The sequence below is a fragment of the Aeromonas sobria genome, assembly GCF_050266975.1.
Classification (GTDB): Bacteria; Pseudomonadota; Gammaproteobacteria; order Enterobacterales; family Aeromonadaceae; genus Aeromonas; species Aeromonas sobria_B.
This window is the reverse complement of sequence record NZ_JBKISU010000002.1, coordinates 1-54,311: the sequence shown is the minus strand read 5'-3', so window position 1 is coordinate 54,311 and position 54,311 is coordinate 1. Positions and strand designations below refer to the sequence as shown.

The following is a 54,311-nucleotide window of genomic DNA, read 5'->3' as shown; positions in this document are numbered from 1 at the left end:
CCGTTCTCCCAGGTGCCCTTGACCGGGCCGGTGGCGGTGCCGGTGAAGGGGTTGCCCGCCTGATAGCCGCTCACCCCGGTCCAGCCACGGCCATACATGGCGGCGCCGACCACTATCTTGCCCGGGGTCACCCCCTGATCCAGCAGGGCCTTGACCCCCTTGTCCGTGGTGTACTTGGTGTCTGGATCCCAGCTGGCCGCAAACAGGTTGGTCTGGTGACCCAGCTCGGTATTGGTCCAGGCACCATTGAAGTCGTAACTCATCAGGAAGATGTGGTCCATGTACTGCTGGGCCGCCTGATAATCCACCTTGGCGATCTTGTCACCACCGGCGCTGATGGCCGAGGTGAGCTCGTACTGGCGACCCGTCTCGGCCTCCAGCTCGTCGAGCATGGCCCGCAGATCCTGCATCAGGGTCACATAGGTGGCCCCATCGCTCGGGGCACCGAGGTCCGGGTTGGCCCCCGATCCCCCCGGGAATTCCCAGTCGATGTCCACCCCGTCGAAGAATTTCCAGGTCTGGAGGAACTCCTTGACCGAGGCGACGAAGGTGTCGCGCTTGCTCTTGTCGCCGAGGAAATAGAAGGGATCGGAGAGGGTCCAGCCGCCGACCGAGGGCAGGATCTTGAGGTCGGGATGGGCCTGCTTCAATGCCATCAGGTTGCCGAAGTTGCCCTTGTAGGGCTCATCGAAGTCCTTGAGGTTGCCCTGGGGCATCTGGATGGCGGCCCAGGGATCGTGCATGGCCACCTTGAAGTCGGCGCGACCGGCGCAGGCGCGCTGCAGCGCCTCGAAGCTGCCCTCTATGCTCTTGAGGCCATCATTGATGCCGTCACCGCCACAGATGGGGGTGAAACCATAGAGGATGTGGGTCAGGTTCTGGGCCGGGATCTTGTCCACGGTGAACTTGCGGCCGTAAACGCCCCACTCCACGTAGTAGGCCCCCACCACCTTGCCGGACTTGTTGGCATAAGGTTTGTTGTTCTCTTGCAGCGGGGCATTGAGGGGCACCAGGTGGCTGCCATCTGTGTCGGCGACCACTATCTCCTTGGGATCGGAACGGGTGCAGCCATCGGCGTTGCACAGTTCGATCTGCATCTGGTAGCGACCGCCCTTGGTCACCTTGAAGTTGGCGGTGCCGGAGGCGCCGGACGGGCCGCTCCACACCTCGACGCCATCCAGCAGCACCTTGGCGGTCTGGCCCACGTCGCCGGACCAGAGGTTCCAGCTCACGCTGACCGGGGCGCCGTCGGCATGGACGGTCACCAGCTTGTTGTAGGCGGTGGCGGCCTGATCCACCTCAACGATGGCGAACTTGGTCTCACCCCAGCCTATGGTGGGTTTGCCCGGGGCGGCGGCCTGCGCCGAGGCGACGAAGCTGCCGGCGACCAGGAGGGCCAGCAGGGAAGGTTTTGGACTTAACATGTTGAATATCCTTATTTCGTTTCTCATTTTTGTCACGAAAAAGGCAACGCATGTCAGACAGGTAACACAGACAACATCCCCGCCCCGGCTTGGCGTCCGGTGGGAAACACAACCCTGTGGTGACCCCGCTATCTTAGGTACGGCAGACCCTTAGACCGGAAGTTTTGCGTCCCGGCCTTTCGACCGGTTTGCCCTTTGGCACAACTTGATTCGCGATAAAAAAAATCGCCTGGGCAATATAGGTCACCCCGGAGGCTCAGGCAAACCCCCCAGCCGGTCCCCCCCGCTTCACAGGGGGGACTCATGACTCGAATTGGCGGCTTATGGGGGGTAAATCATGGTTACTGCCGGGATCCTCGGCAAAAAACCAGGTTGGCGCGCACCTGATCAATTTGTTAATTCGTGATCATCATCAAGTTTCCCGGTCCCGACCATGCTGTTCATCAGCGCCCTGAGCTTGAGAGGCTTGACCGGCTTGCTGATGTAGCCATAGCCATGTTCGCGGATCTGGGCCTGCAACTCGCTCTTGCGATCCGCGCTGATGATGATGCCCCCCAGCTCCCTGCCAAGGGCGAGGCGCAGCATGTGCAGCGCCTGCAACCCGCTCTTGCCGTCGTCCAGGTGGTAATCGGACAGCACCAGGTCGGGCCTGAAGCTCGCCACCAGGGTCTGCGCCTGGGCCAGATCCTGCACGCAGCGCACCTCGCAGCCCCAGCGCCCCAGCAGGGAGGCCATGGCCACCAGGATCTCGGGCTCGTTGTCGAGGCAAAGCACCCGCACCCCCGCCAGCTGGCTGTCCTGACGAAGCTGGGGGGCGGGCGTCGCCCTGGCCACCAGGGGACGGCTGGCCAGCTTGAGGGTGATGGCAAACACCGAGCCGGCGCCGGGCCAGCTGCGCAGGGTCAGAGGATGCCCCAGCACCAGGGAGATGCCCCGGGCGATGGCGAGCCCCAGGCCAAGCCCCTGCTCGCGGGCGGTGCGGGAGTGATCCAGCCGCTGGAACTCCTCGAAGATGGCCTCCTGCTTGTCCTGGGGAATGCCGGGTCCTGTGTCCCACACCTCGATGCGCAGCTGCTGGCCCAGGCGACGGCAACCGAGCAGCACCCGGCCGCCGGGGTTGTAGCGAAACGCATTGGTGAGGAAGTTTTGCAGCACCCGGCGCAGCAGGCGGGCATCGCTGTGGACCGCCAGCCGGGTGTCCACCACGGCAAAGTCGATGCCCCCCGCCCGGGCCAGCACCCCGAACTCCGCCTTGAGGTTGTCAAACACCTCCGCCAGGGCAAAGTCGAGCTTCCTGGCCTTGAACTTGCCCGCCTCGAGCCGGGAGATGTCCAGCAGATCCGTGATGAGATCCTCGGTGGCCCCCAGGGCATCGTCGATGTGGTGGGCGAGGCGAGCCGCCTCCCCCTCCCCCGGCAGCGTCTCGATCAGGGAGGAGGTGAACAGCTTGGCGGCATTGAGGGGCTGGGTCAGATCATGGCTCACCGCCGCCAGGAAGCGGCTCTTGGACTGGTTGGCCCGCTCCACCTGCTCGTTGACCGCCCGCAGCTGGCTGTTGAGGGCCGACAGCTCCCGGGTCCGTTCGGCCACCCGCGACTCCAGATGCTCGTTGGCCTCCCTCAGCACCCGCTCGGCGTCGCGAAACGGGGTGATATCGGCGAAGGTCATCACGAAGCCGCCCCCCGGCATGGGGTTGCCCTGCAGCTCGATCACCCGGCCATCGGGCCGCTCACGGGAGGAGAGATGGGCGCTGCCACGGCGCATGAAGCCGACCCGACGTGCCACATGGGCCTCGACCTCCCCCGGGCCGCACAGCCCCTTGACGGCGTTGTAGCGGATGATCTCCTCGATGGGGCGCCCCACCTGGATCAGCCCCTCCGGGTATTGGAACAGGTCGATGTAACGCTGGTTCCAGGCCACCAGCCTAAGCTCCCTGTCCACCACAGAGATGCCGAGGCCGATATGCTCTATGGCCCCCTGCAGCAGGCCCCGGTTGAACCTCAGCACGTCCGAGGCCTCGTCCACTATGGTGGCGATCTCCTCGAGCTGCATGTCGCGCCCCTGCAGGGCCGAGGCCAGCACCAGCCGGGCCGACGAGGTGCCAAACACCCCGGCCAGCAGTCGTTCGGTGTGGGCGATGAGCCCGGCACTGGCCTGCATCTGGGGCGCCAGGGTCCCCCCCGACTCGCCGGCGAAGCGGCCGAAGGAGCGCTTGACCCGGCTCGGGCCGACGAAGCGGGCCGCCAGCATCTCCAGCTCCTTGACCGTCACCTTGGCCTGATAGAGGGCCGTGGCATCCCGGCTGGCCTGGCCGACGAAATTGGCAGCCTGCAACCGCTCGCTCACCGCGGCCCGGGTCAGCAGGGAGCCCGCCACATAACCGATCAGGTTGAGCAGCAGGCTGAGGAAGAGACACCAGGCCCCCAGGCTCAGGTCGCGAAAGGCGGGCCAGTCGGGGGGCGCCAGCATGGCCTGCAGGGGGGATCCCGCCAGCAGGCCGCTTTCGGCCAGCAGGGTGATGAACCAGAGGCTGATCCCGAGGGCGAGCCCCAGATAGACACCCTTGCGGTTACCGTGACGCCAATAGAGACCGAGCAGCAGGGCCGGGGCAAACTGGGCCACGGCGCCGAACGACAGGTAGCCGATGCGCGACAGGCTGGTGAGATCCCCGAGCCAGAGGTAGAGCCCCCAGGCGGCCAGCAGGATCAGCAAGATGGCGCCGCGGCGCACCTGCAGCAGCAGGTGCACCAGCCGCTCGTCCCGTCCCCGTTGCCAGAAGCGGCGCAGCAGCACCGGCAGCACCAGATCGTTGCTCACCATGATGGCCAGGGCGATGGTGGAGACGATCACCATGCCGGTGGCGGCCGAGGTGCCGCCGAGGAAGGCCAGCATGGCCATGCCCTGGTTGCCCAGCGCCATGGGCAGGCTGATGACATAGGTATCCGAGGCCATGTCGGCCCCGACCCACTGCTGCCCCGCCAGGGCCAGGGGCCAGATGAAGAGCCCCATCAGAAACAGGTAGGCGGGAAACAGCCAGCGCGCCCAGTGCAGATCCTGGCCCTGATTGTTCTCCACCACGGTCACGTGGAACTGGCGCGGCAGGCAGATCACGGCGCACATGGCGAGCAGGGTATAGATGGCGAGCTCCAGCAGGTTGCCCGGGCTCACATCGACCACGGCGCGGAAGAAGTCCCGGGTGACCAGATCCCGGCTCTCGTTTGACTGGCTCAGGATCAGCCAGAGGGCGAAGCCCCCCACCGCCATGAAGGCGAGCAGCTTGACCACGGACTCGAAGGCGATGGCCACCACCATGCCCCTGTGGTGCTCGGTGGCGTCCAGGTTGCGGGTGCCGAACAGTATGCTGAACAGGGCCAGCAGCAGGGTGACGCCGAGGGCCAGCTCCGCGGTATTGCCGGCAGGGCCCGCAGGCACGGCATTGGCCATCAGCAGATCCAGCCCGGTGACGATGGCCTTGAGCTGCAACACCAGGTAGGGCAGCACCCCTATGATGGCCACCAGGCTTACCAGCATGGCCAGACGCTGGGACTTGCCATAGCGGGCGGCGATGAAGTCGGCGATGGAGGTGATGTGCTCGCGCTTGGCCACCAGGATGAGCCGGGCCAGCAGGCGCCAGCCGAACAGGAACACCAGCATGGGCCCCAGATAGATGGGCACGGGGGACCAGGGGGACTCGCTGGCCTGGCCGACGGTGCCAAAGAAGGTCCAGGAGGTGCAGTAGACGGCCAGGGACAGGCTGTAGAGCAGGGGCTGCCCCTTGAGGCGGCGGCGCTTGTTCTTGTCCGCCCAGTAGGCGATGAGGAACAAGAGCCCAAGATATGCGAGTGACAACCCAATCAGCAACCATCCCTGGTGCATCTGTAACCCCTTGTCCATGCTGAATATTTAAACGAAGCAGCCGCCAGTCTAGAGAGGAGTCAGGAGAATGTCATCCCCTGATGTCGGCACGATATTTATCGTTTTTCAATAAATCGCCCTTGACGGAATATCGAAAAACGATAAACATCAACACGGCATCGTGGCCAAACAGCACCGGCAGCCAACCCCCATCGTCCACCATGAGGCTTATCATGACACCCAGCAAGCTCGCCCCCATGAGTACACTGATCGAATGGATCCTGTTGTTCGCCCTGGTGGCGACCCCGTTCATCACGGTCGCGGATACCTGGTCTCACCTGTTTGGTGGGAATGATCGACTGCAAGACGCCCTGCTCAAGGCCCTGGGACAGCAAGGAGCCAGTGGCCTGGCCGGCATGGGAGCCCCCTCCCTGAGCGACTATCCCCTCACCCTCGGCAGCCGTCTGCTGGCCACCTTGATCCTGCTGCTGCCGGATCTCGTATTCATGCTGATCCTGTGGCAACTGCGCCAGCTGTTTCGTGGCTACCGCCACGCCATGCTGTTCACCTTCGACCAGATCCGCCGCTATCGCTGGCTCGGCTTGCTGTTGTGCGCCAGCTTCGTCACCGAGATCATCACCCTGCCCCTGGTAGACATAGCGCTCACCATGCAGGGCCCTTCACTGCACGGCACCATCAGCATAGGCTCGTCGGATTTCAGGTTGCTGCTGGCAGGGCTCATCGTCTCGGCGCTGGCACTGGTGATGTGGGAGGCCAAGCAACTGGCCGATGACCAGCAACTGACGGTGTGAGGAAACCATGCCCATCATCATCCGGCTCGATACCCTGCTGGCCCAACGCAAGATGACCGCCCGAGAGCTGGCCCTGCGGGTTGGCATCACCGAAGCCAACCTCTCCATCCTCAAGAATGGTCACGCCAAGGCGATCCGCTTCTCCACCCTGGAGGCCATCTGCCGCGAGCTGCACTGCCAGCCGGGCGACCTGCTGGCCCACGGGCAAGCGGACGAGGCGTGATCCGGCCCGCCATCGATGAAAAAGGGGAGAGCCTTGGCTCTCCCCTTCTCGTTGCGTCTGTTTCAGCCTCTGCCAGAGAGACCCATATCGACATGTCGCCGCAGGAAGAACACCGGCAAGACCGCCAGCGCCATGAGGTAGAAGATGCCGCCACCCAGGGGGCCGTAGAGCTGGCCGCTTAGGGTCATCAGGGCGGCCACCATGATGCCGAGGGAGAGGGCGGCGTAGAGTGCCTGGGCGCCGATCAGCTGCTCCGGGGGCAGATCCCGGGTCATGAAACGCACGGCCCCGAGATGACTGATGCAGAAGGTGACCCCGTGCAGCAGCTGCGCCAGCAGCAGCAGGGAGAGATCCGTGCTGGCCCCGAGCAGGCTCCAGCGCACCAGACAGCCGAGCGCCCCCACCAGGAACAGGGTCTGGGCCCCGAAGCGGCTGAAATAGCGTTTGTCGGCGGCGAACATGGCGATCTCCGCCACCACCCCCAGGGCCCACAGATAGCCGATGGTGGCGCCGCTGTAACCCGCCTCCTTCCAGTGAATGGCGCTGAAACCATAGTAGGCGCCATGGCTGCCCTGCAAGAGCGCCGTCACCAGCAGGAAGCGGCGCACCGTGGCGCTCTTGAGGGTCTCCCTCAGGGAGGGGCGCGCCCGCTCGCCCACCACGTCCCGGGGGGCCGGATCCAGCGGCAGCCAGCTGAGCAGCACCATGAGCGCCAGCCCCAGCACCATGATGTGCAGCACCCAGTCGCTGCCCAGGTCGGTGATGAGGGCCCCCACCAGGGTGGAGGCGACGATGAAGGCGAAGGAGCCACACAGGCGCACCTTGCCATAGTCGAGCTGGGTCTGGATCACCATGCGGGTGGCGAGCGCCTCCCCCACCGGCATCAGGGTCGGATAGATGAAGTTCGCCACCAGGGTCAGCACCACCAGCCACCAGAGGCTGTGGCCGAGATAGAAGCCGAGGAAGGCCAGCAGACTGAGCAGGCAGAGCAAGCGGGTGACGGGCAACAGCTGGCCCGCCCCCTTGATGCGCCCCATCACCATCAGGTTGCCGGCGAAGCGGATCCCCATGCCGACCCCCAGCAGCATGCCTATCTGCTCGGCGCTCACCCCCATCCCCTCCAACCAGAGGGACCAGAACGGCAGATAGGCGCCATAGACGAAGTAGAAGGCACCAAAGAACAGGGCTAACCAGGAGAAGGCGGGCATAGGGCCTCAGGGGAGCGGAACGGGACGCAGATGATAACCGATTTTTGGCCGGGGATCCTGTGACCAGGACGCCAGCCGAAATGAAAAATATCAATGAAATTGAACTATTGCCAAAGGGCCAGTGTCTATTGAACAACACCTCCTCCTGGTTAGTGTTGCAATCCTTCCACCCGCTTATGGCGGGTTTCTTTTTGGCGCGCCCCGGCCGGTCGCAACCCACGAAAAAGGGGCCTTGCGGCCCCCGACTCATCCAATGTATGCACGACTCGCGCCACTTAGAACAGATACCTGACCCGCGCGCTCAGGTTGCGGCCCGGCTCGGTCTGGTTGCTGATGTTGGTGGCGGCGGAGAGGCCAGTGATGCTCTCGTAGCTGACGTACTCCTTGTCAAACAGGTTGAAGACACCGACGTTGAGCTGCAGATCCTGCATCGGCTTGAACTGGGCGTAGAGATCCACCACACCCCAGCCGGCGCTCTTGATGTTGTCGTTGCCGCGCGCATCCTTGCCCACCTTGTTCATGTCATCGGCAAAGCGCAGCGCCGTGTTGATGTTCCAGTTCGGCTGATCCAGCCGCAGGCCCAGGCTGCCGTTGAGGGGGCTCAGGCTGTTGATGTAGTTGCCGTCACCGTCCTTGCCCTCGATATAGGCCAGGTTGCCCCAGACATTGACCAGGTCATTGAGCCAGTAGTCGGCGCTGGCCTCGACCCCCTTGGTGGTCGCCTCGTCCAGGTTCCGGTACTGGTAGAGGGCGGTGCGCCCTTCGCTGCCGGTCTGGGTCAGCTCGATGAAGTCGTCAAACTTGTTGTAGAAGGCCGCCACCTCATAGCTGAGGCCGCCGGCGCTGCCGCGTACCCCCAGATCGAGGCCGTCGCTGCTCTCGGGGTTGAGATCCGGGTTCGGCTCGATGCGATAGCCATAGGCCTGATGGTTCAGGGTGGAGAAGGCGTTGTCATACATGGGCGCCTTGAAGCCATGGCTGTACTGGGCGAACAGGTTGGCCGCCTCGTGTGCCTTGAACACCAGCCCCAGCTTGGGGGAGAGCTCCCCTTCGGAGAAGGCCTTGAGCCTGTTCCCCGTGTAGGCGGGATCCTCGTCGGGGGTCATCTTGTAGTAGTCGTAGCGCAGCCCTGGGGTCAGCACCCAGCGCTCGCCGAATTTGAGCTCATCAAAGACCCAGAGGGCGCCGTGCTCGCTGGTGGTGGAGGGGAAGCTCAGCTCGCTGTAGGAGGCGAAGTCCCCCGCCGTGACCGACCCCTTGACGCGGGTCCGCTCGTTGTCGGTGTGCTCATACTCCAGGCCCCAGGCCAGACGCTGGCTCGCCAGCGCCTTGCTGAACTTAACCTGGGCCCCCAAACTCTCCTGCTCGAAACCGTTGTGATCGTGCGACGGCTTGGTCACATAGGGGTTGCGCGGGTTGACCGGGTACTTGGAGGAGGCGTACTGCTCCAGGGTCTGCTTGGTGCGGGCGTAATAGAGCTTGCTGTCGATGCGATCGACCCAGGGAGCATTCAAGGCGATGCCGTGATCCAGCATCAGGGAGAGGTTGTCGGTCTCCTTGTCGGTGATCGGCTGATTGAAGACGGAACCTGACTTGGTCAGGTCGACCGCGTCCGGATCCTCATCTTCGGTGAAGTAGTCGACGGTGAGCTTGAGGAACTGATCCTCGCTCATGTTCCAGCGGCTCTTGAACAGCACCGCCTGGCTGGCGATGTCGAACTCGTTCTTGTCGCCGTCATGGTTCTGGGTCACACCGCCGTCGCGCCAGGTGTAGCGCAGCAGGTGTTCGAACTCGCCGCTGCGCAGGGCGCCGGTAAAGCCCGCCATGTTCTGATGGCTGCTGGAGGCATAGCCGGTGGTGGCGTCCAGATAGCTGTCGCGCCCCTTGAGAAAATCGCTGGCATCCTTGGTGGTGATGGCGATGACCCCACCCAGGGCATCGGAGCCGTAGGCGGCGGATGCCGGTCCCTTGACCACCTCCACCTGCTTGATCATGTCGGTGTCGAAGTAGCTCTGGCCCACACCGCCGTTCTTGTAGGCATCATTCTGGCGCACGCCGTCGCGCACCGTCTTGACCCGGTTCTCCCCCATGCCGCGCACCACGAAGGTCTGGGCATCGCCGGCGCCGCCCACCACTGTCACCCCGGGCTGGTAGCGGAACAGGTCGGCGACGTTGCTGACCAGCTGCTCTTCGATTTGTTCGGCCGTGATCACCGTGATGGGGCCCGAGACATCTTCCAGCTTCTGCTCCATCCGGGAGCCGCTGACCACCATGACATCGTCATTGCCGCGGGAGTGAGTCGGCTGCGCCGCCTGAACCTGGAGGCTAAGGGCGGCCATGACCGCGATCGCAATCTGGGTGGGGGGTGTAATGTGAGCCACTGCATGTCCTTATTGAGAATAGTTATCAACGGCATGCATCTTACCCAGCGCCACGGAAAGATCAATGATAATGGTTATCATTTTTATTGTGATTTATTTGCATCCCTCTGAGCCCCCCTGTCATCATGACGCCACCTCTGCCATGCTGATGCTGGCTGACCAACCTTGTCGTGAGAGACCATGATCCGATCCCTGACCTTGCTGACGCTGCCCCTGCTGCTCTGGGCCTGCGCGAGCCCCCCATCCCCCACCCCTCCCCTGACCGGCACCCTCTACGACTACCGATTGAGCTCGGCAGACGGCGAGACACTGACCCTGCAGCAAGCACTGGGCAGGGTCAGGGACGCCGACATAGTGCTGGTGGGAGAGTTGCACAGCCATCCGGCCGCCCACCTGCTCGAGGCCCAGCTGCTGGCCGGCTTGCAGCGCCAGAGCCGCGACCATGGCCGGGCCCTGGCGCTCTCCATGGAGCAGTTCGGTCGCGACGCACAGCCGGTGCTCGATGCCTATCTCGCCGGGCGCATCGGTGAGGCGGCCCTCATCCGCGATGGCAACGCCTGGCCCAACTACCAGAGCGACTATCGCCCCCTGGTGGAATTTGCCAAGGAGCAGGGCCTGGCCGTCATCGCGGCCAACGCCCCCAAGCCCCTGGTGAGCTGCATCGGTCAGGAAGGCCCGGCATGGCTCGACCGGCTCGCCCCCGTCTATCGCGGCCAGCTGGCACGCACCCTCACCCTGGGCGATGACCCCTATCGCCAGAAATTCATGGCCTCCCTGCACCATGGGGATGCGGACGGCAATGCCCGTCGCTTCGCCGCCCAGACCAGCTGGGATGACACCATGGCCGAATCCATGGTGGACTACCTGGCCAGCCATCCGGGCAGACGCATCATGCACATCGCCGGCAACTTCCACGTGGAGGGAGGGCTTGGCCTCGCCAGCCGCATCGCCAGCCGCAATTCGGCCCTCAAGGTTAGCCTGGTGGTCCCCGTCACCACGGCTGAACCTGTGCCGGGACAGGCCCCCGAGGTACGGGTCACCATGGCCCCCTTGCCCAAACGCTGGCAAAGCGAGGGGGAAATGAAGCAAGATATGGGCACGCTGCATCTGTCCCGGCAACGGGACTGTACCCAGTGGTTGCAATCCCAGGCTGACTGAGCGGCGCGGGCAAGCCGGCACCCGCTCGCGCCATGACAGGGTAACCCCCGTCTATCCCAAGGCCCGCAAGGGCCAACGATGAACAGCACGAGGAGTGCATATGGACGTGTTACTGGTTATCGATGTGCAACAAGGGCTGTTCGAGCAACCGCGTCACCAGGACGCGCAGGTGCTGGCCAATATCAACCGCCTGACCGAGGGGGTGCGCCAGGGCGGCGGGCGCGTCATCTATGTGCAGCATGACGAGCCGGGTGGCGAACTTGAGCCCGGCAGCCCGGCCTGGCAGATCCACGCCGCCCTCTCCCCCAGGCCCGCCGACAGCCGGGTTCGCAAGCGCGCGTGCGACAGCTTCCTCGATACCGAACTCGGTTTCCTGCTGGCGGAGCAGAGCGTGGACAGGTTGATCCTGTGCGGCTGCGCCACCGACTTTTGTGTCGACACCACGGTGCGCAGCGCCGCCTCCCACGGCTTCGAGGTCACTGTGGCCCGGGACGCCCACACCACGGCCGACCGCCCCCATCTGGGTGCGGACGAGATCATCACCCATCACAACTGGATGTGGGAGAACCTGGCCCTGCCGGGGGATCGCCGCGTCCTGGTGCAACCCACGGATCAGATCATCTGAATGAGACTTCCTCTCCCCTGCACACTGCTGCTTGCCATGGTGCCGGTCCTGACCGGTTGTGGTTTCACGCCGCCATCGGATCAGCCGGCGCCGCTGTTCAGCACTCATATCAACGAGGAGGGCAGCAAGCGTTTCCTGTTTGAAGCCGCGCCGCTGGAGACCCTGCCCACCCGGCTGCAGGATGAGGATGGCGGCAAATTGCAGCGCCAGAAGAGCCTGCTGGAGCGGCGCACCGCCCTGCAGGATGCCCAGCTCCAGCACACCCTGGAGCAAAGGGGCTACTGCCATCAGGGCTTCATCGTGCTGAGCCAGACCTCCTGGCGCATCAGGGGGGAGTGCAACGAAACCGCCAGCGACGCCGATCGCCAGGCCTTCCCCAACCGGGGCGACTGGCAAGGCTAGTGGGCCCTTCAATCAAAACGGACAGCCTGGGCTGTCCGTTTTTTCATCTCGTGTTCTCTCGTCAGACCGGTGTGTCGGTCTCGCGGGTCAGCTCGGCACCGTTGTCGATGCGCCTGTGGCCCTCCGCCAGATGGACGAAGTCCACCAGCTCGTCACCCGAAACCTGGAACGCCTGGCCGAAGCCCTTGACGAACAGCCCCTGCTCTGGCTTCAAGCGAAACAGTACGAAGTCCTTGAGGTTGGAGAGCCCCTTGACGATGTCGCCAAAGCGCCCCTCCAGGGCGGCGATCGCCTGGCCCCAGCGTGGGTCGTCCCGTGCTACCACCTCGGCCAGCGCATCGAAGGTGAGTCGCTTGCGGGCGAACAGTTCGCGGGCGCCGGTCTCGTCCTCGATCAGCATCAGGGAAACCCTGGGCACCTGTTGCAGGTTGCGGGCATGGCGCGCTATCTCGGAGATGAGCACATAGTAGCCATCTTGCTGCAACACGAAGGGGGCGTAGCTGGCGTTGGGCCTGCCCTCGCTGTCCACAGTGGCGAGCTGCAGGGTGCGGCAGCCATCGCGAAACTCGCGGATCTCCGGTTGCAGGCGGTTTTGCAGGCGCTCCTGACGTTCACTCATGCTTTCACTTCCTCTTGATACTGGTGGCGCAGGGCCTTGAAACGCTCCACCTGATCAGGCAGCAGCCGACGCTGCTCGTCCCGGCCCAGATAGACTTTGAATATGCAGCGGCCGCTGTGGCCGAAGAACTGGAAGGAGTGCCCCTCCTTGCCCATGAACAGCTTGCTGACCAGGGCAATGCCGACCACCTTGTCGAGCTTGAGATGGCCATGGAGCTCGCCATCCCGCCCCATCAGGTTGTAGTAGCCACGGGCCGTCTTGCCCTTGGGGAAGGGGGCCTTCACCTCGAAGAGGGAGCCGTCGGATTCGACGATGGTGGTCACCAGGCCCCAATTGGCCAGATCCGCCAGCAGGGCCTCTGCCTCCCCGGCCGGCACTTGCGTCACCAGCTCGGATGGCAGATGGCGCACCACCTCCCACTCGCTGACCGCCAGCTCGGTGGCGATGGAGGACGGATGGGCGCCGGGATCTTGTTCCAGCAGCGCCTGGATGCGTAGTGCAATGCTCATGGGTTCTCCCTTGGGAGGGGTGTGCCACCCCTCGACTGTCATGGCGGATACTCTAATCAAGCCGCAAAACCAATGCAATTGATAATCAATTTCATTATCAGTGCATTTTCCCCGCCGGCTTGATATTCTCGGCGCAAATCCAACTTCATTCACCCTTCGGAGGTTAGCATGGGCCCTCGTCTTGCCCTCGCACTCACCCTGCTCGGCTGTTCGGTCATGGCTCTGCCAGCAGGCGCACAGGAACGTATCGTCAGCATAGGCCCGGCCACCACTGAACTCATACTGGCGCTCGGCGGCGAGCAGAGCCTGGTCGCCACCGACGTCAGCAGCACAGAACCCAAGGGGCTGCCCAGGGTCGGCTATCACCGTGCCCTGGCCGCGGAGGGGATCCTCAGCCTGGCGCCGACCCGGCTGGTGGGCAGCGACGAGATGGGGCCGGCCCCTGTGCTGGATCAGCTGCGCCGGGCCGGGGTCGAGGTGAAGGTGCTGGAGACGGCGCCGACCCTGACCAACCTGAACGCGCGGATAGAGGCCCTGGCCCAGCTGCTGGGGGATCCGGCCGCCGGCGCCCGTTTGCAGGGCGAGATCCAGGCCCAGAGCGACGCCCTGGCCGCCCAGGCGAGCCAGAACAGGCCCCTCAAGGTCGCCTTCCTGCTGCTGCACAAGGGCCAGCCCACCAGCATCGCCGGGGGCAATACCACCGCCAGCGCCCTGCTCACCCTGGCTGGCGGCGTCAATCCGATCGCCCAGCTGCGGGACTACAAGCCAGTGTCCGCCGAATCCCTGATCGAGTTGCAACCGGATCTGGTGCTGGTGAGCGGCCGCGACTGGCAGCTGTATCAGGATCCGGCCAGCGTGCTGGCCCAGGTGCCGGCCCTGGCCGCCACCCCGGCGGGCAGGCAGGGCGCCATCCACGCCATCGACGGCCAGGCCCTGCAAGGGGGGCTCAGTCTGCGCTCCTTGCAGCAGGCGGCCCAGGTAGCCCAGTGGATCAAGCAGGGGTCATGATGCGCCTGCCACTGCCCTGGCTCATCACCCTCAGCGGTGGCCTGCTGGCGCTGCTGCTGCTCGGATCCCTCGCCACCGGCCCCCTTGCCCTCTCCTTTACCGAGAGCCTGCGCGCCCTGCTGGCCGGGCAGGAGAGCGGGATTGAGGCACACAAGCTCTTGATCGTACAGGAGATCCGCTTGCCCCGTACCCTGCTCTGCGTCGCCGTGGGGGGCATGCTCGGCCTCTGCGGCGCCGTGATGCAGGGGCTGTTTCGCAACCCCCTGGCCGATCCCGGCATCATAGGGGTCTCCGGCGGGGCGGCGCTGGGGGCGGCGCTGGCCATAGTGCTGCTGGCTCCCCTGGATCAGCAGCTGCAGAGCCAGCTCGGCATCGGCCTGCTGCCCCTGTTCGCCTTCCTCGGCGGGGCGCTGACCACCACCCTCGTCTATTTGCTGGGCACCCGGGAAGGGGGCACCTCGGTCACCGTCATGTTGCTGGCCGGGGTCGCCATCACGGCCTTCTCCTTCGCGGTGATCGGCCTGCTCACCTATCTGGCGGACGATCAGATGCTGCGCAACCTCAGCCTCTGGCAGCTCGGCACCCTGGCGGCGGGCAAACCCGCCGACGTCGCCTTGTCCCTGGCGACCCTGGCCCTGCTGCTGTGGCTGTTCATGCGCGATGCCGGCCCCCTCAATGCCCTGCTGCTGGGGGAAGGAGAGGCCCGCCACCTGGGCGTCAATGTGCAGGCCCTCAAGGGCCGACTGATACTGCTCACCGCCATGGGGGTGGGGGTGGCCGTGGCGGTGTCGGGCATGATCGGCTTCGTCGGACTGGTGGTGCCCCATCTGGTGCGGCTGCTGGCCGGCCCCAACCATGCCAGGTTGCTGCCGCTCTGTGCCCTGATGGGTGCCGCCCTGCTGCTGGGGGCCGACATGCTGGCCCGCACCCTGCTGGCCCCGGCCGAGCTGCCGGTGGGCATCATCACGGCACTGCTCGGCGCCCCCTTCTTCATCTGGCTGCTGGTCAAGCGCCGCCGCACCCTTTAACCGGAGACCCCATCTTGTCAGCACTTCCCCCTCTGCTGCATTGCCGCCAGCTCAGCCTCACCCGAGGTGGCTGCCTCATCCTGGACGGGCTCGACCTCAGCCTGCATGGGGGCAGCCTCACCGCCCTGCTCGGCCCCAACGGCGCCGGCAAGAGCTCGCTGCTCAAATGCCTGACCGGCGAGCTGGACCATGAGGGAGAGACCAGCCTGTTTGGCCGCAAGCGCCAGGAGTGGACCGGCACCGAACTGGCCCACAGGGTCGGGGTGCTGCCCCAGAGCTCGTCCCTGAGTTTCCCTTTCCTGTGTGAAGAGGTGGTGGCCATGGGGCGCCTGCCCCACAGCGAACCCGGCCGCCGGCGCGACGAGATAGTGAGGGCCGCCATGGCCCATGCCGGGGTGGAACACCTGGCCAGCCGCCTCTACCCGGGCCTCTCCGGCGGCGAGCGCCAGCGGGTGCAGTTTGCCCGGGTGCTGGCCCAGATCTGGCAGGCCCCCGATGCCGATGGCCCCTCCAGGCTGTTGCTGCTCGATGAGCCCACCTCGGCCCTGGATCTCAAGTACCAGCACCAGCTGCTCGCCCTGGCCCGCGCCCTCACCTCCCGCAACACCGCCGTGCTGGTGGTGCTGCACGATCTGAACCTGGCGGCCCGCTACGCCGATCGGCTGCTGATGCTGGAGCGGGGCAGACTGATGGCCGATGGCCCCCCGGTCGAGGTGCTCACCCCCGAACTGGTGACCCGCCTCTATGACTACCCGGCCCAGGTGATCCACCACCCGGAGACCGGGCTGCCCATGGTGGTGTGATAATCGCTGGGGTGTGATAACGGGCGCATCGCCCCTCCTCGCCACGACGACCCCGTCCAGGCCATCCACCACCCCGGGACCGGGCTGCCCATGGTGGTGTGATAATCGCTGGGGGTGTGATAACGGGCGCATCGCCCTTCCTCGCCACGACTACCCTGTCCAAGTGATCCATCACCCCGAGACCGGGCTGCCCATGGTGGTGTGATAATCGCTGGGGGTGTGATAACGGGCGCATCGCCCTTCCTCGCCACGACGACCCTGTCCAAGTGATCCATCACCCCGAGACCGGGCTGCCCATGGTGGTGTCAATCCCGTCAGGATCCCGAATAGCAGAAGAGCGCCATCAGGCGCTCTGTTTGTTTGCCACGTGGAGGGGGACTCGGGGGATCGGGTCGCGACCCGGCTGGTGGGTTGGGCGTCGATAGCCACATCCCTCCGGCATCGGCCTTCGCTATGTCAGGCGATCTGGTAGCGGCCCGGCTTGTGGTTAAGTGTCAACACCAGGTTACAGATGATGGCCGCCACCACGGAGAGGGCCAGGATCCAGGGCTGCACCACGAAACAGGAGGCGATGACTATGGTGCAATCCAGCCCCATTTGCAGCTTGCCGGCGCGAATACCGAAGCGATCCTGGATGAAGAGCGCCAGTATGTTGAAGCCCCCCAGACTGGATTTGTGGCGAAACATGATGAGCAGCCCCATGCCGATCAGGGTGCCGCCGATCAGGGCCGCATAGACCGGCTCTATCTTGCCGATTTGCAGCACGGCATTGAGGTGATCCGTCATGAAGGAGACAGCCGCCACCGAGACGAAGGTATTGAAGGTGAAGCGCGGTCCCATCCTGAGCCAGGCCAGGGCGTAGAACGGCAGGTTCATGGCGAAGAACAGCAGGCCAAAGCTCAGGCCCGTCACCTGTTGCAGCAGCAGTGCCAGCCCGGCGGTGCCACCGGTGAGCAGGCCGACCTGATGAAACAGGAAGATGCCAAGGGAGACGAAACCCGCCGCGGTCAGCAGGGCGATCACATCTTCATAGAGGGGGTGCGCAGAGCGGGTGGGCTGCGCGGCGGGCGGGGTGTTGTCCATAACCTGTATCCAATGGCGAAGTGAAAAAGCGTATCTTGTGGCCGCGGTGGCGGACCCGAGCCCTGTCCTCAGGGCTTCGTGATGGGCTCCAGTCTATTTTTTGCGACCATGATCACAATGGTCATCGACCACGCCCCCTTTTGGTGCCTGTCATCCTCCATTGACAGTCGTTGCACCAAGATGAGGCTCACTCCAGCGCTATGTCCGCCGGCGCCTCGGCCCTGGGTACATGCTGCAATCCCTCTATCATGATGGCGGCAATCTCGTCATAGGCGGCGGACCAGGCCTGGGCCAGGGGCAGGGTGAAGTGTTCGCCGAGCCGCCGGGCCATGACCCGGGTCATGGCGACCTTGACCAGGGTGAAGTGTTCCGGCGCCACCCCGTAGCGCCTGTGCTGCTGGCCGAGATGACGGATGATGAAGCGCAGCGGCTCGATCTGCTCCAGGCTGGTCAGCACCGTATTGAGGGTCTGGGCCACCTTGTCGATGAGGCGCTCATCCGTCATGGTGAACATGGGGAGCAATCCCGGATCCAGATGAAATAATTCCTGATAGATATCCCTGACAAACTCGTTGCTAAACAGCGAGATACGACTCCATGCCCTTTGTACCAGTTCTATCTCATCTGAGCTCATATGCCGTCCTTAGCCATGGCCGCTTCCCTGCCCGGCAGCAATTGCACACTGTAATAACAAAATAGTTATTAGTGACAACTCTGCCAGCCCCCATCCGTTTTCCACGCCGGGAACGCCCTTGACTGACGTGGCACCCGAGGGCTCGCGATTAGTTCCAGATGATTTCGTTCTCGCCAGACGCGATGCCATAACCACAGGTTCCACCGCGCCACTGGCAGTACGCCCCGATCTCCCCTATAGGTTCTGGACATTCGCTGGAGATTTCCCATGGTGAACTGGCCCGCAACCCTGCTGTTGATAGTGCTGCCCCTGCTGCCCGCCGCCGCGGCCCAGGCGGCCGACAAGGGCCAGTTTCGTCAGGCGCCGCGCGCCATCAACGCCCTCCAGCAGGGCCAGGCGGCCCAGAACCGGGGCAACATCAGTCAGGCCATACGCCACTACTGCGTGGCGGCCAGCACGGGCAACCCGGAAGGCTATTATCGCATCGGTCGCCTGCTTGCCCCCCGCAATCCCAAGCTGGCCAACGGCTATCTCGCCATGGCCATGCGCCTTGGCAGCCAGCAGGCCGCTCGCTACTACAACAGCCGGGTCGGCAATGCCCCCATAGGGGACAACTGCGGCGCCCAGATGGGTGGCGGCGGCTTCACCATCCCCAGCACCCCCTTCAACCTCGACGCCTATCTCGCCCGCCAGTCTCCCGACAAGCGCAGACTCGCCGCCCTGCTGCGCCAGGCCGCCGATCGCCATGAGATAGACTCCCGCCTGGTGCTGGCCATCGCCATCGCCGAGTCCAATCTGGAGACCCACGCCGTCTCCCCCAAGAATGCCCAGGGGCTGATGCAGCTAATTCCCGCCACCCAGGCGCGCTTCGGAGTGACCCGGCCCTTCGACCCGGAGCAGAACATCAAGGGGGCCCTGGCCTATCTCAAGTGGCTGGATCGGGAGTTCGACGGGGACTGGGTGCTGATGTCGGCCGCCTACAACGCCGGCGAGCAGTCGGTGGCCCGCTATGGCGGCATTCCCCCCTATGCCGAGACCCAGCACTATGTGCGCAAGGTGCTCTATTTCGCCGGCCAGGATCCCCTGGCCAAGCAGGCCGGACGCCCGAACCGCTAGCCCCCGCGCCGCCCCTCGACTGGCGCCATGGGGCCATCCCCTCACGGCGCCATCGGCTTTCCCCCCGTCGGCCATTGGTTTACAATCGCCCCGTTATTCGGAACCGGCTGACCCCAGTCGTCAGCTGGCCCCACCACGGCATCAGTTCGTTGACAAAAACAAGTTAACCTGATGAAAAGGAAAGAGAATTAGCCAATGGCTCAATTTATTTACACCATGAACCGGGTCGGCAAGGTCGTGCCGCCCAAGCGTCATATTCTCAAGAACATCTCCCTCTCCTTCTTCCCGGGCGCCAAGATAGGCGTGCTGGGTCTGAATGGCGCCGGTAAATCCACCCTGCTGCGCATCATGGCGGGGCTGGATACCGAGATCGAAGGGGAAGCCCGTCCTCAGCCCGGCATCAAGATAGGCTACCTGCCCCAGGAGCCCAAGCTGGATCCGGAGCAGACGGTGCGCGAGGCGGTGGAAGAGGCGGTCGGCGAGGTCAAACGCGCCATGGCTCGCCTGGACGAGGTCTATGCGGCCTACGCCGATCCGGATGCCGATTTCGACAAGCTGGCCCGGGAACAGGGCGAGCTGGAGGCCATCATTGAATCCCAGGGTGGCCACAACCTGGAGAACCAGCTGGAGCGCGCGGCCGATGCCCTGCGCCTGCCGGCCTGGGACGCCCAGATCAAGCACCTCTCCGGGGGTGAGCGCCGCCGGGTCGCCCTGTGCCGCCTGCTGCTGGAAAAGCCGGACATGCTGCTGCTGGACGAACCGACCAACCACCTGGATGCGGAATCCGTGGCTTGGCTGGAGCGCTTCCTGCACGACTACGAGGGCACAGTGGTGGCCATCACCCACGACCGCTACTTCCTCGACAACGTGGCGGGCTGGATCCTGGAGTTGGACCGCGGCGAAGGCATCCCCTGGGAAGGTAACTACTCCTCCTGGCTGGAGCAGAAAGATGCCCGTCTTGCCCAGGAAGCGAGCTCGGAAGCGGCGCGCAAGAAGTCCATCGAGAAGGAGCTGGAGTGGGTTCGCCAGAATCCCAAGGGCCGTCAGGCCAAGTCCAAGGCCCGTATGGCCCGCTTCGAGGAGCTCAACACCAGCGACTACCAGAAGCGCAACGAGACCAACGAGCTGTTCATCCCGCCCGGACCCCGCCTCGGCGACAAGGTGCTGGAGGTGGCAAACCTCTGCAAGTCCTATGGTGACAGGCAGCTGATCGACGATCTCTCCTTCGCCATCCCCAAGGGGGCCATCGTCGGCATCATTGGTCCGAACGGCGCCGGTAAATCGACCCTGTTCCGCATGATGTCGGGCCAGGAGCAACCGGACTCCGGCACCATCACCCTGGGGGATACCGTGGTGCTGGCGTCGGTGGATCAGTTCCGCGACAGCATGGATGACAAGAAGACGGTGTTCGAAGAGGTGGCCGACGGTCAGGACATCCTGCGCATCGGCAACCACGAGTTCCCGAGCCGCGCCTATATCGGCCGCTTCAACTTCAAGGGCGCCGATCAGCAAAAACGCGTCGGCGAGCTGTCCGGTGGTGAGCGGGGCCGTCTGCACCTGGCCAAGCTGCTGCAGACCGGCGGAAACGTCTTGCTGCTCGATGAACCGACCAACGATCTGGACATCGAAACCCTGCGCGCCCTCGAGAACGCCCTGCTGGAGTTCCCGGGTTGCGCCATGGTCATCTCCCACGACCGCTGGTTCCTCGACCGTATCGCCACCCACATCCTGGACTACCAGGACGAGGGCAAGATTGCCTTCTTCGAGGGCAACTTCACCGAATACGAAGAGTGGAAGAAGAAGACCTATGGCGCCGATGCGGTTCAGCCGCACCGGGCCAAGTACAAACGCATCACCAAGTGATGCGCCGCAGGGGGAGCCTTGGCTCCCCCTGCGCTTATCCCCCATGCCCCATTGTCGGCTGCCATACTGAGCGCTGACTCAGGTTCGGATCCACACCATGACCCCACACCCTGCCCGACTCACCCTGCTGATGCGAATTGAGCCCGGTTGCCTCGGCCCGGACGGCAAGCTGCACATAACGACCTTCTGCGCCGCCGCGACCCGGCTGTTTGCCGCCAGCGCCCCCCAGGGGCTCTGCTGGCAGCTGATCCCGCGCCACGACAAACGTTTGCCCGAACTGAGCTTCCTGCTCCAGGAGCAGGCCCTGACCGACGCCCAGGCCGAACGCTACCTGCAACGGCTGGGGCTGGCCCTGGCACCACTGCGCGAGCAGGCGGACGAGCGACTGGCCGAACTGGTGGATCGCTACCTCAAGGCCCAAGGCAGCAGAGCCCCCTGATCCCGGCGCCAGGCCCAAGAACAAGCGTCCATCGACACCCTTTCCACCCCGGATCGGCAAACGTTTGAACTTTTGCTCTATTCATTGAGCAAACCCCGGATCCCAGGTTTATGAATGGCGCCGCCTGTGTGAGAATGTGCCCGCTGTCACGGTATCAGGAGGAGTCTGATGGTTTGCCATCAGCTCAGGGTCATGCCCCGCATGGATGGGACCGACCCCGTGCCTGCCACCTATTTCACGTCACCTATGGAATCCAACATGAATCAAGCACCACAAACCGCTCAGCCTGCCCCGGGGCAAGGATGGCTCGAGCGTCTGTTCGCGCTCAAGAGCCATGGCACCAATGCCCGCACCGAGCTCATCGCCGGGGTCACCACCTTCCTGACCATGGTCTATATCGTGTTCGTCAACCCGCAGATCCTCTCCAACGCGGGCATGGACACCCAGGCGGTGTTCGTCACCACCTGCCTCATCGCCGGCATCGGCAGCATTCTCATGGGGTTGCTGGCGAACCTGCCCATCGCCCTGGCCCCCGCCATGGGGCTCAATGCCTTCTTCGCCTTCGTGGTGGTGGCGGGCATGGGCTACTCCTGGCAGGTGGGCATGGGCACCATCTTCTGGGGCGCCCTGGGTCTGCTGATCCTCACCCTGCTGCGGGTGCGCTACTGGCTGATCGCCAACATCCCCCTCACCCTGAGGGTCGGCATCACCGCCGGCATCGGTCTGCTCATCGCCCTGCTCGGCCTGCACAACGCCGGCATAGTGGTGGCGAGCCCGGCCACCATGGTGACCGTGGGCAACCTCACCTCCCTGCCCTGCCTGCTGGGGCTGCTGGGCTTCTTCCTCATCTGCATCTTCTCCGCCCGTGGCGTCCACTCCGCCGTGCTGATCGCCATCGTGGTGACCACGGCCCTGGGCTGGCTGTTTGGCGATGTCACCTTCAAGGGCTTCGTCTCCCTGCCGCCCAGCATAGCGCCGGTCTTCGGCCAGTTGGATCTGATGGGGTCGCTCGACATCGGTCTGGCCGGGATCATCTTCTCCTTCATGCTGGTCAACCTGTTTGACTCGTCCGGCACCCTGATCGGGGTCACCACCCGCGCCAAGCTGGCCGATGAGCAGGGCCGCTTCCCGCGCATGAAGCAGGCCCTGGTGGTGGACAGCGTGAGCTCGGTCGGCGGCGCCTTTATGGGCACCTCGTCGGTCACGGCTTATATCGAGAGCAGCTCAGGGGTCGCCGTCGGCGGTCGCACCGGCCTGACCGCCATCGTGGTCGGCGTGCTGTTCCTGCTGGCTATCTTCTTCTCTCCGGTCGCCGCCATGGTGCCGGCCTACGCCGCCGCCGGCGCCCTCATCTACGTGGGCGTGCTGATGTGCTCCGAGCTGACCCGGGTCAAGTGGGAAGACTTGACCGAGGCGGTGCCGGCCTTCATGACCGCGGTGATGATGCCGTTCAGCTTCTCCATCACAGAGGGGATCGCCGTGGGCTTCATCTCCTACTGCGTGATGAAGGCGGGCACAGGCCGCTGGCGCGAGATCAACCCCTGCGTGCTGGTGGTGGCCCTGCTGTTCGTGCTCAAGTTCGTCTGGGTCGACGCCCACTGATCTGCAGAAACGCCGACCAACGGCCAAGCGCTGAAAACAAAAATGCCCGTCATCGACGGGCATTTTTGTTGGCTGTCACCTGACGGCATCAACGGATGCCGCGGGCCTCGCGGATCCACTCCCAGGCCTGCTGGATCTCCTGGGCCTTCTCCTTGGCCATCTCCATCATCTCGGGGGGCAGCCCCTTGGCGGCCAGCTTGTCCGGGTGATGCTTGCTCATCTCCTTGCGATAGGCCTTCTTGACCTCGGCATCGGCCGCCTCCTCGCTCACCCCCAGCAGCTGGTAGGCATCCTTGAGCCGGTCACGGCTCGGTGGCTGCTGCCCCGCCGACTGACGTCCTCCCTGGTGCTGGCCGCCGCCGTGGCGAAAGAAGTTCATCTGCGCCTCGGCCATGGCCAGGATCCGCGCCAGCTCTATCTGGCTGAAGCCCAGCTCCTCGGCGATGGTCTGCAGGATGGCCCGCTCGGCCGCCTCCACCTGACCATCGGCGAAGGCCGCCTGCAGCTGCACCTCCAGGAAGAAGCGCAGTATGTCGCGCTGCCCCTGACTGGCACTGCGAAACCCGGCCAGGGTCTGGCGCAGGGGGAAATCGGCCTCCTTGCCCTCGCGAAACGAGCGCTGGGCGCTGCTGCGCTGCTCGGGGGAGAGCCGCATCCTGTCCATCAGGTTGGAGGCGACCCGGATCTCCTGCTCGGTGACCTGGCCCCCCGCCTTGGCGATGTGGCCCATGACGGCGAAGGTAGCGTGGAAGAAGATGGCCTGCTGCTCGGCGCTCGGAGTACGGCGAAACGCCCCCTGGATGCCGATCCCGCGGTCAAATCGGTGACCGAGCCAGAGGCCGATCAGCAACCCGAAGACATTGCCGAGCAGAAAACCGAAGAAGGCGCCAAGCACCTTGCCCCAAATACGCATGACTCAAGACCTCATCTCAATTAGTGGAGCCTGCCAGCTCGTCATCCAGGGCGCGCAACCGCGCCACAGTACCGATATCACGCCACTCCCCGACCAGGCGGGTACCGCCGACCCGCCCCTGGGCCATCCAGTCCCGCAGCAGGGGCGCCAGCTTGCGGCTGCCCTGGGCGAGGGAGGCAAAGGCCTCGGGCCGATAGAGGCCGACGCCGCTGAAGGTCAGGCCGGGCCTGTCTTGCACCCTGTCTGAGGCGAGGGAGAAGTCCCCGTGGGGATGCTGGGGCGGATTGGGCACCAGCCAGAGGTGAGCGAGATCCGCCCCCAGCGGCTGGCGCACCAGAGCGCCATAATCGGTATCCAGCCAGGTATCGCCGTTGATCACCAGAAACGGGGCATCGCCGAGCAGGGGCAGGGCCTGCACTATGCCGCCTGCCGTCTCCAGGGCGCTCTCCTCCGCCGACCAGGCTATCTGCACCCCGAACTGGCGGCCATCGCCGAGGGCCGCCACCAGCTTGTCGCCGAGCCAGGCATGGTTGATGACCAGCTCGCTTACCCCGGCCGCCTTGAGCTTCTCGATATGGTGGACGATGAGGGGTTTGCCCCCCACCGCCAAGAGCGGTTTGGGCAGGGAGTCGGTGAGGGGACGCATCCGCTCGCCACGGCCGGCGGCCAGGATCATCGCCCTCATGCGCCGGCGCCCTCTTGTTGCCGTGGCGCAAAGCCGGGCAGCACCCGGCGCACCAGCCAGTCACCAAATGCCTCCAGCACGGGGTGGGCTTCGCCATGGAGGCGGCACACATCCACCACATAACCCAGGGTGCGGGGAATGTCCTTGAGGTAGCCGGATTTGCCATCCCTGTGGTAGAGGCGGGTGAAGAGCCCCGCCGCCTTGAGGTGGCGCTGCATGCCGGTCAGGTCCGCATGACGACGGAAACTGGCATAATCGAGCCCGGCCAGCAGATTGGCCCGGCTCAGGGTATCGAAGCCGTGGCGCATGCCCTGCTCCATCACCTGGTCCGGCCAACGCACATAACAATCTTTGAGCAGGGAGACCAGGTCATAGCTCAGCGGCCCGATGACCATGTCCTGAAAATCTATGATGGCCAGCTCGCTCTCGTCCGGGGTATCGCCGCCACACACCATCAGGTTGCGGCTGTGGAAATCCCGGTGCATCACCCCCTGGGGCTGGGCCAGGTTGTTCTCGGTGAGGCAGGCGAAGGTGTCATCGAGCAGTCGCCGCTCGCCCTCGTCCAGAGTCAGATTCAGGTGCTGACCCAGCAGCCACTCGGGGAAGATGGCGTTCTCCCGGGCCATGAAGGCGGCATCGAAGGGTTCCAGCGCCAGGGCCACGCCACCGAGCCGCGGCAGCAGGGCGATGGCTTTCTGATACCAGGCCAGCACGCTGGTCTCGTTCAGGCAACGGATGAGCTGGGTGTCGCCCAGATCCGTTACCGCCAGCAGCCCGAGGGCATAATCGACCGCCCGCACCTCGGGGGCCAGCAGGCCCCTGGCCTGCAGGGCGGCCGCATTGCGGACAAACTCTTGATTTTTCTCTGTTTGTGGATTGGCATCCACCCAGACGAGGCCGCCGCCCCGATAGTAGCGGCGGAAACTGGCGTCGCCGGAAATGAGAGACAGGGTCAGGGTGTGGTCGCCCGTGTGGTGGCGGGCGAACTGGAGCAGGGAGTCAAAACGATCTGGCATGGGTGAAGGACCAAGGTGGAAAGCAGCGCTTGGCTGTTAGCCCTGGCCGCAATAATGCTTTATCATTGCCGGCTAACATAAAGCAATGAGATGCAATGTCAACTCGATGAGTCCTGGCGTATTATGCATGCTCTTGAATCAGCCGTTTCGATACGGATTGCGCGAGTCTTCTACATGACAAAATGGACACTGGGGCGTGCCTGTCCCATCGCCCTGACCATTGGCCTTGCTCCGGCGCTGTTGAGCCCGGCATATCTCCAGGCTGCGCCAATGAGCGTGCCCGCCGCCACGGGTCTGCTGGACGGGCTCTGCTATGACTATGTTCCCAAGATAGAGAAAGCCCCCGCCAATCAGGATGCCAATGCCCTGCCGGTGGAAGTGGACGCCGACCGGCTCGAAGCCAAGCAGGGCGGTACCGCCGTCTATGAAGGTGACGTCAAGGTGCGTCAGGGCGTGCGCAAGTTTGACTCCGATTATGCCCAGCTCGACCAGCAGAGCCGGGATGTGATCGCCATCGGCAACATCTACTACAACGATGGTCAGATCACGGTCACCAGCGACAAGACCCTCAAGTCCAACCTGGATACCAAGGATTCAGAGCTCGAAGAGGGCAAGTATCAGGTTCATGGCTCTGCGGTGCGCGGCTCGGCCGATCGGGTCATCATGACCAACAACAACCAGAACATCACCCTGGAAGGGGCCCAGTACACCACCTGCCCGCCGGGCCAGGAGGCCTGGATCCTGAAGGCGGGCAGCATCGACATCGACCAGAACGAGGTATTCGGCGAAGCCTGGAACGCCAGCCTCTGGCTCTATGACTATCCGGTGTTCTACTTCCCCTATATCAACTTCCCCATCAAGGACGAGCGCAAGACGGGTCTGCTCTACCCCAGCTATGAGCAGAGCTCCAAGAACGGCATGGACATCAACCAGCCCTTCTACTGGAACATAGCCCCCAACTACGACGCCACCATCAGCTCCCGCTTCATGGACAGGCGCGGCCTGATGGAGCAGGTCGAGTTCCGCTACATGCCGGACCCGGCCCACAGTGGCAGCCTCTATTTCGAGAACCTGGCCGACGACAAGCAGTATGATGACACGGCGACCCTCAACGACTATCTGGCCGACGGTCACCGCTATCTGCTCAATGCCCGCCACAGCTCCCGCTTCCTCGACAACGCCATGGTGGTCTCCCTCGACTACACCAAGGTGCGGGATAACGATTACAACTACTTCAACGACTTCTCGCCGCCGGTCGGCACCCAGGTCGACAACCAGTTGCAGCAATCCCTCAAGGCGGGCTACTACCAGCAGAACTGGAACCTGACCACGGAGGCGCGCACCTACCAGATCCTGCTGGCCGGTGCCCAGCAGCCCCACTCCATGCTGCCGCGCATCAACCACAACTATTACCATCAGGGCAGCTGGTACGATCTGGCCTGGAACACAGAGCTGACCAATTTTGGCTATGACAACGACCAGTCCACCATAGGGGAAGCCTATACCGGCACCCGGCTCTACAGCGCGCCGACCCTGACGGTGCCGCTCAGCGATGCGGACGGTTACTACTTAGACAGCCAGTACAAGCTGATGTACACCCAGTACAACCAGGATGTCCCGGATACCAGCAAGCTCACCAGCTACTACCGCAGCAAGGAGCTGACCAACCTCGACGAGAGCGTCACCCGGGTGTTGCCCTCGTTCCGGCTCAAGGGTGGTCTCACCTTCGATCGCCATCAGGACTGGTTCGGCGAGCGCGCCAACCAGACCCTGGAGCCCGAGTTCCAGTACCTCTATGTTCCCTACAAGGATCAGGACAACATAGGCATCTACGACTCCACCAACATGCGCCAGGACTACTACAGCCTGTTCAGCGACCGCCGCTTCGCCGGGCTGGATAGGATCAGCGACTCCAACCGTGTCTCCGTCGGGGTCACCAGCCGGGTCTATGATGGCGTCGGTGACGAGCGTCTGCGCCTGGCCCTGGCCCAGGCATTCGACTTCGTCGCCCCCAGAGTCACCCTCTATCCCAGCGACGAGGCGAGCACCAACACCCGCTCTCCCCTGTCGTTCGAGGGGGATGCCAAGATAAGCGAGCAGTGGTTCGCCCACGTCGGCGCCCAGTATGATGTGGATAACAGCGAGTTCAGCTCCGCCAACAGCGCCCTGGAGTATCGCCACGAGAAGCTGTTGAGCCAGCTCAACTACCGTTTCGTGCGCGATGCCAACTACGATCTCTCCCGCAGTGGCGAGAGCGCCGACATCAACCAGGTCGGCATGTTGCTCGGCACTCCCCTCAACGACCGGTGGCACCTCTATGGCGGCTACTACTACGACCTGGATCAGAACGTGAATGTTGACCGCAAGGTGGGGATCAAATATGACTCCTGCTGCTGGAGCATCAACTTCAACCTGGAATGGGTCAACAGCCCGGATAACGTCACCTACCAGCCCACCTCGGAGCGTAGTTTCGGCATCCAGTTTGAGATGAAAGGATTGGGCAGTGTGGGGACCGGTGCCAAGGGCACCAGCCTGGATACCGATGCCCTGCCTTACATTCGTCCGTTTAACCTGCGGGACCAGTGAGTCATCGCAAAACGCCTTGAGAGATGGATATGAAGAAGACGTGGATTTCCCTGCTGACCGCAGGTCTGTTCGGAGTCATGAGCCAGAGCGCGTTTGCCTCCCCCGAGCTCATCGACAAGGTGCTGGCCGTGGTCAACAAGGATGTAGTACTCGCCAGCCAGCAGGATGCCCTGGTCAACAAGATCAAGTTCTCGGCCAAGGAGAGCGGCCAGGCGCTGCCCGATGACGTCACCCTGCGCAGACAGGCGCTGGATCGCCTGATCCAGGAGAGCCTGCAATTGCAGCTGGCGGACAGACAGGGCCTCAAGATCAGCGACACCCAGCTCGAGCAGGCCATCCAGAGCATCGCCGCCGACAACAAGATGAGCCTGGCGCAGCTGCGGGCCCAGCTTGAGCGCGAAGGCATGAGCTATGCCCAGTACCGGGAAGAGATACGCCGCGAGATCCTGATGAATGAGGTGCGCCGCAACCAGATCCGCCGCCGCATCAACATCTCGGATCAGGAGGTCAAGCAGGTGGTGCAGGCGTTGCAGGCCCAGGGCCAGCAGCAGCAGGAGTACCACGTCGGTCACATCCAGATCGCCCTGCCGGACAACCCGAGCGCCGAGCAGCTCAATGCCGCCAAGGCCAAGATAGAGAGCCTGCTGACCCGGCTGCGTGGCGGCGCCGACTTCCGTGAGCTGGCCATCGCCGAGAGCAACGGTCCCAAGGCCCTGGAAGGAGGTGACTGGGGCTGGATGAGCCCGCAAGGCATGCCCACCCTGATGGCCGAAGCGGTGCAGGGTGCCAAGAAGGGGGACATCGTCGGCCCGCTGCGCTCCGGCGCCGGTCTGCACATCGTCAAGGTGTTCGATACCAAGGGCATACAGCAGGTGGTGCAGACCGAGGTGAAGGCTCGTCACATCCTGATCAAGCCCTCCATCATCCTGAGTGAGGAGAAGGCCAAGGGCATGCTGGACGGCTTCCTCCACGACATCAAGAGCGGCAAGGCCGACTTCGCCGCCCTGGCGGAGAAGCACTCCGAAGATCCCGGCTCTGCGGTGCAGGGAGGGGAGCTGGGCTGGTCCGATCCCAACGTCTATGTGCCTGAGTTCCGCGACATGGTCAATCGCCTGCAGCCCGGCCAGTACAGCGAGCCCTTCCGGACCAGCCACGGCTGGCACCTGGTGCAGCTGGAGGATAGACGCAGCCAGGATGCCACCGACAAGGCCCAGGAGCAGCGCGCCTATCAGCTGATCTACAACCGTCGCTTCGTGGAAGAGTCCCAGGCCTGGCTCGACGAGCTGCGTGACGAAGCCTATATCCGCATCGAAGGTGCCGGCAGTTGATCCCTTGTCAGCGTCTTGCCATCACCCCGGGTGAGCCGGCCGGCATAGGGCCGGATCTGGTGCTCGATATCGCCCGGCGGGACTGGCCCCACCAGTTGGTGGTGATCGCCTCCCCCGAGCTGATGCAGCGCCGGGCCCAGGCCCTGGGGCTGGAGATCGCGCTCATCCCCTACGATCCCGCCCAGCCAGCCCGCCCCCAGCGGGCCGGCACCCTGACCCTGTGTCCGGTCGCCCTCGGCGCCCCCGAGCAGGCCGGCCAGCTCGACGAGGCCAATGGCGCCTATGTGCTGGCCACCTTGCAGCGGGCCTGTGACGGCAACATGAGCGGCGAATTTGCCGCCGTGGTGACCGGGCCCGTGCACAAGGGCATCATCAACCAGGCCGGGGTCTCCTTCAGCGGCCACACCGAATTCTTCGCCCAGCAGGCGGGGGTACCGGATGTGGTCATGTTGCTGGCCACCGACGGCCTGCGGGTGGCGCTGGCCACCACCCACATCCCCCTCGCCTGCGTCGCTCGCGCCATCACGGCGGAGCGTCTGGGCAAGGTGATCCGCATCCTCAATGCCGATCTCAGAGACAAGTTCGGCATCAAGGCCCCCAGGATCTATGTCTGCGGCCTCAATCCCCACGCCGGGGAAGGGGGTCATCTGGGCCGTGAAGAGATAGACGTGATCGAGCCCGCCCTGGACGCCCTGCGTCAGGAGGGGATCGATCTGGTTGGCCCCCTGCCAGCCGATACCCTGTTCCAGGAGAAGTACCTCAAGGATGCGGACGCGGTACTGACCATGTACCACGACCAGGGGCTGCCCGTGCTCAAGTACAAGGGCTTCGGGCGCTCGGTCAATATCACCCTCGGACTCCCCTTCATCCGCACCTCGGTGGATCACGGCACCGCACTGGATCTGGCAGGCAAGGGCCTGGCAGACTCGGGCAGCCTGGTCACCGCGCTTAACCACGCCATCTTGATGGTAGAGAAAAAAATATGAGCAGTAAGATGCACATGGGCCACACGGCCCGTAAGCGTTTCGGTCAGAACTTCTTGCACGACAGCTACGTGATCGATCAGATCGTGGCCGCCATCAACCCCCAGCCGGGTCAGAACCTGGTGGAGATAGGGCCGGGTCTGGCCGCGCTGACCGAGCCGGTCGCCTCCCAGATGGACAAGATGACCGTGGTCGAGCTGGACCGGGATCTGGCGGCGCGCCTGCGCGAACACCCCACCCTCAAGGACAAGCTGACCGTGATCGAGGCCGATGCCATGCGCTTCGACTTCGGCACCCTGATGGGGGAAGGCAAACCGCCGCTGCGCATCTTCGGCAACCTGCCCTACAACATCTCCACCCCCCTCATCTTCCACCTGTGCGACTTCGCCGACCGGGTGGAAGACATGCACTTCATGCTGCAAAAAGAGGTGGTGCTGCGTCTGGCCGCCGGTCCCGGCAGCAAGGCCTATGGCCGCCTGAGCGTGATGACCCAGTACTACTGCCAGGTGATCCCCGTGCTGGAAGTGGGCCCGGGCGCCTTCAAGCCGGCCCCCAAGGTGGATTCCGCCGTGGTGCGCCTGGTGCCCCACAAGAACCCGACAATCGTCGCGAAAGACATTCGCTGCCTGAGCCGGGTCTGCACCGAGGGCTTCGGCCAGCGCCGCAAGACCATCCGCAACAGCTTCGCGAACTTCATCACCGAAGCCCAGCTGGCCGAGCTTGGTATCGACGGCAACCTGCGCCCGGAGAACCTCTCCCTGGAGCAGTTCGTGACCGTGGCCAACTGGCTGGCCGATCAGCAACAGGGCTGACGCCATGGCGACACCGACCATCCAGATCCGCCCCCACCCCAGCTATATCGAGGGCAGCCAGGATCCTTACCAGTTCCTCTATCTCATCGAGATCCAGAACCTGGGGCCGGGCAAGGCGCAACTGCTCGCCCGCCGCTGGCTCATCACGGATGCCAACGGCAAGCGGGTCGAGGTCGAAGGGCCCGGAGTGGTCGGTGAACAGCCCGTCATCGCCCCCGGCGAGACGTTCCGCTACCAGAGCGGGGTGCCCCTCGACACGCCGCTCGGGGTGATGGAGGGGAGTTACCTGATGCGTGACGAGGCGGGCCACGAGTTCGAGGCCCCCATCGCCCCCTTCACCCTGGCCGTCCCCCACATCATCAACTGAGGTTCCATGGCAAACTGTTTTGTCGGCGATGTGCAGGGTTGCTATGACGACCTGCGCCGCCTGCTCGATATGGCTGGATTCGATCCGGCCCATGACACCCTCTGGCTGGCGGGGGATCTGGTGGCCAGGGGGCCGGACTCCCTCGCCGTGCTGCGCTATGCCCACTCCCTGGGCGAGCGCGCCGTCTGCATCCTCGGCAACCACGACCTGCACCTGCTGGCGGTCGCCGAAGGGGTGGCCCCGCTCAAGAAGAAAGACAGGCTGCAGGACCTGATGGAGGCGCCGGACAGGGATCTGCTGCTCGACTGGCTGCGCCATCGGCCCCTGCTCGCCGAGAGCGAGCATCCGACCCGCCCCGTGATGATGATCCATGCCGGCCTGCCCCCGAGCTGGGACGTGGCGACCGCCCGGCGCTGCGCCCGGGAGGTGGAGACGCTGCTGCGGGGGGATCAATACCGGTGGCTGCTGCACCACATGTATGGCGACCAGCCGGATGCCTGGCACGAGGGGCTGCTCGGCATAGAGCGCTACCGCTACATCATCAACAGCTTCACCCGGATGCGGTTCTGCCACCTCGATGGCCGGCTCGACTTCAAGTGCAAGCTGGGTCCGGACGAATCCACACCTGGGCTGCGCCCCTGGTTCGAGCTGCGGGCGCGTCGCGACGATGACCCCCTGCTGGTGTTCGGCCACTGGGCGGCCCTGATGGGCAACACGGGGCGCAGTCACATCAAGGCCCTCGACACCGGCTGCGTCTGGGGTAACAGCCTCACCCTGTGGCGCCAGGAGGATGACGCCCTGTTCAGCACACCCTGTCCCACCTACGCCCGCTGAGGGACACAGACAGCAAAAAGGCCCGTCGCGGGCCTTTTTTCATGGTGGGACGCCGGGAATCAACCGGCGATCCGCTCCAGGGTCTCGAAACGATAGGGATGGGGATTGCGCGCATCGGGTTGATGGGCCTCCTGCTCGATGCAGCGCCACTGCTGCGGCTCATAATCCGGGAAGCGGGTATCCCCCTCGACCGTCAGCTCGATGTGAGTCAGATAGAGGCGATCCGCCCGCGGCAACAGCTGGGCATAGAGATGACCGCCGCCAATCACCATCAACTCCGCCACCGCCTCCCCCTCGGACAAGGCGGCCAGCACCTCCTCGATGGAGGAGAACACCTCGATGTCCGGCGCCGTAAATCCTGCATTGCGACTGATCACCAGGTTTCGGCGCCCGGGCAGCGGACGACCAATGGACTCGAATGTCTTGCGCCCCATCAATACCGGCTTGCCCAGGGTGACCCGCTTGAAGTGGGCCAGATCGGCGGGCAGGTGCCAGGGCATCTGGTTGTCCAGCCCTATCACCCTGCCTCTGGCCATGGCGGCAATCATGGAAATCTTCATCTCGCAGCGTCTCTCACACAATGGGGCGGTTACGGTACACGACCAGCGAGGGTATCGCCAGCCCGAAGCTCAGGGCGCCGACGATGAAGACGGCCTTGAGCCCATTTTCCAGCGCGCTCTGGATAAGCTCCAGGGTCACGCCGTGAATGTTGAGTTCGACGATGGAGATCATCGCCTTGAACGCATAGCTGCCGGGGATCATGGGGATGATGGAGGCGACGCTGAACACCGGCCTTGGCGCCAGCAAGCGCCGCGACCAATAGACGCAGACAAAGCCGACCGTGGTCGCCGCCGCCAGGGTGGCCCATTCGATGGGCACCCCCTGATGAATGAGCAGGGTACGCAGGCTGTGAGCCAGGGCGCCCCCCATGGCGCAATACTTGAGCATGCGCGGCGGCACGTTGAACAGCATGGCAAAACCGACGGCCGGAATGGCGGACCAGAAGGCATCCTTGGCCAGCAACCAGAGCAGATCCATCATATTCTCTCCCTCAACGTCCTGTGCGCGACGGCGCGGCAAGCATGCTGCCGCTCACTGTCAATGTCTCTCATCCTCTCATCCCCCGGATCCCGGTCACCGACATGGCCAGGATGCTGCCGGTGATCACTGCGCTGATGGTCAGTAATACTCTTAATGCACGTCATGCACGTCATCCCCGCCACCCCCAGATCCCGGTGGCCGACATGGCCAGGATGATGCTGGTGACCACTGCGCTGATGGTCAGTGGCACTCTTAATGCACCTCATCCTCGCCCCCCCGGATCCCGGTCACCGACATGGCCAGAATGATGCCGGTGATCACTGCGCTGATGGTCAGTGGCACTCTTAATGCACCTCATCCCCGCCATCCCCAGATCCCGGTCACCGACATGGCCAGAATGATCCCGATGGCGGCGCTGATGGTGAGCAGGGTCGCCGCCCCCCAGCGGGCCAACCCCATGTTGAAGTAGCCCTTCACCATGTCGGAGACGGCGTTGATGAGGGGGAAGCCGGGCACCAGCAGCAGCACGCTGGCCGCCATGGCGAGATAGGGTTGCTGGCCCCAGCCAAAGAAGGTGGCGCTGGAGGCGAGCAGGGTGGCGATGAAGCCGGTCACGGCGAAGTTGATGAGGGGGCTGTGATGATGACGCGCCATCAGCTGGCGCACCCGCATGGCGCAGGCGCTGGCGAAGAAGGTCACCAGGAAGATGGGCCAGTCGCCGCCAAACAGCAGGCTGAAGGCGCCGCAGGAGAGGCCCACCATGGGCACCACCAGCCAGGGGTGGTAGTGGAACGGCTTGATGGCATCGAGCCGCTGCCTCACCTCCTTCGCCTCTATCAGGTGTTTCTCCGCCATGATGCACAGGCGCTGGATCTCGCACACCACCTGCATGTTGATGCCGTGCTCGCGGACCCGGCGGGTGGTGGTGACGCAGTGCCCCCGATAGAGGCTGGTCAATACGATGGCGCTCGAGGAGATGGCCATCTCGACGCTCTCCAGCCCCAGAGCCAGACCGAGCCGCATCGTGGTCTGCTCGATGAGGCGGCTCTCGGCACCGAACTGGGCCAGCATCTGCCCTGTCTTGACGACGATACGGGTGACGTCCGTCTGCTGTTCCCGGGACAGCTCCCTGCTTGACATCATACTTCTCAATATTCCCTTCGAGACGTAACGTGAAAGCCATTATCTTAACCAAACCCGGCAGACCATTCATCCGCAGGGAGCGGGGGAAACAGGTGAGAAGATCAAGATGTTGGCAGATAACTCAGCCAAGAAGCGCCTCTGGCCGCCCACACACCGAAGGCGCCCCTTGATATGGCGTCAAACGGATAAGATGTAAGGAGACGACGGATAACAGAGGTGACCCACGGCCACCTGCTCTTATTTGGGGAGGCGATCTTGCAGCGACACCACATTGTCTCGCCGGATCGGGGGGGGCGGCTCATCATCGGGGGCGAGGGAGCAGAGCCGGTTCATCTCGCAATGCATCAGGAAGAAGGCCTCCTGCATCATGTTGACGATGCGGATGCAGCTGTCGATGGGGTTCTTGGCCAGGCGGCGCTGGCAATCGACCTGAAACTGCAACCCTCGCAACCTGCGCTGCTGATCCGGGCCGGCGCTGGCGATGACCGCCTCTATCTGCTCATAGAGCAGGGTTTCCAGCAGTTGCGGCTCGCTGGCGGCGAGTCGTTTCAGGGTATCGAAATCGGGTAATTCCATGGTTCCCTCCGCTCTCGAGATGAGAGGGTGTGGTGCCAGTGCCCGACCGGGCCCGGCACCCTCTACTGGTTATATATGCCAGCGAGGGCGGGAGTTCAATTTGACGGCGGCGGGAGGCAGGCTCCCATTGAAAACGTATTGTCATGATGCCTCCATATTCCCCATTAGGGATCAACACCTTGAATATGGAGGGCGGCAAACAAGTCCTAGTTGTATTACTTATACATTTTTCATGACCATGGCCGCGTCATTATTCCCCTTTATCGAAAAATTCCCTGAAAATATATTTTCAGCAACACGAAAGCCCGGGAAAATTGCCGTCTCGAAATAGGGGCCTTGCATATGGCGTTTAACACATCTATCTGATTATGCTATTTTATTTTCCTATTTACCGTCACGACAAGGGGTCGTATGAACAAGGCAAGAATCGGCATCGTCACCGTCAGCGACCGCGCCAGCGCAGGCATCTACGAGGATCTCTCCGGCAAGGCCATCATGGATACCCTGGGCGCCTATCTCAGCTCCCCCTGGGAGGCCGTCTACCGCCTGATCCCCGATGAGCAGGATCAGATAGAGGCGACCCTGGCCCGGCTGGCGGACGAGGAGGGGTGCTGCCTCATCGTCACCACGGGCGGCACAGGCCCGGCCAGGCGGGATGTCACCCCCGAGGCCACCGAGGCGGTGTGTGATCGCATGATGCCGGGCTTTGGCGAGCTGATGCGGGCCGAATCCCTCAAGTTCGTGCCCACCGCCATTTTGTCGCGCCAGACCGCCGGCCTGCGGGGCAGCACCCTCATCGTCAACCTGCCGGGCAAGCCCAAGTCCATCCGAGAGTGTCTGGATGCTGTCTTCCCCGCCATCCCCTACTGCATCGATCTGATGGAGGGGCCCTATCTCGAGTGCGACGAGGCCGTCATCAAGCCGTTTCGTCCCAAGAAATAGCCGCATCCCCCCTATGAATGAACAGAGGCGCCCTTGGGCGCCTCTGTTCATTCATGGCCGGTCATTCATGACCAACGCTTGAAGATGAGCGAGGTGTTGATGCCGCCAAAGGCGAAGTTGTTGGACATCAGATAGGTGGCATCCAGCACCCGGCCACCACTGCGGATATGGTCCAGGGGGGCGCAGGCGGGATCCGGCTCGCCGAGGTTGAGGGTGGGGGCGAACCAGCCCTCGGCCATCATCTCCAGGGAGAGCCAGGCCTCGATGGCGCCGCAGGCCCCCAGGGTGTGACCGAAATAGCTCTTGAGGGAGGAGATGGGGGTCTTGTCCCCGAACAGGGCCGAGGTGGCATGGCTCTCGGCGATGTCCCCCCGCTCGGTGGCGGTGCCGTGGGCGCTGATGTAATCGATCTGCCCGGCCTCCAGGCCGGCGTCCGCCAGGGCCAGGGCCATGCAGAGCTGCATCGTCTCCTGCTGGGGCTGGGTGACATGGGCCGCATCGCAGTTGGTGGCAAAGCCCACCAGCTCGGCGATGATGGGGGCGCCCCTGGCCTGGGCATGTTCCAGCTCCTCCAGGATCAGGGTGCCCGCCCCCTCCCCGATCACCAGACCGTCCCGCTGCCGATCGAAGGGCCTGGGGCTCAGTTCGGGGTGATCGTTCATCTGACTGGTGGCAAACAGGGTGTCGAACACCACGGCCTCGGAGGGACAGAGCTCCTCCGCGCCGCCCGCCACCATGAGATCCTGATAACCGTGCTTGATCGCCTCATAGGCGTAGCCGATGCCCTGACTGCCGGAGGTACAGGCGCTGGAGGTGGGAATGACCCGGCCCCGCAGGCCGAAGAAGAGACCGGTATTGACCGCCGCCGTGTGCGGCATCATCTGCACATAGGTGGTGGCCGTGATGCTGGCCGTGGTCTTGTCGTTGAGCATGGCGCCAAAGGCGCTGATGGGCGCCGTACTGCCGGTGGAGGAGCCATAGGCGATGCCGGTACGCCCGCCGGTCAGCACCGGGTGGCCGAGAAGCCCGGCCCGGGCCAGGGCCAGCTCGGTCGCCACGGTCGCGAGCTCGGAGACCCGCCCCATGGCCCGGGTCTTCTTGCGCGGATAGTGCGCCGGCAGCGCAAAATCCAGGATGGGGGCCGCCAGCCGGGTGTTGAGACCGTCGTAGACGGCCCACTCCGGCATCTGGCGCACCCCGTTGCGCTCCGCCTTGAGACGGGGCCCCACGCTCTGCCAATCGTTGCCAAAGGCGGTCACCCCGGCCATGCCGGTTACCACGACCCGCTTCATATTCCCACTCCCTGCCATGTCTGACGCGTTTGAACCAAGAAACTGACTGCCTTCATATCAGTCCCCCGTTGATGGAGATCACCTGACGGGTGACATAGCCTGCGATGTCCGACATCAGGTAGGAGACCAGGCCCGCCACCTCGTCGGCCTGCCCCATCCGCTTGAGGGGGATCATCTTCATCGCCTCGGCCTCCACCTCGGCGCTCACCATGCCGGTGTCGATGAGACCGGGGGCGACACAGTTGACCGTGATCCTGCGCTTGGCCAGCTCCAGGGCCAAGGCCTTGCTCGCCCCTATGATCCCCGCCTTGGCGGCGCTGTAGTTGACCTGCCCCCGGTTGCCCATGATGCCGGAAACCGACGACAGGGTGACGATGCGCCCGCCCCGGCGCAGCCCTATCATGGGCATGATGCAGGGCTTGAGCAGGTTGTAGAAGCCGTCGAGGTTGGTGTGCAGCACCCCGTCCCACTCCTCGTCGGTCAGGGCCGGGAAGGCGCCATCGCGGATGACGCCGGCGTTGCTGACCACGCCATAGTAGGCGCCGTGGGCCTCGATGTCGGACTCGAGCCGGCTGCGGCACTGTTCCCGGTTCGAGATGTCGAACTGGATCAGCCGCCCCTGGCCCCCGGCCGCCACTATGGCGTCCAGGGTCGTCTGGGCACCGGCCTCATCGCCGTGGTAATGCACCACTATGTGAAAGCCATCGGCGGCCAGTCTCAGGGCGATGGCGCGGCCTATGCCCTTGCTGGCCCCGGTCACCAGTACGGTGGAATTCATCATCAATCCTTTTCCTCACAGATTCATCAAATTCGCTCTCGCCACGGGTCGGCGTGATGCGTTCCCAGCCATTTCGGCGCTCATGGCCCTGTCTCTGCCAGCAATTGAGCCAGCTCTCCCTCGGCGGGAAGATAGGTGCTGAGCCTGGCCTCGGCGCACGGCTGGCCGTCGCGCAGGATCCGGCACTCGAAGCTGGCCATGGCGCCATCCTCCAGCAGGCATTCGGCCTCGATGGTCAATCGGTCCCCCGGGGCGAAGGCGGCCACCCGGCTGCGGTACTGGCGGCTGCCAAGCAGCATACCGATGCGCACCGGCTCCCCTCGCTCGCGCCCCCGCATCCCGGCCCAGGCGGCGATGGTCTGGGCCATCAGCTCGATGCCGACCCAGCCCGGCAGGGCGCCATCGCCATCGAGCAGCAGGGCGTGACGCGCCCCCACCCGGGTCTCGCAGCAGACCCGGGCCCCCTGATAATCCAGCAGGCGATCCAGCAGCAGCATGGGGGCCTGATGGGGCAACAACGCGTCGATGGCTATCTCATTCATGGGAGGCTCCCTCTTCTCGCGCCGGGACCCGTCCCAGCAGCAGGCTGACATTGTTGCCACCGAAGGCAAAGGAGTTGGACAGCACCCGGGCCAGCGGCCTTGCCGGCGCCTCCCCCCCGGCCAGCCGGATGGGGGCCAGGGCGGGATCCTGGGCCTCCCCCTGACGGGGCGGCGCCATCTCCCGGGCGAGCAACAGGCAGCAGATCGCCGCCTCTATGGCACCGGCCGCCCCCAGGGTATGGCCGGTCAGCATCTTGCTGGAGCTGGCGGGCGCGGTCTGCGCCGCCCCAAACAACCGGGCGAGGGCCAGGCTCTCCATCTCGTCGTTGAGCCGGGTCGCGGTGCCGTGGAGGTTGATGTAATCCAGCTCGCCCGGGGTCAGCCCCCCCTGGCCCAGCGCCATGCGCATGGCCGCCTCGGCCCCCAGCCCCTCTGGGTGGGGGGCCGAGACATGCCAGGCGTCGGAAGACTCGCCCGCCCCCAGCAGGGCGAGCCCGGCCCGCTCCCGGGTCAGCAGGAAGAGGGCAGCCCCCTCCCCAATGTTGATGCCGCACCGCTCGGCCCCGAAGGGACGGCAGCGGCTGAGGCTGAGGGACTCCAGGCTGTCGAAGCCGTTGAGGGTCAGGCCGCACAGGCTGTCGACGCCGCCGACGATGACGGCATCCGCCAGCCCGGTCGCCAGCAGCCGCTGGCCGCTGATGAAGGCGCGGGCACTGGAGGAGCAGGCGGTGGAGAGGGTGTAGGCCGGGCCGGTCAGGGCCAGGTGGCGGGCGAGAAAATCGCTCGGGGAGCCCAGCTCCTGCTGGCGATAGTCAAACTCGGCCGGGATCCCCTCCCCCCCCTGCCAGGCGGCGACCGCCCGCTCCGCCTCGGCGATCCCCGAGGTGCTGGTGCCGAGCACGATGGCGATGCGATCCGGGGCCAGCCGGGCCATGAGCGCATCCAGCCCGGGCCGGATCTGGGCCAGGGCCGCCAGCAGCAGGCGGTTGTTGCGCGAATCGTAGGCCGACAGCGCCGCCGGCACCGACAGCAAGGCCTCCTTCACCCGGCCGACCGGGGTGAGCCTGCCGTCGCTCAGCGGCTGGCGCTCCCCGTCCAGGGGGCTGATCCCGCTCTCCTGCCAGCGGCTCAGGGCCGCCGCCACCGCCTGCTTGCCCTCTCCCAGGGCGCAGATCAGGCCGTAATCCCCGATGAAGCAGGGAGAGACGCGCGTCATCACAGTGTTCATGGGGCCAGTTTCTCCATCTGCAGCGCGTAATCGAAGGCGTGCTGCACCAGGCGCACCGGCTCCCGCTCCCCGTCTATCTCCCGGTAGTGGATCTCGCTCACCAGGGTGCCTTCAGGATCCCGCAGGCGACGCACCATGCCCTCGTCCTCCAGACGCCAGCCCCTGGGCAGCCTGGGCTGCCAGGCCGAGAGGGGCCAGTAGCCGAGCATGACGTCGGCCAGCACCTGGGCCACCGGCGGCAGCGCCGTGTCCCCCAACAGGCTGGAGAGCTGCTCGCTGCGGATCGCCTCGCCGTCATAGCTCAGCCGAAACAGCCGGATCCCGCTCGGGGTCAGCCCCACCAGGGTGAGCTGGCGACCGTCTGCCTCCAGCACCGTCAGCAGCTGATGCTCGCCGCCCCGGGTCCGGGCGCTGAGCAGCTGCTGGCGATAGAGGGGCTGATCCCGCAGGGGAGCGGGCAGCACCAGGCTGACGGTCGGGGTCAGCAGGGCGCGGTTGTCCGGCCCCCCGGCCCCTGGCTGACCGGCACAGGCCGTGAGCAGCAGCAGACCAAACAGCATCGCAATTCTCATGATTTCTCCAACACCAGGGGCGACAGCAGAAAGGCGGTAAAGATACCCCCGCTCAACACCAGGCCGAAGCCCGCGATGGCCGGGGTGTGACTCAGGGCCAGCAAACCGAACGCCAGCTGGGTGGTCAGGTTCGCCAGCAGGACCGCCAGCAGGGTGGCCCGCTGGCGCCGGGGATCGGCGCCGCTGTGGGCGAAGAAGAGCCCATAGTCGATGCCGATGCCAAAGATCAGGGCAAGGGCCAGCACCCCGAACAGGGTGAGAGGCTGGCCGAAGGCGGCGAGCAAGGCCAGACCGGCTCCGAGCGCCAGGCCATTGACCAGCAGGATCCGCCCCCCCTTGCGCCAGCCGAGCCGATACCAGAGCAGGCCCCCCACCAGGGCGACGGCCAGAGCCAGCAGCTCGGCCAGGGTGAGGCGGTAGTGGGCGAACAGCTGGCTCCACTGGCTGCGCTGATCCTGCCAGAACACCCCCTCGCGCCCCTCGGCCAGGGCCGCCAGGGCGGCGGGATCCGCCACGCCGTTCACCGGCAGCCAGAGGGCCACCCGGCCATCGGCCAAGCCGTGCCACAGCAGGCGGCTGCCCTCGCTGACCGGACTGGCCAGCCACTGGGCCGCGGTGAGGGGGCGCAGTGCGGGGAGGGAGGCCGTCACCGGCAACCCGGCACCATTGAGCCGCGCCACCACCTCGGGCAGCAGGCGCGCCAGGGCGTCGTGATCCGATTGCTGGCGCGCCAGGGAAGGCAGCCACCCGCTCAGGGGGACGAAATCCGCCAGCAGCCCCTGCGCCTTGGCACTGGTCAGGGCCGGGGTCAGGGCTTCGAGCCGTTGCAGCGCCGTCTCCCCATCCGGCCCCGTCACCAGGAAGCCCGCCATGCCTCCCTGCTGGCCGGTGAGGCGCTGCACCTGCCGCTCCTGGGCCTGAAGCTCGGTGGGCAGGGGTTGCAGGCGGGCGATGTCATCGTCCACCCTCAGCTGGCTGAGCCCCCAGACCACCAGCCCCAGGCAGAGCAGGGGCAGGCCGGTGCGCAACCAGCGCCGCTCGCGCCAGAGGGCGAGCCAGGCCTCCAGCCACGTCACGACCCTGGGGGTGCCCAGGGGCAGGGGCCCCAGCCAGAGCGGGAACAGGCAGAGCACTGTCAGCAAGGCGGCCAGCAGGCCGACCAGGGCGCACAGGGCCAGCTGCTGCAAGCCGGGGAAAGGGGCCAGCCAGAGCAGGCCATAGCCCACCAGGGTGGTGATGAGCGCCAGCCAGAGGCTGGGCTGCAGCCGGGCCCGGGTCTGATGAGGGCTCTCATCCTGCCCGCAGAGGCGGCGCTCGGTCAGAAAATGGATCCCGTAGTCGATGGCGATGCCGATGAGGCTGGTGCCGATCACCAGGGTGAACAGATGCACCTCGCCAAACCAGAGCAGCACGGCGAGCAGCCCCCAGCACAGACCCACGACGATGGGCAGCAGGGAGAGCCAGAGCGCCCGCAGCGAACGAAACGCCAGCCAGATGAGCAGCACCACCCCCAGCAGGGAGCCGAGCCCTATGGTGGAGATGTCCGCCTGGGCCAGCCGGCTGGCATGCTGGCTGTAAAACAGCGTGCCACGACGCAGCAGCGTCAGCCCGGGATAGGCGGCCTTGAGGGCCTGCTCCGCCTGGTCGAGGCGCCCGAGCAGGGCATCGTTGCGGGAGAGGTCGAAGGCCGAGAGATTCAGCTCGGCCCGCAGCAGGTACCAGCTGCGCCCCTCCCCGTCCCGGCTCACCAGCCAGCCCCGATCCAGGGTCAGGGGGGTGGCGGCCTGCCCCTGCACCCCGGCCCGGGTCAGCAGCAGGGGATCTTGCTGCCACTCGGCGCGGGAGACGCCGCCGAAGGGGCTGTAGATCTGGCCGAGCACCCATTGGCTCCAGGCCTCCGGGCCCTCGGCCAGCCTGGCACGACTCGTTTCGTCGAGCCGCTGCCAGGCGTAATCGTGCTGATAGGCCTGCCAGGCACCGGCCAGCTCGGGCTGGGCACCGCGCACGGCGTCAAGTTCGGGCAGGGCGGCCAGGGCCTTGGCCCACTGCGCCGCCGCCGGGCGGCCATCCTGGCCAGGGGGCAGGCTCAGCATCCAGATCAGCTGACGGTCGAGCTGGCGCAGCAGCCCCTGTTGCAGGGCCGGATCCAGCGAGGCGCGCTCGCTGTGGGGCAAGAGATCCATCAGGCTGGTGTTGATGCGGCTCGTGCTCAGCTGCCAGCCGAGCAGGGCCAGGGCCAGCAGGCAGAGCAGCAGCCAGAGCCGGGCGAGCCGGCGCCAGCTGCGCTCGCTCAGACCCGCCGCTGAGGCCGGCGGAGAATGCAGCGGAGAGTGCGGCGAAGAGTGATGGCCATGGCCTCGCTGATCAGGGTGCAAAATGGGCCTGCTCCTCGGCGCCGAGCGGCAGGGTCACCCCTTGCCAGTCAGCGAAGCGGATCCGGGTCTCATCCCCCTGGCGATCCGTTATCAGCAGACGTTCCAGCCGATGGCCCCCTTCCAGCACCAGGCGGGAGAACACCTTGTCCAGGGGCGCCGCCAACGGGGTCAGCCCCAGGCGCCAGCCCTGTTCATCTGAGGAGAAATCGAGGGCGAAGTAGCGGGCCAGGGCCTGCTCATCGGAACCGAACAGCGTCAACAGCATGGTGCTGAACTCCAGCAGCTGGGGGCTGTCGATGATCTGCGCCTCCCCCTGGCCGACCCGCTGGCGCATGCGCCGCTCGGTGAGGCTGAGGCTCAGCTCAAAGGGGGCCAGCTGATGCCACCAGAGCCCCTGGCCGCGCACCAGCAGCAGCTCGCCGCTGGCCCGCAGCGGCTGGGCCAGCCCGGCCACCTGCTTCTCCTGCTCGAACCGGGCCCGCTGGGCGGGATGCTCGGTCAGCAGCTGGTGCACCCGGGCCTGGGTCATGACCTCGGCCTGTACAGCCCCCGGCCACGCAGCCAGCAGCAGACAGGCCCAGAGCAAGCCCCGTATGGATGCAATCAAGGCAGATCTCATTCTTCGACCCCCAGCCTGTCGAGCAGCACCCGGGGCGAGGCGAGGCACATCTCGCCGCTCTCCTTGTTCACCGCCACCTGGATGCTGTAGCCCTTGCTGGTGCGCACACCGCTCTCGGCGTCGAACAGCTCGTACTCTATCTTGAGGCGGTTCTGATACTCCCGCAGCTGCGCCACCACCCGCACCTTCTGGCCAAAGCGCAGAGGCGCCATGTACTTGAGGCGCAAGTCGATGACGGGCCAGAGGTAGCCTGAGGCCTCCATCTGGGGGTAGTTGTAATCAATCTGCTCGAGCAGGGCGCAGCGGGCCAGCTCGATATAGCGCACGTAATGGCCGTGCCAGGCCACAGCCATCATATCTACATCATGAAACGGGATTTCGATCTCGATGCTGTGGCTGATCATCCAGGGTTCATGCTGCATCGGAAACCTCCCTTGCATCCCGGCCGTGCCAGACACCCGCAGCCATCATATCCACGTCATGAAACGGGATCTCGATCTCGATGCTGTGGCGGATCATCCAGGGCTCATGCTGCATCGGAAACCTCCCTTGCATCCCGGCCGTGCCAGACACCCGCAGCCATCATGTCCACGTCGTGAAACGGGATTTCGATCTCGATGCTGTGGCGGATCATCCAGGGCTCATGCTGCATACAGACTCTCCATCGGGCCGTGCCAGACACCCGCCGCCATCATATCCACATCATGAGACGGGATCTCGATCTCGATGCTGTGGCGGATCATCCAGGGCTCATGCTGCATCGGAAACCTCGATACCTTGGTTTGTCATCCAGAGTTCAGCTTGCATCGCGCGCCTCCTCATAGAGCGGATAGTGGCGCCCCTGCAGCCGGGCGATCAGGGCCCTGAGCTCCTGCTCCAGGGGCCTGTCTTCCACCAGGGCCGGGTGATCTTCCCGCACCGCCAGCACCATCTCCCGCAGCGCCGGGCTCAGGGCGGCCAGGGAGCCCCCCATGGCCAATCGCAGCTCCACCCCCTGCACCGCCGCCAGCAGGCAGGCGGCCCCCACCTGCTCGGTCAGGGTCAGCACCCGCAGGGCGTCCCGCGCCGCTATGGTGCCCATGCTCACCTTGTCCTGGTTGTGGCACTCGGTGGAGCGGGAGAAGACGCTGGCCGGCATGGTCAGCTTGAGGGCCTCGGCGGTCCAGGCGGAGACCCCGATCTGCACCGCCTTGAAGCCGTGGTTGATCATGCGCCGCTCGCCGCTGGCGCCGGACAGGTTGCTCGGCAGGCCGCCGTTGAACTTGATGTCCACCAGCTGGGCCAGCTGGCGATCGAGCAGATCGGCCAGGTTGGCCACCGCCGTCTTCATGCTGTCCATGGCCATGGCGATGTGGCCGCCATAGAAGTGGCCGCCGTGCATCACATGCTCCCCCTCCCCGTCGATGAGGGGGTTGTCATTGGCGCTGTTGAGTTCGTTCTCGATGAGCTGGCGCCACCAGGGCAGGCTGTCGGCCACCACCCCGATGACGTGGGGGGCGCAGCGCAGGGAGTATCTGTCCTGCAGCCGATCGCTGTGACGGGGCAGCTCGCCCGCCACCAGATCCGCCCTCAGCCAGGCCGCGATCCCCTGCATGCCGGGATGGGGCTTGGCCGCAAACAGCCGCTCGTCGAAGTGGAAGGCATTGCCCCCCATGGCGACGCTGACCAGGGCCGTGATCCGGGTCGCCAGCTTCATCAGGTATTCGGTGCGGGCATAGGCGAGGCAGGCGAGCGCCGTCATCACCGAGGTGCCGTTCATCAACGCCAGCCCCTCCTTGGGCCTCAGCACCAGGGGGGTGACGCCGAGGGCGTCATAGACCTCGGCCGTGCTCGCCAGCTGGCCATCCCGATAGAGTTCGCGCTCCCCCACCAGCACGGCGGCCACGTAGGAAAGCGGGGTGAGATCGCCACTGGCGCCGACCGAGCCCTCTTCGGGAATGCGGGGGATGAGATCCTGCTCCAGCAGCCAGCAGAGCCGCGCCAGCAGGGCCGGGCTGACCCCGGAGACCCCCTGGGCCAGGGAGCAGAGCCGGGTCGCCAGCACGGCGCGTCCCGCCTCCAGGCTCAGGTTTTCCCCCAGGCCACAGCCGTGGAAACGGGTCAGGTGCAGGGGCAGCTCGGCCACCAGGGTCGGGGGCACGGCCCGGGTCACGGAGTCGCCATAGCCAGTGGTCACCCCATAGATGACCCCCTCGTCCGCCAGCAGCCTGTCGAGAAAATCGGCGCCCCGCTGGATGCGGGCGGTAAAGGCGGGATCCGGGTTGAGCGCCGGGCGGGCGCGGCGCCGGGCCAGGGCCACCACCTGCTCTATGGTGAGGGGGCCGGCGCCGAAGGTGACCGGGCGCAGGCCGTCATGGCCCTGGCGGGACGGGATGGAATCACTGTTCATCATGAGTTAGCTGCCAGAAGTCGAAGAAGTTGAACCAGTCGAGCGGCGCCTGCAGGCAATGGTGCTGCAACCTGTCCGCATAGGCCTGCACCCAGTGGCGCAGCGCCACCTCCCGCTCGGCACGCGGCAGCCACAGCCGCTCGGCGAAGGGCTCGAAGTGGACCCGAAAACGGCCCTGCTCCTTGAGGCCGAACATCAGGTAGACGGGACAGGCCAGCACGCTCGCCAGGGCGAAGGGGCCCAGGGGGAAGGGGGCCGGGGCGCCGAGAAAGTCGGCCCAGACCACCCGTTTCTCCCGGGTGACCGAGGTGCGATCGCCGACGATCACCACCCACTCCCCCGCCTCTATCTTCTCCTTGAGCAGGATGGCGGTGTCCGCCCCCATCTCCTGTACCTGGATAAGATTGAGGCCTGAGCCCGGGTTGATCTGCGAGAGCAGGGCGTTGAAGCGGGCCGCATGACGGGTGAACACCAGGGCGTTGATGCGCACCTGACCCAGGCGGGTGCCGAGGGCGCGGCACAGCTCGAGATCCCCCAGGTGGGAGCCCAGCAGCAGCAGGCCCTGGCCGCTTCGGATCGCCGCCTCGTGGTGCTCGCGCCCCACCAGCTCGACCCGCTCCGGGGCAATGTCCCCGCGCCAGCCCGCCAGCTTGTCCAGGGCCGCCTCGCCAAAGCGCAGGAAGTGGCGAAAGCTCGACCTTGGCCCCTCGGGCAGACGGACCCCCTCGGTCGCTGCGAAGGCCTCGAGCCGCGCCAGATACTGCTCGGAGGCCGCGCGCTGGCGGCGTCCGGTCAACCAGAAATAGCCGATCACCGGATAGAGCAGGGCCCCAAAGCCCCGCCGCCCGAGCAGTCGATAGCTGGCCAGCATGATCCGCAAGCCCAGCAGGCTGCCCCGTTCCGGCGTGCGTGACCAGTGTCTGCGGCCCCAGGCGAACCAGCTCTCTCTCGGCCGACCCGGCAGGCTGCCACTCTCCTGTCCCGGCGTACGCGGCCCCTGTCTGCGGCCCCAGGCAAACCAGGTCTCTCTTTGTTGGCCTCGCGCCCGCCACCAGAGCCGGGCAGGCCATCCCAGCAACTTACCCATGAGATCCCACAGCAGACGGCACACCAGCCGGGTATGCATCCAGGAGATGGCCAGGTTGTCGTGCCAGAGCCGGAAGTGAGAGCTGCCATCGGCGGGATAGGTGACCCGGGTCGGCACGAAGCGCATGGGCACCCCGCGCCAATGGAGGCGCACCATCACCTCGGTGTCGAAATCCATCCGCCGGCCGAGCCGCACCTCGCCGAGCAGGGCGCAGCTGGCCGCCACCGGGTAGACCCGAAAGCCGCACATGCTGTCCTCGATGGCAAAGGAGAGGGTCTCTATCCAGACCCAGACATGGGTGACATAGCGGCCATAGAGGCGCCCCCTAGGCACGGAGTCGTCATAGCAGGGGCGACCGGACACCAGGGCCTCGGGATGGGCCTTCGCCTCCTCGAGCAGGCGCGGCACGTCATCGAGATCGTGCTGGCCATCCGCATCCAGCTGCAGGGCATGGCTGAACCCCGCCGCCCTCGCGGCCATGAGGCCGCTGCTCACGGCCGCCCCCTTGCCCAGGTTCTCGGGGTGGCGCAGCAGGGTGAGCCAGTCCCCGTGTTCCCCCACCAGGGCGTCCAGGGCGGCGGCGGCGACGGGTTCGCTGCCATCGTCGATCAGCAGGCAGGGCAGCCCCATGGGCTTGAGCCTGGCCAGCACCCCGGCCAGGGGGCGCGCATGGTTGTAACAGGGGATGATGATGCAGGGAGTCAGGGACATAGGGTCACCCGTCCGCTGCTGGCGTGCTCGCCCGCAATCTTGTAGCCAAACAGCAACTGGCCCTTGTCGGCCAGCCAGCTCAGGTGCAGCTCGCACTCCTGACCCGGACGCAGGGGACGCTGGAACTTGAGCTGGCTCATGCCGCCAAAGGCGCCATCAGCCCCCGGCAGCAGGCGGCCATAGTGCATGGCCCAGTGCACCTGGGTCACCCCGGGCAGCAGGGGGGCGCCGGGAAAATGGCCCTGAAACCAGGGCAGCTCGGGGTCAAGGCGCAGGCGCAGCACCAGGCCATCCCGGGTCGGGGTCTGTTCCAGCAGGGTCGGCAGGGCGCTCAATGACATGGGGGCTCCGGTTTCGTGTCTCTCTGCCCGTTCGGGCCGGGCTGTATCTGCTCCGTCGTGGCGGCAACGGGCGCCTCGTCGAACAATGCTTTCAGTTCGGACCAGGGGCGCTTGCCTTGACTGTTGAGGGGCAAGGCGTCCAGGCAGCGCAGCCGGCGCGGCAGGGCCACCGGCTCGAGCCAGGGCCGCAGTCGCTCGCGCAGGGCGATGAGAAAGCGGCCGGGCCCCAGGGCCTGCCACTGGACCCGCCCCTGCAGGCTCAACACCAGCACGGCACCAAGCTGCTGTCGGCGGCCCAATGTGAGGGGCAGCACGGCCGCCTCCTCCACCCAGGGCAGGGCCCGCAGCCGCCCCTCCACCTCATCGAGGGAGATCCGCTTCTCCTCGAGTTTGACCAGCCGATCCCCCCGTCCCAGCAGCGCAAAGCCCGGCCCAATCAGGCGGATACGATCGCCGCACAGCAGCGGCTCGTCATCGGGCAGGAAGGGGGAGCGCAGCAACAGGCGATCCTCGTTCGCCACAGACACCCGGATCCCCGGCATGGGCTGCCAGGGGGTGTCGGCCGTCCGGCTCTGCCGCCAGGCGATGCCGCCGGTCTCGCTGCTGCCAAACACCTCCAGCGGCAGGACGCCGAACAGTTGCGCCGCCCGCCGGGCATGGTCCAGGGCCAGGGGCCCGCCCGAGGAGACCAGCAGGCAGCAGCCGGGGGCCTTGAGCCCGGGATCCAGCCGGCTGAGCAGGGCGGGGGAGGCAATCAGCGCCCACTTGCCCCCCTGGGCCGCCAGTTGCTCGGGGTAGCGGGTCAGGGTGCGGCTGAAGGGCAGCCCCAGGACGAGGGGCAGCAGGATGCGAAACAGCAGGCCATAGATGTGCTGATGGCTGACGCTCGCCAGCAGGCGCGCCCCCGCCAGCGCCTCGCCCCAGCGCGTCACCAGGACCCTGAGCTCGGCCTCGAGCTGATGCCAGGCCTTGGGGATCGCCTTAGGCTCTCCAGTGGAGCCCGAGGTAAACAGGGTCAGCTTGAGGCCGCTTGGGGCCGGCCAGGGCTTGGCGCGCTCTGGCATCTCGTCCAGGGGCAGTCGCAACCAGGGGTGGGCACTCCCCTCCCCCAGGGTCTGGCTGTCGGTCAGCACGGCATCGAACGCGGCGCCGATCTCCGCCAGGGCGGCCGGGCGCTGGTGACCGGGCAGCACGGCCTCGCGCCCCGTCAGGGCGCAGGCGAGCAGGGCCTGTGCAAACAGCAGGCTGTCCTCGAAGCACAGGGCCCAGCGCCGGGCGGGCATGGCGCTCATCCGCTCGGCCAGTGCCTGGGCCCCCAGGCGCAGCTCGCCCAGCCCATGGCTTCCCTCCGGGCCGAAGGCCACCTCCTGATCAGGGTCCCGCCCCCAGATGAGGGCGAGCAGGCTGCCTTGATCACTCATGGGTAAAGCTCCGTTTGACCCGCAACCGCACCAGGTACTCTCCCCCCATCAGCAGCCCCATCAGCAGATAGCTGATGAGACCGTTGTAGAGACTCCAGAGCGCGAGATCCCCGTGCCAGATGGTGGCGGCAGCCAGGGCGCCATTGACCAGGAAGAAGCCGCACCAGATCCGGGTGACCGTGCGGGTGTAGCGCACCCCGGCCGGGGGCAGCTCGGGATCGGTCAGGCGGGCGAGTCGCTCCACCAGGCTCATGGGCTGAGTCAGGCTCCAGCCAAACAGGCCAAGCAGGGCCAGGGAGACGGCCAGGGGGTAATAGAGCAGCCAGTGCTGGGCGCCAAACAGAGCGCTCAGGGCGGTCAGCAACACGCCGACGCCGGCCAGCAGGCGGCCGAGCAGCAGCCACTCACGGACAGGCGCGGCCCCGGGCAACAGGCGCAGGGCGAAGGTGACCAGCAAGAGGGCGACCAGGGCAGTACCGCCCCAGCGGGTCAGCCCCCAGTAGACGGCTAGGGGATAGGCCAGCAGCAGCCCCCCCGCCAGCAGGGATAACAAGCGCATCATGACAGGCTCGGGCCCGCCACGGCGCCCCTTGGCTGCGATTCAGGCATCGGCCAGCAGGCGTTCCACCGCCTCGACCACGTCGGCCACGGAGCGCACCGACTTGAACTCCTCGGGCTTGATCTTCTTGCCGGTGAGCTTTTGCAGGTGCACCACCAGATCGATGGCGTCTATGCTGTCGAGCTCCAGATCCTGATAGAGCTGGGCCTCTGGGGTCACCGCCTCCTCGTCCACCTCGAACAGGTTCACCAGGGCGGCCTTCACCTGCGCAAAAATTTCGTCTCTGTTCATCTTCATCTCTCCGAAAGGGACTCAGGCCTGGGCCTGTACCAGGGCCACCAGGGCATCGACGCTGGCAAAGTGACGACGGGTATTCTCGTCATCGGCGGAGAGCACTATGCCAAAGCGGCTCTTGATGGCGAGCCCCAGCTCCAGCGCGTCGATGGAGTCCAGTCCCAGGCCGTCGCCAAACAGGGGGGCCTGGCTGTCGATATCATCCGGGGTCAGCCCCTCCAGGTTGAGGCTGTCGATGATGAGCTGTTTTATCTCTTGTTGCAGGTCTTGCATGACGATTCCATATGCTGTCATTGGGTCCCGGGTTGCAGGACCCGGGTGAGAAATCGGGTTAACTGGCGGGCGGCCAGGGCGCTGCTTGCTTCCCCCAGGACCACCTCGGCGGCGCTGATCTGTGGCAGAAATTCCAGAGTGAAGTGCGGCTTGCGCCTGGGCACCCGAAACCACTTGTCCTGTTTGGTCAAAAAGCGCTCGCTGCAGTGGATGCGCACCGGTTGTACCGGCACCTGGCTGCGCACCGCGAGCTGGGCCGCCCCCCGCTGCAGCCGGATCGGCTGACCCGGGGTGGTGCGGGTCCCCTCGGGGAACACCAGCAGCAGGCCGCCGTGGCGCACCCGCTCGATGCACAGGGGCAGCAGGCGCTCCGCCTCCACGTTGGCGATGTAATCGGCCGCGCGCACCACGCCGCCGAGGAAGGGATTATGCCACAGGGCCTGCTTGACGATGCAGTCGCATGCCGGCAGCTCGGCGGCCAGCATCACATAATCGAGCAGGCTGGGGTGATTGGCCACCACCAGGGCACCCCGCAGCCCGCTCGGCATGCCGATCACCCGGTAGTCGAGCACCCCCAGTCCCTTGAGCAGCCCCAGGAAGAGCCGAAAGCTCTGCTTGATGCTGGCCTGGGCCAGGGTGCGGCGCCTGGGGCCCCGCAGGCAGAGCGCCAGCAGCGGGAACCAGCAGAGGGTGAGCAGCAGGCCTCCTACACCGAACAGGGCGAAGCCGAGCCCGGTGCCAAACAGGCGCCAGAGCCGGTTCAGTCGCGCCGCCATGACCACTCCTGACGTCCGTCCCCCAGCAGGCACGCCTGCTGACTCAGCAGCTGGGCACGCCAGAACGCCAGGGGCTGGCTCAGCGCGGGGGGATGGCTCGCCGCCCTCGCTCCCTCGCAGCGCCAGTGCGCAACGGCCTCAGGATCGTCCTGGGCCCCCAGCACGAGCGCGACGGCATGGGGGGGCGTCTGGGCCAGCCAGGGGTGATGAAAGGCCGGGATCTCCCCTTCGAAGGCGACCAGCAGCACCCGGCGCTGGCCTGCCCCCAGGTTCGCCACCGCCTCGGTCAGCCCCGCCATCAGACTCGCCTCCCCCGCCGCCAGCGAGCTCATGGCCAGGGTCGCCTTGCCCTGAATGGAGCAGATCCCCGCCGCCGTGTTGTGCACCGACATGGAGAAATCCGTGGGAGAGAGGGCCTTGCCCGCCGCCAGCCCCTGGAGCAGGGTCATGGAGCGCGCCAGCTCGCCGTGACGGCTGACAAAGACGGCGCTGTCGACGGGGTGGCGCGCCAGCATCGTCAGCCCCAGCTGCACCGCGAGGCGGGAGCCGGCGCTCAGGCGGCGGGCCATCATCATGGGCAGCAAGGGGGTGGCCGGCAGGGGAGCGGCGCCGGGCCAGGCGCCCGACTCGGCCCACTGGCGCCAAGAGGCGGCCTCACTCAGACCGGGCGAGAGCGCCTGTGCATCAAGGAGTGAAAATGAGAGCATGATGGCGGCGTTCCGTCCTTGTTCGGCGCTATGGGTGATGATTGAGATAGATCCGTTTAGCGGGCATCAGCCGACGGGCGAGAGGCGCTGCAATGACGAGGGGGTCACGGATGTCATAAATTCGGCGGGCATCATAGCATTATTTCCCCGAAATAATAGAAGGCAGGTCATATAACCCCTTGTCTACAGTCATCTTTTATTGAAAACTACCCAATAATGGTGTCTCATTGCCGCGCTTCATTAGAAACCTATGTAGGGAAACGACAATGCACAAGATGACCAAATCGGCGCTGCTGCTCGGCTGCGCCCTGCTCGCCGCCTGCTCCACCAGCCAGCCGGTCCGCAACCTGCCGGCCACTCAGGTGAATTTCACCCTCAACGAGGAGCAGGTCGGCAATGCCATCCTCAATGGCGGCCTGAGCAAGGGCTGGGTCATGAAAAAAGAGCAGCCCGGTCTTATTCGCGGCCAATTGAATGTGCGCCAGCACCAGGCGGTGATCAATATTCCCTATACCGCTCATGACTATTCCATCAATTACGTCAGCAGCATCAATCTCGATGATAACGGCAAGGGCGCCATCCATCGCAGTTATAACCGCTGGATCATGGGGCTGAATCAAGCCATCCAGATCGAACTCGCCCGCACCAGCCACCAATAAGAGCGAACCGGCCTCGTGAAACATTATCAGGGTGAGGCTCATGACGCCCTCGCCGCCATCAGTCAGGCCCAGCGCATCGCCTTCGGCCCCATGTTGTTTCAGGCGAGCTGGTGCCTGCGCGAAACCGGCGTGCTCGCCTATCTGGAGCGCTGCGGCCGCCAGGGTGCCACCACGGCCGAGATAGCCGGGGCCTGTTCCCTCAGTGAATACGGGGTCGGCGTGCTGCTCGACATGGGGCTCGGCGGCGGGCTCTGCCACCTGGAAGGGGAACGCTATGTGCTGGGCAGGGTCGGCCGCTACCTGCAAAACGACCCCATGACCCGGGTCAACATGGATTTCACCCAGCACGTCTGCTATGCCCCCCTCGCCCACCTGCTCACCGCCATCCGGGAAGGCAGGCCCGAAGGGCTCAAGGTGTTCAGCCCCGATTGGGAGACCCTCTATCCCCACCTGGACGAACTGCCTGAGCCGGCGCGGGCCAGCTGGTTCGCCTTCGATCACTTTTATTCGGACTGGGCCTTCCAGCAGGCCCAGGACAAGGTATTTGGCTACGAGCCCGCCACCCTCTATGACGTGGGCGGCAACACTGGCAAGTGGGCCATCTCCTGCGCGACCCGGGATCCCGCCCTCAGGGTGACCATTCTGGATCTGCCCGAGCAGCTCGCCCTGGCCCGTCCCAGGATTGCCCAGGCCGGGGTGGCGGACAGGGTCAACGGCCATCCGGTCAACATGCTCGAGGCCGAGGGCCCCCTGCCCGGCGAGGCGGACATCTGGTGGATGAGCCAGTTCCTCGACTGCTTCAGCCACCAGCAGATCGTCGTCCTCCTCACCCGTATCCGTCGCCACATGAAACCAGGCGCCCGGGTCTGCATCCTGGAACTGTTCTGGGACAGGCAGAGCTTCGAGGCGGCGAGCTTCAGCCTCAATGCCACCTCCCTCTATTTCACCGCCATCGCCAACGGCAACAGCCGTTTCTACCACTCCAAGCAGATGTACCAGTGCCTGCGCGAGGCCGGTTTCCACGTGGAGGCCGAGCACGAGATCCCGGGCCCTGGCCACACCCTGCTGGTTGCCCGCCCCCTCCCCGAGGGGCAGGCTTGACCCCTTTACCCAGGAGATCGCCATGACTTTGCCACCCTGTCGTCGCCCCTTGCTGATGGCCTTGCTGGCCCTGTTTCTCCTCGGCGGCTGCGCCGATGTCAAGGAGGCGGGTCGCACCGTCGGCCAGACCACCAAGCGGGTGACCCGCGAGATCGGTCACACCACCCGGGACGTCACCCGTGAGATAGGCCACAGCACCCGGGATGCGGTCAAACAGGTCGGCGACGAACTGAGCGACTGATGGCCATCGGCTCCCGGTCTCAGAGATCCCCTCATTTTTAGAGACTCAAATAATTCCAAGTGTGCGGGTATATAAGCGGTGTTGCTTCAGGTAGTAGATAAATTTATCCATCAACAAGACCGCATTGGTTTCTTTCATTTTAGGTAGCAACTGGTAATAGATGACCCCTTGCCGAAAGAACGAATAGGTTCGGCTCTTGCTGGTATTGACCTTGATCGTTCTCTCTAGACCGACACTGTCTCCAGCCTTACCCAGCAGCGTCAGCAAGACGATGGCCAGGGCACTGAATAAAAACAGTCGGTCGCGCCGGACCGGATTACTGATGTGC

General features: G+C 65.2%; 56 protein-coding genes, 1 pseudogene and 1 riboswitch (1 of these 58 running past the window's edge). Of the genes and pseudogenes, 22 read left to right on the top strand and 35 right to left on the bottom strand.

Features of this window, described 5'->3' with window-relative positions:
- The 3 genes from ACLHZ1_RS01465 to ACLHZ1_RS01455 form a co-directional block, all read right to left on the bottom strand.
- Positions 1-1,424 carry the 5' portion of a glycosyl hydrolase family 18 protein gene (locus tag ACLHZ1_RS01465; protein ID WP_427260667.1) on the bottom strand. 1,171 nt of this gene lie to the left of the window's left edge, so the window shows 1,424 of its 2,595 coding nt (coding positions 1-1,424); it begins with the start codon at positions 1,422-1,424; its stop codon lies beyond the left edge, outside the window.
- A gap of 115 nt (positions 1,425-1,539) precedes the next feature.
- Positions 1,540-1,627, bottom strand: a riboswitch (cyclic di-GMP riboswitch).
- A 184-nt stretch (positions 1,628-1,811) separates the two neighbouring features.
- The gene (locus ACLHZ1_RS01460; protein ID WP_427260666.1) at positions 1,812-5,300 is read right to left on the bottom strand and encodes a hybrid sensor histidine kinase/response regulator; all 3,489 of its coding nucleotides are present in this window, start codon (positions 5,298-5,300) and stop codon (positions 1,812-1,814) included.
- A 70-nt stretch (positions 5,301-5,370) separates the two neighbouring features.
- Positions 5,371-5,502, bottom strand: coding sequence for a hypothetical protein (locus ACLHZ1_RS01455; protein ID WP_427260665.1), 132 nt, complete (start codon positions 5,500-5,502; stop codon positions 5,371-5,373).
- A gap of 10 nt (positions 5,503-5,512) precedes the next feature.
- Here ACLHZ1_RS01455 and ACLHZ1_RS01450 point away from each other — a divergent pair, with 10 nt between their 5' ends.
- Positions 5,513-6,091: a DUF2975 domain-containing protein gene (locus tag ACLHZ1_RS01450; RefSeq protein ID WP_427260663.1), complete on the top strand. Its 579-nt coding sequence runs from the start codon at positions 5,513-5,515 to the stop codon at positions 6,089-6,091.
- Positions 6,092-6,098: 7 nt separating this feature from the next.
- Positions 6,099-6,314: a helix-turn-helix domain-containing protein gene (locus tag ACLHZ1_RS01445; protein WP_427260662.1), complete on the top strand. Its 216-nt coding sequence runs from the start codon at positions 6,099-6,101 to the stop codon at positions 6,312-6,314.
- Positions 6,315-6,376: 62 nt separating this feature from the next.
- Here ACLHZ1_RS01445 and ACLHZ1_RS01440 read toward each other — a convergent pair whose 3' ends face one another.
- Both ACLHZ1_RS01440 and ACLHZ1_RS01435 read right to left on the bottom strand, forming a co-directional pair.
- Entirely contained in the window at positions 6,377-7,522 is a 1,146-nt protein-coding gene (locus ACLHZ1_RS01440) for a 3-phenylpropionate MFS transporter (protein ID WP_427260661.1), read from the bottom strand.
- A gap of 275 nt (positions 7,523-7,797) precedes the next feature.
- Entirely contained in the window at positions 7,798-9,861 is a 2,064-nt protein-coding gene (locus ACLHZ1_RS01435; RefSeq protein WP_427260779.1) for a TonB-dependent hemoglobin/transferrin/lactoferrin family receptor, read from the bottom strand.
- Positions 9,862-10,083: 222 nt separating this feature from the next.
- On the opposite strand from ACLHZ1_RS01435, the gene ACLHZ1_RS01430 reads away from it, so the two are divergent.
- The 3 genes from ACLHZ1_RS01430 to ACLHZ1_RS01420 all read left to right on the top strand — a co-directional run bounded on the left by ACLHZ1_RS01430 (position 10,084) and on the right by ACLHZ1_RS01420 (position 12,088).
- Entirely contained in the window at positions 10,084-11,061 is a 978-nt protein-coding gene (locus tag ACLHZ1_RS01430; RefSeq protein WP_427260660.1) for a ChaN family lipoprotein, read from the top strand.
- A 100-nt stretch (positions 11,062-11,161) separates the two neighbouring features.
- The gene (locus ACLHZ1_RS01425; protein ID WP_427260659.1) at positions 11,162-11,686 is read left to right on the top strand and encodes a cysteine hydrolase family protein; all 525 of its coding nucleotides are present in this window, start codon (positions 11,162-11,164) and stop codon (positions 11,684-11,686) included.
- Positions 11,687-12,088 carry a hypothetical protein gene (locus ACLHZ1_RS01420; protein ID WP_427260658.1) on the top strand — a complete coding sequence of 134 codons (402 nt, stop codon included), beginning with the start codon at positions 11,687-11,689 and terminating at the stop codon, positions 12,086-12,088.
- 61 nt (positions 12,089-12,149) lie between these two features.
- Here ACLHZ1_RS01420 and hutZ read toward each other — a convergent pair whose 3' ends face one another.
- Both hutZ and hutX read right to left on the bottom strand, forming a co-directional pair.
- Complete coding sequence (gene hutZ / locus ACLHZ1_RS01415; protein ID WP_427260657.1) at positions 12,150-12,707, bottom strand: heme utilization protein HutZ; 558 nt, start codon at positions 12,705-12,707, stop codon at positions 12,150-12,152.
- Positions 12,704-13,216 (bottom strand): heme utilization cystosolic carrier protein HutX, encoded by a 513-nt coding sequence (gene hutX, locus ACLHZ1_RS01410; protein ID WP_427260656.1) that lies wholly within the window; start codon positions 13,214-13,216, stop codon positions 12,704-12,706. Before hutX ends, hutZ begins: the two co-directional genes overlap by 4 nt.
- Before the next feature lie 168 nt (positions 13,217-13,384).
- Here hutX and ACLHZ1_RS01405 point away from each other — a divergent pair, with 168 nt between their 5' ends.
- The 3 genes from ACLHZ1_RS01405 to ACLHZ1_RS01395 are packed head-to-tail and all read left to right on the top strand — an operon-like array spanning position 13,385 to position 16,055.
- A complete protein-coding gene (locus ACLHZ1_RS01405) occupies positions 13,385-14,224 on the top strand; it encodes a heme/hemin ABC transporter substrate-binding protein (protein ID WP_427260655.1) in 840 nt (279 codons plus the stop codon).
- Entirely contained in the window at positions 14,221-15,252 is a 1,032-nt protein-coding gene (locus tag ACLHZ1_RS01400; RefSeq protein WP_427260654.1) for a FecCD family ABC transporter permease, read from the top strand. Before ACLHZ1_RS01405 ends, ACLHZ1_RS01400 begins: the two co-directional genes overlap by 4 nt.
- A 14-nt stretch (positions 15,253-15,266) precedes the next feature.
- The gene (locus tag ACLHZ1_RS01395; protein WP_427260653.1) at positions 15,267-16,055 is read left to right on the top strand and encodes a heme ABC transporter ATP-binding protein; all 789 of its coding nucleotides are present in this window, start codon (positions 15,267-15,269) and stop codon (positions 16,053-16,055) included.
- Between the two features lie 456 nt (positions 16,056-16,511).
- On the opposite strand, the gene ACLHZ1_RS01390 is transcribed toward ACLHZ1_RS01395, so the two are convergent.
- Positions 16,512-17,138, bottom strand: a complete 627-nt coding sequence (locus ACLHZ1_RS01390; protein WP_427260652.1) for a YitT family protein — start codon at positions 17,136-17,138, stop codon at positions 16,512-16,514.
- Between the two features lie 187 nt (positions 17,139-17,325).
- A complete protein-coding gene (locus tag ACLHZ1_RS01385; RefSeq protein WP_427260651.1) occupies positions 17,326-17,772 on the bottom strand; it encodes a globin domain-containing protein in 447 nt (148 codons plus the stop codon).
- Positions 17,773-18,039: 267 nt separating this feature from the next.
- Between ACLHZ1_RS01385 and ACLHZ1_RS01380 the strand changes: the two genes are divergently transcribed.
- From ACLHZ1_RS01380 to ACLHZ1_RS01365, 4 genes are all read left to right on the top strand, one after another.
- Complete coding sequence (locus ACLHZ1_RS01380; protein ID WP_427260650.1) at positions 18,040-18,888, top strand: lytic transglycosylase domain-containing protein; 849 nt, start codon at positions 18,040-18,042, stop codon at positions 18,886-18,888.
- Between the two features lie 195 nt (positions 18,889-19,083).
- On the top strand, positions 19,084-20,751 hold the full coding sequence (gene ettA, locus ACLHZ1_RS01375; RefSeq protein ID WP_427260649.1) for an energy-dependent translational throttle protein EttA: 1,668 nt from the start codon (positions 19,084-19,086) through the stop codon (positions 20,749-20,751).
- Between the two features lie 97 nt (positions 20,752-20,848).
- A complete protein-coding gene (locus ACLHZ1_RS01370; protein WP_427260648.1) occupies positions 20,849-21,190 on the top strand; it encodes a hypothetical protein in 342 nt (113 codons plus the stop codon).
- Positions 21,191-21,436: 246 nt separating this feature from the next.
- Positions 21,437-22,792 (top strand): NCS2 family permease, encoded by a 1,356-nt coding sequence (locus ACLHZ1_RS01365; protein ID WP_408795307.1) that lies wholly within the window; start codon positions 21,437-21,439, stop codon positions 22,790-22,792.
- An 88-nt stretch (positions 22,793-22,880) separates the two neighbouring features.
- Here the strand turns inward: ACLHZ1_RS01365 and djlA are convergent, their stop codons facing one another.
- Genes djlA through ACLHZ1_RS01350 form a run of 3 tightly spaced genes read right to left on the bottom strand, consistent with a single transcriptional unit; the run spans position 22,881 to position 25,406 of the window.
- Positions 22,881-23,705: a co-chaperone DjlA gene (gene djlA, locus ACLHZ1_RS01360; RefSeq protein ID WP_408794940.1), complete on the bottom strand. Its 825-nt coding sequence runs from the start codon at positions 23,703-23,705 to the stop codon at positions 22,881-22,883.
- Positions 23,706-23,721: 16 nt separating this feature from the next.
- Entirely contained in the window at positions 23,722-24,390 is a 669-nt protein-coding gene (gene murU, locus ACLHZ1_RS01355) for an N-acetylmuramate alpha-1-phosphate uridylyltransferase MurU (protein WP_427260647.1), read from the bottom strand.
- Positions 24,387-25,406: an aminoglycoside phosphotransferase family protein gene (locus tag ACLHZ1_RS01350; protein WP_427260646.1), complete on the bottom strand. Its 1,020-nt coding sequence runs from the start codon at positions 25,404-25,406 to the stop codon at positions 24,387-24,389. The genes murU and ACLHZ1_RS01350 overlap by 4 nt, the downstream gene beginning before the upstream one ends.
- Before the next feature lie 174 nt (positions 25,407-25,580).
- Between ACLHZ1_RS01350 and lptD the strand changes: the two genes are divergently transcribed.
- From lptD to ACLHZ1_RS01320, 6 genes are read left to right on the top strand one after another with little or no spacing between them, the layout of a single operon-like run.
- Complete coding sequence (gene lptD, locus ACLHZ1_RS01345; protein ID WP_427260645.1) at positions 25,581-27,992, top strand: LPS assembly protein LptD; 2,412 nt, start codon at positions 25,581-25,583, stop codon at positions 27,990-27,992.
- Positions 27,993-28,021: 29 nt separating this feature from the next.
- Entirely contained in the window at positions 28,022-29,320 is a 1,299-nt protein-coding gene (gene surA, locus ACLHZ1_RS01340; protein WP_427260644.1) for a peptidylprolyl isomerase SurA, read from the top strand.
- Positions 29,320-30,306, top strand: coding sequence for a 4-hydroxythreonine-4-phosphate dehydrogenase PdxA (gene pdxA, locus ACLHZ1_RS01335; RefSeq protein WP_427260778.1), 987 nt, complete (start codon positions 29,320-29,322; stop codon positions 30,304-30,306). The genes surA and pdxA overlap by 1 nt, the downstream gene beginning before the upstream one ends.
- On the top strand, positions 30,303-31,115 hold the full coding sequence (gene rsmA, locus ACLHZ1_RS01330; protein ID WP_408794927.1) for a 16S rRNA (adenine(1518)-N(6)/adenine(1519)-N(6))-dimethyltransferase RsmA: 813 nt from the start codon (positions 30,303-30,305) through the stop codon (positions 31,113-31,115). The genes pdxA and rsmA overlap by 4 nt, the downstream gene beginning before the upstream one ends.
- A 4-nt stretch (positions 31,116-31,119) precedes the next feature.
- Positions 31,120-31,482, top strand: coding sequence for a Co2+/Mg2+ efflux protein ApaG (gene apaG, locus ACLHZ1_RS01325; protein ID WP_408794924.1), 363 nt, complete (start codon positions 31,120-31,122; stop codon positions 31,480-31,482).
- 6 nt (positions 31,483-31,488) lie between these two features.
- Complete coding sequence (locus ACLHZ1_RS01320) at positions 31,489-32,316, top strand: symmetrical bis(5'-nucleosyl)-tetraphosphatase (RefSeq protein ID WP_427260643.1); 828 nt, start codon at positions 31,489-31,491, stop codon at positions 32,314-32,316.
- Between the two features lie 59 nt (positions 32,317-32,375).
- Here the strand turns inward: ACLHZ1_RS01320 and folA are convergent, their stop codons facing one another.
- The 4 genes from folA to ACLHZ1_RS01300 form a co-directional block, all read right to left on the bottom strand.
- Positions 32,376-32,876: a type 3 dihydrofolate reductase gene (gene folA / locus ACLHZ1_RS01315; protein ID WP_427260642.1), complete on the bottom strand. Its 501-nt coding sequence runs from the start codon at positions 32,874-32,876 to the stop codon at positions 32,376-32,378.
- Between the two features lie 13 nt (positions 32,877-32,889).
- Complete coding sequence (locus ACLHZ1_RS01310) at positions 32,890-33,357, bottom strand: threonine/serine exporter family protein (protein ID WP_408794916.1); 468 nt, start codon at positions 33,355-33,357, stop codon at positions 32,890-32,892.
- Positions 33,358-33,711: 354 nt separating this feature from the next.
- A complete protein-coding gene (locus ACLHZ1_RS01305) occupies positions 33,712-34,500 on the bottom strand; it encodes a threonine/serine exporter family protein (RefSeq protein WP_427260641.1) in 789 nt (262 codons plus the stop codon).
- Between the two features lie 237 nt (positions 34,501-34,737).
- A complete protein-coding gene (locus ACLHZ1_RS01300; protein WP_427260640.1) occupies positions 34,738-35,076 on the bottom strand; it encodes a DUF3135 domain-containing protein in 339 nt (112 codons plus the stop codon).
- 411 nt (positions 35,077-35,487) lie between these two features.
- On the opposite strand from ACLHZ1_RS01300, the gene mog reads away from it, so the two are divergent.
- A complete protein-coding gene (gene mog / locus ACLHZ1_RS01295; protein WP_427260639.1) occupies positions 35,488-36,018 on the top strand; it encodes a molybdopterin adenylyltransferase in 531 nt (176 codons plus the stop codon).
- Positions 36,019-36,083: 65 nt separating this feature from the next.
- Here mog and ACLHZ1_RS01290 read toward each other — a convergent pair whose 3' ends face one another.
- The 18 genes from ACLHZ1_RS01290 to ACLHZ1_RS01205 all read right to left on the bottom strand — a co-directional run bounded on the left by ACLHZ1_RS01290 (position 36,084) and on the right by ACLHZ1_RS01205 (position 51,982).
- Positions 36,084-37,310, bottom strand: coding sequence for a beta-ketoacyl-ACP synthase (locus ACLHZ1_RS01290; RefSeq protein WP_427260638.1), 1,227 nt, complete (start codon positions 37,308-37,310; stop codon positions 36,084-36,086).
- 52 nt (positions 37,311-37,362) lie between these two features.
- Positions 37,363-38,088 (bottom strand): 3-ketoacyl-ACP reductase FabG2, encoded by a 726-nt coding sequence (locus ACLHZ1_RS01285; RefSeq protein WP_427260637.1) that lies wholly within the window; start codon positions 38,086-38,088, stop codon positions 37,363-37,365.
- Positions 38,089-38,168: 80 nt separating this feature from the next.
- Positions 38,169-38,630 carry a thioester dehydrase gene (locus ACLHZ1_RS01280; RefSeq protein ID WP_427260636.1) on the bottom strand — a complete coding sequence of 154 codons (462 nt, stop codon included), beginning with the start codon at positions 38,628-38,630 and terminating at the stop codon, positions 38,169-38,171.
- Entirely contained in the window at positions 38,623-39,858 is a 1,236-nt protein-coding gene (locus tag ACLHZ1_RS01275) for a beta-ketoacyl-[acyl-carrier-protein] synthase family protein (RefSeq protein WP_427260635.1), read from the bottom strand. Before ACLHZ1_RS01275 ends, ACLHZ1_RS01280 begins: the two co-directional genes overlap by 8 nt.
- Positions 39,855-40,430, bottom strand: a complete 576-nt coding sequence (locus ACLHZ1_RS01270; RefSeq protein ID WP_427260634.1) for a DUF3261 domain-containing protein — start codon at positions 40,428-40,430, stop codon at positions 39,855-39,857. The genes ACLHZ1_RS01275 and ACLHZ1_RS01270 overlap by 4 nt, the downstream gene beginning before the upstream one ends.
- Positions 40,427-42,724: an MMPL family transporter gene (locus tag ACLHZ1_RS01265; RefSeq protein WP_427260777.1), complete on the bottom strand. Its 2,298-nt coding sequence runs from the start codon at positions 42,722-42,724 to the stop codon at positions 40,427-40,429. Before ACLHZ1_RS01265 ends, ACLHZ1_RS01270 begins: the two co-directional genes overlap by 4 nt.
- A gap of 70 nt (positions 42,725-42,794) precedes the next feature.
- A complete protein-coding gene (locus ACLHZ1_RS01260; RefSeq protein ID WP_427260776.1) occupies positions 42,795-43,400 on the bottom strand; it encodes an outer membrane lipoprotein carrier protein LolA in 606 nt (201 codons plus the stop codon).
- A 20-nt stretch (positions 43,401-43,420) separates the two neighbouring features.
- Positions 43,421-43,846 (bottom strand): acyl-CoA thioesterase, encoded by a 426-nt coding sequence (locus ACLHZ1_RS01255; RefSeq protein WP_427260633.1) that lies wholly within the window; start codon positions 43,844-43,846, stop codon positions 43,421-43,423.
- 104 nt (positions 43,847-43,950) lie between these two features.
- The gene (locus ACLHZ1_RS01250) at positions 43,951-44,076 is read right to left on the bottom strand and encodes a hypothetical protein (RefSeq protein ID WP_427260632.1); all 126 of its coding nucleotides are present in this window, start codon (positions 44,074-44,076) and stop codon (positions 43,951-43,953) included.
- Positions 44,077-44,220: 144 nt separating this feature from the next.
- Positions 44,221-45,813 (bottom strand): HAL/PAL/TAL family ammonia-lyase, encoded by a 1,593-nt coding sequence (locus ACLHZ1_RS01245; protein WP_427260774.1) that lies wholly within the window; start codon positions 45,811-45,813, stop codon positions 44,221-44,223.
- The gene (locus ACLHZ1_RS01240) at positions 45,803-47,605 is read right to left on the bottom strand and encodes a glycosyltransferase family 2 protein (protein ID WP_427260773.1); all 1,803 of its coding nucleotides are present in this window, start codon (positions 47,603-47,605) and stop codon (positions 45,803-45,805) included. The genes ACLHZ1_RS01245 and ACLHZ1_RS01240 overlap by 11 nt, the downstream gene beginning before the upstream one ends.
- Positions 47,602-47,952 (bottom strand): 3-hydroxyacyl-ACP dehydratase FabZ family protein, encoded by a 351-nt coding sequence (locus ACLHZ1_RS01235; RefSeq protein ID WP_427260631.1) that lies wholly within the window; start codon positions 47,950-47,952, stop codon positions 47,602-47,604. Before ACLHZ1_RS01235 ends, ACLHZ1_RS01240 begins: the two co-directional genes overlap by 4 nt.
- On the bottom strand, positions 47,943-49,373 hold the full coding sequence (locus tag ACLHZ1_RS01230; protein ID WP_427260630.1) for an AMP-binding protein: 1,431 nt from the start codon (positions 49,371-49,373) through the stop codon (positions 47,943-47,945). The genes ACLHZ1_RS01235 and ACLHZ1_RS01230 overlap by 10 nt, the downstream gene beginning before the upstream one ends.
- On the bottom strand, positions 49,366-49,935 hold the full coding sequence (locus ACLHZ1_RS01225) for a hypothetical protein (protein WP_427260629.1): 570 nt from the start codon (positions 49,933-49,935) through the stop codon (positions 49,366-49,368). The genes ACLHZ1_RS01230 and ACLHZ1_RS01225 overlap by 8 nt, the downstream gene beginning before the upstream one ends.
- Before the next feature lie 39 nt (positions 49,936-49,974).
- A complete protein-coding gene (locus ACLHZ1_RS01220; protein ID WP_427260628.1) occupies positions 49,975-50,223 on the bottom strand; it encodes an acyl carrier protein in 249 nt (82 codons plus the stop codon).
- Between the two features lie 21 nt (positions 50,224-50,244).
- Positions 50,245-50,499, bottom strand: coding sequence for a phosphopantetheine-binding protein (locus tag ACLHZ1_RS01215; protein WP_041999580.1), 255 nt, complete (start codon positions 50,497-50,499; stop codon positions 50,245-50,247).
- A gap of 17 nt (positions 50,500-50,516) precedes the next feature.
- Complete coding sequence (locus ACLHZ1_RS01210) at positions 50,517-51,275, bottom strand: lysophospholipid acyltransferase family protein (protein ID WP_427260627.1); 759 nt, start codon at positions 51,273-51,275, stop codon at positions 50,517-50,519.
- Complete coding sequence (locus ACLHZ1_RS01205; protein ID WP_427260626.1) at positions 51,260-51,982, bottom strand: beta-ketoacyl synthase chain length factor; 723 nt, start codon at positions 51,980-51,982, stop codon at positions 51,260-51,262. The genes ACLHZ1_RS01210 and ACLHZ1_RS01205 overlap by 16 nt, the downstream gene beginning before the upstream one ends.
- Before the next feature lie 266 nt (positions 51,983-52,248).
- On the opposite strand from ACLHZ1_RS01205, the gene ACLHZ1_RS01200 reads away from it, so the two are divergent.
- Genes ACLHZ1_RS01200 through ACLHZ1_RS01190 form a run of 3 tightly spaced genes read left to right on the top strand, consistent with a single transcriptional unit; the run spans position 52,249 to position 53,983 of the window.
- The gene (locus ACLHZ1_RS01200) at positions 52,249-52,641 is read left to right on the top strand and encodes a hypothetical protein (protein WP_427260625.1); all 393 of its coding nucleotides are present in this window, start codon (positions 52,249-52,251) and stop codon (positions 52,639-52,641) included.
- A 15-nt stretch (positions 52,642-52,656) separates the two neighbouring features.
- Positions 52,657-53,742 carry a methyltransferase gene (locus ACLHZ1_RS01195; protein ID WP_427260624.1) on the top strand — a complete coding sequence of 362 codons (1,086 nt, stop codon included), beginning with the start codon at positions 52,657-52,659 and terminating at the stop codon, positions 53,740-53,742.
- 22 nt (positions 53,743-53,764) lie between these two features.
- On the top strand, positions 53,765-53,983 hold the full coding sequence (locus ACLHZ1_RS01190) for a hypothetical protein (RefSeq protein WP_427260623.1): 219 nt from the start codon (positions 53,765-53,767) through the stop codon (positions 53,981-53,983).
- 45 nt (positions 53,984-54,028) lie between these two features.
- On the opposite strand, the pseudogene ACLHZ1_RS01185 reads toward ACLHZ1_RS01190, so the two are convergent.
- A pseudogene (locus ACLHZ1_RS01185) lies at positions 54,029-54,311 on the bottom strand (IS4-like element ISAs18 family transposase); the annotation flags it as partial.

What these genes read in the sequence shown, in the direction of transcription:
- ACLHZ1_RS01460 (WP_427260666.1), bottom strand. Translation starts at nt 5,300, where the DNA reads ATGCACCAGGGATGGTTGCTGATTGGGTTGTCACTCGCATATCTTGGG.
- ACLHZ1_RS01455 (WP_427260665.1), bottom strand. Translation starts at nt 5,502, where the DNA reads ATGGTGGACGATGGGGGTTGGCTGCCGGTGCTGTTTGGCCACGATGCC.
- ACLHZ1_RS01450 (WP_427260663.1), top strand. Translation starts at nt 5,513, where the DNA reads ATGACACCCAGCAAGCTCGCCCCCATGAGTACACTGATCGAATGGATC.
- ACLHZ1_RS01445 (WP_427260662.1), top strand. Translation starts at nt 6,099, where the DNA reads ATGCCCATCATCATCCGGCTCGATACCCTGCTGGCCCAACGCAAGATG.
- ACLHZ1_RS01440 (WP_427260661.1), bottom strand. Translation starts at nt 7,522, where the DNA reads ATGCCCGCCTTCTCCTGGTTAGCCCTGTTCTTTGGTGCCTTCTACTTC.
- ACLHZ1_RS01435 (WP_427260779.1), bottom strand. Translation starts at nt 9,861, where the DNA reads ATGGCCGCCCTTAGCCTCCAGGTTCAGGCGGCGCAGCCGACTCACTCC.
- ACLHZ1_RS01430 (WP_427260660.1), top strand. Translation starts at nt 10,084, where the DNA reads ATGATCCGATCCCTGACCTTGCTGACGCTGCCCCTGCTGCTCTGGGCC.
- ACLHZ1_RS01425 (WP_427260659.1), top strand. Translation starts at nt 11,162, where the DNA reads ATGGACGTGTTACTGGTTATCGATGTGCAACAAGGGCTGTTCGAGCAA.
- ACLHZ1_RS01420 (WP_427260658.1), top strand. Translation starts at nt 11,687, where the DNA reads ATGAGACTTCCTCTCCCCTGCACACTGCTGCTTGCCATGGTGCCGGTC.
- hutZ (WP_427260657.1), bottom strand. Translation starts at nt 12,707, where the DNA reads ATGAGTGAACGTCAGGAGCGCCTGCAAAACCGCCTGCAACCGGAGATC.
- hutX (WP_427260656.1), bottom strand. Translation starts at nt 13,216, where the DNA reads ATGAGCATTGCACTACGCATCCAGGCGCTGCTGGAACAAGATCCCGGC.
- ACLHZ1_RS01405 (WP_427260655.1), top strand. Translation starts at nt 13,385, where the DNA reads ATGGGCCCTCGTCTTGCCCTCGCACTCACCCTGCTCGGCTGTTCGGTC.
- ACLHZ1_RS01400 (WP_427260654.1), top strand. Translation starts at nt 14,221, where the DNA reads ATGATGCGCCTGCCACTGCCCTGGCTCATCACCCTCAGCGGTGGCCTG.
- ACLHZ1_RS01390 (WP_427260652.1), bottom strand. Translation starts at nt 17,138, where the DNA reads ATGGACAACACCCCGCCCGCCGCGCAGCCCACCCGCTCTGCGCACCCC.
- ACLHZ1_RS01385 (WP_427260651.1), bottom strand. Translation starts at nt 17,772, where the DNA reads ATGAGCTCAGATGAGATAGAACTGGTACAAAGGGCATGGAGTCGTATC.
- ACLHZ1_RS01380 (WP_427260650.1), top strand. Translation starts at nt 18,040, where the DNA reads ATGGTGAACTGGCCCGCAACCCTGCTGTTGATAGTGCTGCCCCTGCTG.
- ettA (WP_427260649.1), top strand. Translation starts at nt 19,084, where the DNA reads ATGGCTCAATTTATTTACACCATGAACCGGGTCGGCAAGGTCGTGCCG.
- ACLHZ1_RS01370 (WP_427260648.1), top strand. Translation starts at nt 20,849, where the DNA reads ATGACCCCACACCCTGCCCGACTCACCCTGCTGATGCGAATTGAGCCC.
- ACLHZ1_RS01365 (WP_408795307.1), top strand. Translation starts at nt 21,437, where the DNA reads ATGGAATCCAACATGAATCAAGCACCACAAACCGCTCAGCCTGCCCCG.
- djlA (WP_408794940.1), bottom strand. Translation starts at nt 23,705, where the DNA reads ATGCGTATTTGGGGCAAGGTGCTTGGCGCCTTCTTCGGTTTTCTGCTC.
- murU (WP_427260647.1), bottom strand. Translation starts at nt 24,390, where the DNA reads ATGAGGGCGATGATCCTGGCCGCCGGCCGTGGCGAGCGGATGCGTCCC.
- ACLHZ1_RS01350 (WP_427260646.1), bottom strand. Translation starts at nt 25,406, where the DNA reads ATGCCAGATCGTTTTGACTCCCTGCTCCAGTTCGCCCGCCACCACACG.
- lptD (WP_427260645.1), top strand. Translation starts at nt 25,581, where the DNA reads ATGACAAAATGGACACTGGGGCGTGCCTGTCCCATCGCCCTGACCATT.
- surA (WP_427260644.1), top strand. Translation starts at nt 28,022, where the DNA reads ATGAAGAAGACGTGGATTTCCCTGCTGACCGCAGGTCTGTTCGGAGTC.
- rsmA (WP_408794927.1), top strand. Translation starts at nt 30,303, where the DNA reads ATGAGCAGTAAGATGCACATGGGCCACACGGCCCGTAAGCGTTTCGGT.
- apaG (WP_408794924.1), top strand. Translation starts at nt 31,120, where the DNA reads ATGGCGACACCGACCATCCAGATCCGCCCCCACCCCAGCTATATCGAG.
- ACLHZ1_RS01320 (WP_427260643.1), top strand. Translation starts at nt 31,489, where the DNA reads ATGGCAAACTGTTTTGTCGGCGATGTGCAGGGTTGCTATGACGACCTG.
- folA (WP_427260642.1), bottom strand. Translation starts at nt 32,876, where the DNA reads ATGAAGATTTCCATGATTGCCGCCATGGCCAGAGGCAGGGTGATAGGG.
- ACLHZ1_RS01310 (WP_408794916.1), bottom strand. Translation starts at nt 33,357, where the DNA reads ATGATGGATCTGCTCTGGTTGCTGGCCAAGGATGCCTTCTGGTCCGCC.
- ACLHZ1_RS01305 (WP_427260641.1), bottom strand. Translation starts at nt 34,500, where the DNA reads ATGATGTCAAGCAGGGAGCTGTCCCGGGAACAGCAGACGGACGTCACC.
- ACLHZ1_RS01300 (WP_427260640.1), bottom strand. Translation starts at nt 35,076, where the DNA reads ATGGAATTACCCGATTTCGATACCCTGAAACGACTCGCCGCCAGCGAG.
- mog (WP_427260639.1), top strand. Translation starts at nt 35,488, where the DNA reads ATGAACAAGGCAAGAATCGGCATCGTCACCGTCAGCGACCGCGCCAGC.
- ACLHZ1_RS01290 (WP_427260638.1), bottom strand. Translation starts at nt 37,310, where the DNA reads ATGAAGCGGGTCGTGGTAACCGGCATGGCCGGGGTGACCGCCTTTGGC.
- ACLHZ1_RS01285 (WP_427260637.1), bottom strand. Translation starts at nt 38,088, where the DNA reads ATGAATTCCACCGTACTGGTGACCGGGGCCAGCAAGGGCATAGGCCGC.
- ACLHZ1_RS01280 (WP_427260636.1), bottom strand. Translation starts at nt 38,630, where the DNA reads ATGAATGAGATAGCCATCGACGCGTTGTTGCCCCATCAGGCCCCCATG.
- ACLHZ1_RS01275 (WP_427260635.1), bottom strand. Translation starts at nt 39,858, where the DNA reads ATGAACACTGTGATGACGCGCGTCTCTCCCTGCTTCATCGGGGATTAC.
- ACLHZ1_RS01270 (WP_427260634.1), bottom strand. Translation starts at nt 40,430, where the DNA reads ATGAGAATTGCGATGCTGTTTGGTCTGCTGCTGCTCACGGCCTGTGCC.
- ACLHZ1_RS01255 (WP_427260633.1), bottom strand. Translation starts at nt 43,846, where the DNA reads ATGCAGCATGAACCCTGGATGATCAGCCACAGCATCGAGATCGAAATC.
- ACLHZ1_RS01250 (WP_427260632.1), bottom strand. Translation starts at nt 44,076, where the DNA reads ATGCAGCATGAGCCCTGGATGATCCGCCACAGCATCGAGATCGAAATC.
- ACLHZ1_RS01245 (WP_427260774.1), bottom strand. Translation starts at nt 45,813, where the DNA reads ATGAACAGTGATTCCATCCCGTCCCGCCAGGGCCATGACGGCCTGCGC.
- ACLHZ1_RS01235 (WP_427260631.1), bottom strand. Translation starts at nt 47,952, where the DNA reads ATGTCATTGAGCGCCCTGCCGACCCTGCTGGAACAGACCCCGACCCGG.
- ACLHZ1_RS01230 (WP_427260630.1), bottom strand. Translation starts at nt 49,373, where the DNA reads ATGAGTGATCAAGGCAGCCTGCTCGCCCTCATCTGGGGGCGGGACCCT.
- ACLHZ1_RS01225 (WP_427260629.1), bottom strand. Translation starts at nt 49,935, where the DNA reads ATGATGCGCTTGTTATCCCTGCTGGCGGGGGGGCTGCTGCTGGCCTAT.
- ACLHZ1_RS01220 (WP_427260628.1), bottom strand. Translation starts at nt 50,223, where the DNA reads ATGAACAGAGACGAAATTTTTGCGCAGGTGAAGGCCGCCCTGGTGAAC.
- ACLHZ1_RS01215 (WP_041999580.1), bottom strand. Translation starts at nt 50,499, where the DNA reads ATGCAAGACCTGCAACAAGAGATAAAACAGCTCATCATCGACAGCCTC.
- ACLHZ1_RS01210 (WP_427260627.1), bottom strand. Translation starts at nt 51,275, where the DNA reads ATGGCGGCGCGACTGAACCGGCTCTGGCGCCTGTTTGGCACCGGGCTC.
- ACLHZ1_RS01205 (WP_427260626.1), bottom strand. Translation starts at nt 51,982, where the DNA reads ATGCTCTCATTTTCACTCCTTGATGCACAGGCGCTCTCGCCCGGTCTG.
- ACLHZ1_RS01200 (WP_427260625.1), top strand. Translation starts at nt 52,249, where the DNA reads ATGCACAAGATGACCAAATCGGCGCTGCTGCTCGGCTGCGCCCTGCTC.
- ACLHZ1_RS01190 (WP_427260623.1), top strand. Translation starts at nt 53,765, where the DNA reads ATGACTTTGCCACCCTGTCGTCGCCCCTTGCTGATGGCCTTGCTGGCC.